40 protein-coding genes, 1 pseudogene, 1 CRISPR repeat array and 1 riboswitch are annotated in these 47708 nt (G+C 41.8%); of the genes and pseudogenes, 20 read left to right on the forward strand and 21 right to left on the reverse strand.

What is annotated here, in order from left to right; all coding sequences use genetic code 11:
* The first annotated feature begins 502 nt into the window (after positions 1–502).
* The 3 genes from ACYTXL_RS20615 to ACYTXL_RS20625 all read left to right on the forward strand — a co-directional run bounded on the left by ACYTXL_RS20615 (position 503) and on the right by ACYTXL_RS20625 (position 3558).
* On the forward strand, positions 503–1021 hold the full coding sequence (locus ACYTXL_RS20615) for a YceD family protein (RefSeq protein ID WP_461926346.1): 519 nt from the start codon (positions 503–505) through the stop codon (positions 1019–1021).
* A gap of 417 nt (positions 1022–1438) precedes the next feature.
* Complete coding sequence (locus ACYTXL_RS20620) at positions 1439–2950, forward strand: AAA family ATPase (RefSeq protein WP_461926347.1); 1512 nt, start codon at positions 1439–1441, stop codon at positions 2948–2950.
* Positions 2951–3063: 113 nt separating this feature from the next.
* The gene (locus ACYTXL_RS20625; RefSeq protein WP_461926382.1) at positions 3064–3558 is read left to right on the forward strand and encodes an SH3 domain-containing protein; all 495 of its coding nucleotides are present in this window, start codon (positions 3064–3066) and stop codon (positions 3556–3558) included.
* Between the two features lie 67 nt (positions 3559–3625).
* On the opposite strand, the gene ACYTXL_RS20630 is transcribed toward ACYTXL_RS20625, so the two are convergent.
* Complete coding sequence (locus tag ACYTXL_RS20630) at positions 3626–5392, reverse strand: MHYT domain-containing protein (RefSeq protein WP_461926348.1); 1767 nt, start codon at positions 5390–5392, stop codon at positions 3626–3628.
* A gap of 366 nt (positions 5393–5758) precedes the next feature.
* Between ACYTXL_RS20630 and ACYTXL_RS20635 the strand changes: the two genes are divergently transcribed.
* Positions 5759–7063: a peptidoglycan-binding protein gene (locus tag ACYTXL_RS20635; RefSeq protein ID WP_461926349.1), complete on the forward strand. Its 1305-nt coding sequence runs from the start codon at positions 5759–5761 to the stop codon at positions 7061–7063.
* A 95-nt stretch (positions 7064–7158) separates the two neighbouring features.
* On the opposite strand, the gene sbcC is transcribed toward ACYTXL_RS20635, so the two are convergent.
* The gene (gene sbcC / locus ACYTXL_RS20640) at positions 7159–10185 is read right to left on the reverse strand and encodes an exonuclease subunit SbcC (RefSeq protein WP_461926350.1); all 3027 of its coding nucleotides are present in this window, start codon (positions 10183–10185) and stop codon (positions 7159–7161) included.
* 442 nt (positions 10186–10627) lie between these two features.
* Here sbcC and ACYTXL_RS20645 point away from each other — a divergent pair, with 442 nt between their 5' ends.
* The 6 genes from ACYTXL_RS20645 (at position 10628) to ACYTXL_RS20670 (ending at position 13655) form a co-directional block, all read left to right on the forward strand.
* The gene (locus ACYTXL_RS20645) at positions 10628–10783 is read left to right on the forward strand and encodes a hypothetical protein (protein WP_461926351.1); all 156 of its coding nucleotides are present in this window, start codon (positions 10628–10630) and stop codon (positions 10781–10783) included.
* A 261-nt stretch (positions 10784–11044) separates the two neighbouring features.
* Positions 11045–11182 carry a DUF433 domain-containing protein gene (locus ACYTXL_RS20650; protein ID WP_461926352.1) on the forward strand — a complete coding sequence of 46 codons (138 nt, stop codon included), beginning with the start codon at positions 11045–11047 and terminating at the stop codon, positions 11180–11182.
* Positions 11166–11324 carry a hypothetical protein gene (locus ACYTXL_RS20655; protein WP_461926353.1) on the forward strand — a complete coding sequence of 53 codons (159 nt, stop codon included), beginning with the start codon at positions 11166–11168 and terminating at the stop codon, positions 11322–11324. The genes ACYTXL_RS20650 and ACYTXL_RS20655 overlap by 17 nt, the downstream gene beginning before the upstream one ends.
* A 157-nt stretch (positions 11325–11481) precedes the next feature.
* Entirely contained in the window at positions 11482–12168 is a 687-nt protein-coding gene (gene bchM / locus ACYTXL_RS20660; protein WP_461926354.1) for a magnesium protoporphyrin IX methyltransferase, read from the forward strand.
* A gap of 496 nt (positions 12169–12664) precedes the next feature.
* Complete coding sequence (locus ACYTXL_RS20665) at positions 12665–13144, forward strand: hypothetical protein (protein WP_461926355.1); 480 nt, start codon at positions 12665–12667, stop codon at positions 13142–13144.
* A 130-nt stretch (positions 13145–13274) separates the two neighbouring features.
* Positions 13275–13655: a DUF423 domain-containing protein gene (locus ACYTXL_RS20670; RefSeq protein WP_461926356.1), complete on the forward strand. Its 381-nt coding sequence runs from the start codon at positions 13275–13277 to the stop codon at positions 13653–13655.
* Positions 13656–14144: 489 nt separating this feature from the next.
* Here the strand turns inward: ACYTXL_RS20670 and ACYTXL_RS20675 are convergent, their stop codons facing one another.
* Positions 14145–14318 (reverse strand): hypothetical protein, encoded by a 174-nt coding sequence (locus ACYTXL_RS20675; RefSeq protein ID WP_461926357.1) that lies wholly within the window; start codon positions 14316–14318, stop codon positions 14145–14147.
* 1 nt (position 14319) lies between these two features.
* On the opposite strand from ACYTXL_RS20675, the gene egtC reads away from it, so the two are divergent.
* Both egtC and egtD read left to right on the forward strand, forming a co-directional pair.
* Positions 14320–15108 (forward strand): ergothioneine biosynthesis protein EgtC, encoded by a 789-nt coding sequence (gene egtC / locus ACYTXL_RS20680; protein WP_461926358.1) that lies wholly within the window; start codon positions 14320–14322, stop codon positions 15106–15108.
* 193 nt (positions 15109–15301) lie between these two features.
* Entirely contained in the window at positions 15302–16336 is a 1035-nt protein-coding gene (egtD, locus tag ACYTXL_RS20685; protein ID WP_461926383.1) for an L-histidine N(alpha)-methyltransferase, read from the forward strand.
* 537 nt (positions 16337–16873) lie between these two features.
* Here the strand turns inward: egtD and ACYTXL_RS20690 are convergent.
* The gene (locus tag ACYTXL_RS20690) at positions 16874–17104 is read right to left on the reverse strand and encodes a hypothetical protein (protein WP_461926359.1); all 231 of its coding nucleotides are present in this window, start codon (positions 17102–17104) and stop codon (positions 16874–16876) included.
* Between the two features lie 174 nt (positions 17105–17278).
* Here ACYTXL_RS20690 and ACYTXL_RS20695 point away from each other — a divergent pair, with 174 nt between their 5' ends.
* Both ACYTXL_RS20695 and ACYTXL_RS20700 read left to right on the forward strand, forming a co-directional pair.
* Positions 17279–17884: a sporulation/spore germination protein gene (locus tag ACYTXL_RS20695; RefSeq protein WP_461926360.1), complete on the forward strand. Its 606-nt coding sequence runs from the start codon at positions 17279–17281 to the stop codon at positions 17882–17884.
* A 664-nt stretch (positions 17885–18548) separates the two neighbouring features.
* The gene (locus tag ACYTXL_RS20700; RefSeq protein WP_461926361.1) at positions 18549–18767 is read left to right on the forward strand and encodes a hypothetical protein; all 219 of its coding nucleotides are present in this window, start codon (positions 18549–18551) and stop codon (positions 18765–18767) included.
* Between the two features lie 799 nt (positions 18768–19566).
* On the opposite strand, the gene ftsH3 is transcribed toward ACYTXL_RS20700, so the two are convergent.
* The 7 genes from ftsH3 to ACYTXL_RS20735 all read right to left on the reverse strand — a co-directional run bounded on the left by ftsH3 (position 19567) and on the right by ACYTXL_RS20735 (position 29695).
* The gene (gene ftsH3 / locus ACYTXL_RS20705) at positions 19567–21408 is read right to left on the reverse strand and encodes an ATP-dependent zinc metalloprotease FtsH3 (protein WP_461926362.1); all 1842 of its coding nucleotides are present in this window, start codon (positions 21406–21408) and stop codon (positions 19567–19569) included.
* A 111-nt stretch (positions 21409–21519) separates the two neighbouring features.
* Entirely contained in the window at positions 21520–22320 is an 801-nt protein-coding gene (locus ACYTXL_RS20710) for an aminotransferase class IV (protein ID WP_461926363.1), read from the reverse strand.
* Between the two features lie 11 nt (positions 22321–22331).
* The gene (locus ACYTXL_RS20715; RefSeq protein WP_461926364.1) at positions 22332–22751 is read right to left on the reverse strand and encodes a GNAT family N-acetyltransferase; all 420 of its coding nucleotides are present in this window, start codon (positions 22749–22751) and stop codon (positions 22332–22334) included.
* A gap of 164 nt (positions 22752–22915) precedes the next feature.
* Positions 22916–23701, reverse strand: a complete 786-nt coding sequence (locus ACYTXL_RS20720; RefSeq protein WP_461926365.1) for a hypothetical protein — start codon at positions 23699–23701, stop codon at positions 22916–22918.
* A 138-nt stretch (positions 23702–23839) separates the two neighbouring features.
* Positions 23840–25078, reverse strand: a complete 1239-nt coding sequence (locus ACYTXL_RS20725; RefSeq protein ID WP_461926384.1) for an acetate kinase — start codon at positions 25076–25078, stop codon at positions 23840–23842.
* Positions 25079–25449: 371 nt separating this feature from the next.
* On the reverse strand, positions 25450–28080 hold the full coding sequence (locus ACYTXL_RS20730) for a DNA polymerase III subunit alpha (RefSeq protein ID WP_461926366.1): 2631 nt from the start codon (positions 28078–28080) through the stop codon (positions 25450–25452).
* A gap of 424 nt (positions 28081–28504) precedes the next feature.
* Positions 28505–29695, reverse strand: a complete 1191-nt coding sequence (locus ACYTXL_RS20735; protein ID WP_461926367.1) for a sensor histidine kinase — start codon at positions 29693–29695, stop codon at positions 28505–28507.
* Positions 29696–29958: 263 nt separating this feature from the next.
* Here ACYTXL_RS20735 and ACYTXL_RS20740 point away from each other — a divergent pair.
* Positions 29959–30451 (forward strand): annotated as a pseudogene (locus tag ACYTXL_RS20740) (ATP-binding cassette domain-containing protein); the annotation flags it as partial.
* A 93-nt stretch (positions 30452–30544) separates the two neighbouring features.
* A riboswitch (cyclic di-AMP (ydaO/yuaA leader) is annotated at positions 30545–30731 on the forward strand.
* Between the two features lie 192 nt (positions 30732–30923).
* Complete coding sequence (locus tag ACYTXL_RS20745) at positions 30924–31544, forward strand: universal stress protein (protein ID WP_461926385.1); 621 nt, start codon at positions 30924–30926, stop codon at positions 31542–31544.
* A gap of 633 nt (positions 31545–32177) precedes the next feature.
* Here ACYTXL_RS20745 and ACYTXL_RS20750 read toward each other — a convergent pair.
* Positions 32178–32390 carry a high light inducible protein gene (locus tag ACYTXL_RS20750; protein ID WP_292790206.1) on the reverse strand — a complete coding sequence of 71 codons (213 nt, stop codon included), beginning with the start codon at positions 32388–32390 and terminating at the stop codon, positions 32178–32180.
* Positions 32391–32432: 42 nt separating this feature from the next.
* Positions 32433–32645 (reverse strand): high light inducible protein, encoded by a 213-nt coding sequence (locus ACYTXL_RS20755; RefSeq protein WP_292790205.1) that lies wholly within the window; start codon positions 32643–32645, stop codon positions 32433–32435.
* 500 nt (positions 32646–33145) lie between these two features.
* Between ACYTXL_RS20755 and ACYTXL_RS20760 the strand changes: the two genes are divergently transcribed.
* From ACYTXL_RS20760 to ACYTXL_RS20770, 3 genes are all read left to right on the forward strand, one after another.
* Complete coding sequence (locus ACYTXL_RS20760) at positions 33146–36268, forward strand: MFS transporter (RefSeq protein WP_461926368.1); 3123 nt, start codon at positions 33146–33148, stop codon at positions 36266–36268.
* Between the two features lie 763 nt (positions 36269–37031).
* A complete protein-coding gene (locus ACYTXL_RS20765; protein ID WP_461926369.1) occupies positions 37032–37274 on the forward strand; it encodes a hypothetical protein in 243 nt (80 codons plus the stop codon).
* 175 nt (positions 37275–37449) lie between these two features.
* A complete protein-coding gene (locus ACYTXL_RS20770; RefSeq protein WP_461926370.1) occupies positions 37450–38334 on the forward strand; it encodes an extracellular catalytic domain type 1 short-chain-length polyhydroxyalkanoate depolymerase in 885 nt (294 codons plus the stop codon).
* Between the two features lie 29 nt (positions 38335–38363).
* On the opposite strand, the gene ACYTXL_RS20775 is transcribed toward ACYTXL_RS20770, so the two are convergent.
* The 5 genes from ACYTXL_RS20775 to ACYTXL_RS20795 all read right to left on the reverse strand — a co-directional run bounded on the left by ACYTXL_RS20775 (position 38364) and on the right by ACYTXL_RS20795 (position 43492).
* Complete coding sequence (locus ACYTXL_RS20775; RefSeq protein WP_461926386.1) at positions 38364–39194, reverse strand: dienelactone hydrolase family protein; 831 nt, start codon at positions 39192–39194, stop codon at positions 38364–38366.
* Between the two features lie 487 nt (positions 39195–39681).
* Positions 39682–41099: direct repeats of the CRISPR family, unit length 37 nt; unit sequence ATTGCAATTCATCAAAATCCCTATCAGGGATTGAAAC.
* A 19-nt stretch (positions 41100–41118) separates the two neighbouring features.
* Positions 41119–41622: a DUF29 family protein gene (locus tag ACYTXL_RS20780; protein WP_461926371.1), complete on the reverse strand. Its 504-nt coding sequence runs from the start codon at positions 41620–41622 to the stop codon at positions 41119–41121.
* A gap of 5 nt (positions 41623–41627) precedes the next feature.
* On the reverse strand, positions 41628–42149 hold the full coding sequence (locus ACYTXL_RS20785) for a DUF29 family protein (RefSeq protein WP_461926372.1): 522 nt from the start codon (positions 42147–42149) through the stop codon (positions 41628–41630).
* A 4-nt stretch (positions 42150–42153) separates the two neighbouring features.
* Positions 42154–42672, reverse strand: a complete 519-nt coding sequence (locus ACYTXL_RS20790) for a DUF29 family protein (RefSeq protein WP_461926373.1) — start codon at positions 42670–42672, stop codon at positions 42154–42156.
* Positions 42673–42868: 196 nt separating this feature from the next.
* On the reverse strand, positions 42869–43492 hold the full coding sequence (locus ACYTXL_RS20795) for a class I SAM-dependent methyltransferase (protein WP_461926374.1): 624 nt from the start codon (positions 43490–43492) through the stop codon (positions 42869–42871).
* A 93-nt stretch (positions 43493–43585) separates the two neighbouring features.
* Between ACYTXL_RS20795 and hemH the strand changes: the two genes are divergently transcribed.
* Entirely contained in the window at positions 43586–44752 is a 1167-nt protein-coding gene (hemH, locus tag ACYTXL_RS20800; RefSeq protein ID WP_461926375.1) for a ferrochelatase, read from the forward strand.
* A 191-nt stretch (positions 44753–44943) separates the two neighbouring features.
* Here hemH and ACYTXL_RS20805 read toward each other — a convergent pair whose 3' ends face one another.
* From ACYTXL_RS20805 to ACYTXL_RS20815, 3 genes are all read right to left on the reverse strand, one after another.
* Positions 44944–45489 carry a DUF4126 domain-containing protein gene (locus tag ACYTXL_RS20805; RefSeq protein WP_461926376.1) on the reverse strand — a complete coding sequence of 182 codons (546 nt, stop codon included), beginning with the start codon at positions 45487–45489 and terminating at the stop codon, positions 44944–44946.
* Between the two features lie 213 nt (positions 45490–45702).
* Positions 45703–46998: an adenylosuccinate lyase gene (gene purB / locus ACYTXL_RS20810; RefSeq protein ID WP_461926377.1), complete on the reverse strand. Its 1296-nt coding sequence runs from the start codon at positions 46996–46998 to the stop codon at positions 45703–45705.
* A 40-nt stretch (positions 46999–47038) separates the two neighbouring features.
* Positions 47039–47590, reverse strand: a complete 552-nt coding sequence (locus ACYTXL_RS20815; RefSeq protein WP_292802833.1) for a DUF421 domain-containing protein — start codon at positions 47588–47590, stop codon at positions 47039–47041.
* Positions 47591–47708: the final 118 nt, after the last annotated feature.

A 47708-nucleotide genomic window follows, 5' to 3' on the forward strand; every position in this document is an offset into this window, starting at 1 on the left:
CTGTACTAAATTGTCAGAAAGTTCATTAACAACGATCTAAACTTCACCAAAATAAGTAAGATTTTCTTGTAAAATCTAAATTAATGCCGAAAACCAAGGCTTAAATATTTGGTTTGTAAACCACGGTCGAGTCAAAACTAGCAAGCCTGTAAAAAGGTCAAACGGGAGTACCCCGAAGGTTAAATTTGCTGAAAATAATGGATGTCCAATGGCTAAAAGATTCAGAAACATATTAACAGTTCGGCTTCGCTCACTGTTAAAGCCGAGCGGAGCCGAGGCTTTAATCATCAGTAGGGTGGGCTACCCCCGAATTACGCTTGGGGACTGTTGAAGCCGTCTTCCTTGGATGAAGCAAGAAGCAGACCCTCTAAAGGAAACTTTAGTTGAATGGCTAACTTTAAATAAGTCTAGCCAAGTTCTGTATAGCAGAAACTAAAGATGCAGTATCAGTATAATTGCTGGTAATCAAGATAAATTTTAGTGAGGATGTCTCACAAATCCTATGGACGCAATTTATATTCCGCAGCTAACTCAAGCCCCGGAGCGGACAGAGGAAATTCAGGTTGAGGAATTTCTGCCTGGACTGGAAACGTTGACACCAGTTCGCGGTCATGTGCGCGTGCAGCATCATGGCAATTATTTGGAAGTGTCTAGTCAGGCAGAAACAATTATTACCTGTACCTGTAACCGATGTTTGCAGCAATACAATCGACGTTTAGGGCTTGATACGAAGGAAATCATCTGGTTGGACGAAACTGCAAATCAGCTAAATGACTTGCCTTTAGAAAGGGAAGTGGTTCTGGAAGAATTGCTTGAAACTCTACCGCCGGATGGTTATTTTTATCCTAACGAATGGCTGTATGAACAGATGTCCTTAGCCGTTCCCCAGCGTCAGCTGTGCGATCGCAATTGTCCAGGTATTCTTGTAAGTAGTACTCTTGATAGTTCTGATAGTCCTGAAACTCCAATGGATAACCGTTGGGCTTCTCTGGAAGCACTGAAAAAGCGACTTCCAGGGTAGTAATTTGGTAATTCCGTCAGACTTAAGTCTGCGGCTACACGAACTAAAGACTCAAAAAATTTGCTGAACGCAAAACCAGCGCTCGCTTACTTTTAAGGAATACTTACATACTTTAGCGATCGCACCGACAACCTCTGTAAACTTGTGGATAGCAGCCTGGAATTATCGCTTATCGCCTACGTCCGCCAGAGATTAAAATCTCTGGCTCATAGCTAAAGTCCACTAAAGTGGACTAGAAACCTTGATCTGTCTACTTTAGTGGACTTGGGCTATTAGTCCTGAACTTTAGTTCTGGGTGGGCGAGGGCGCTAAGTAAGATTTGAGCTAACTGAAGATTCCCTGGTGTTATTGGTTTTTAGTTGTTAGAGGTGATACAAACCTGAACAATGAGAGAATAACTAATAACTACAGCTATATATGAACTTCCGTGAAGAGTTTAAACTGCTGCTACGCGCCCGCTACCCTTTAATTTATATTCCCACCTATGAGGAGGAGCGGGTAGAAGCAGCTATCCGGGAAGAAGCAACCAATCAGGGTAATCGCCCAGTATATACTTGGGATTTTGTCGATGGCTACCAGGGAAACCCCAATGATGCTGGGTTTGGGCGACGTAACCCCTTGCAAGCTTTAGAATTTATCGAAAAATTACCAGCTTCCGCACCTGCGGTATTAATTCTACGAGATTATCATCGCTTTTTAGATGATGTTGCGATCGCCCGCAAACTCCGCAATCTCGCCCGACTCTTGAAGTCGCAACCAAAAAATATTGTCCTATTGTCGCCACGCATCGCCATTCCTGACGACTTAACCGAAGTGTTGACAGTTGTCGAGTTTCCGTTACCCGCCGCCGCAGAAATTAAAGTGGAGGTGGAACACTTACTACAAAGCACTGGTAACTCCCTTTCTCGGAAAGTTTTAGATGACTTAGTGCTATCTTGTCAAGGACTTTCGATGGAACGGATTCGCCGGGTTTTGGCAAAAGCGATCGCTACCCACGGAGAATTGCAACCAGAAGACGTGGATCTGGTTTTGGAAGAAAAGCGCCAAACTATCCGCCAAACCCAAATCCTGGACTTCTACCCCGCCACTGAGCAAATTTCTGATATTGGTGGACTGGATAACTTGAAAGACTGGCTGATTCGGCGGGGAGGCTCCTTTACTGATAAGGCGCGACAGTACGGATTACCGCACCCCCGTGGTTTAATGTTGGTGGGTATTCAGGGAACTGGTAAATCGTTAACGGCAAAAGCGATCGCTCATCACTGGCATTTACCTTTGCTACGTCTGGATGTCGGGAGGTTATTTGGCGGTTTGGTGGGTGAATCAGAATCTCGGACTCGCCAAATGATCCAAGTAGCTGAAGCCCTCGCTCCCTGTATTTTGTGGATTGATGAAATAGATAAAGCCTTTGCTGGAGTTGGTAGCAAAGGTGATGCCGGAACAGCCAGCCGTGTGTTTGGCACTTTTATTAACTGGCTAGCCGAAAAAAGCTCACCTGTTTTTGTCGTCGCCACCGCCAACGACATCCAAGCCTTACCACCGGAAATGCTCCGTAAGGGGCGATTTGATGAAATTTTCTTTGTGGGTTTGCCTACCCAAGAAGAGAGAAAAGCAATTTATGATGTTCATTTATCCCGATTGCGTCCCCATAACTTGAAAAGTTATGACATCGACAGGCTAGCTTATGAAACGCCCGATTTTTCTGGGGCAGAGATTGAGCAAACCTTAATTGAAGCGATGCATATTGGATTTAGCCAAAACCGCGACTTTGCTACCGACGACATTTTAGAAGCCGCCAGTCAGATCATCCCCTTGGCGCGAACTGCTGTAGAGCAAATTCAGCAACTTCAAGAATGGGCAGCGGCTGGGAGAGCGCGTTTAGCATCAAAACACAATCCTTTAAGCGATCGCCTCCGGCGCACTCCGTAAACACACTCAGTTGGCAGCTACAATAATGAGTTAGTCAATAATTACTAGTTAATAGTCAACAGTTAATCATGAATTAATATTGACTATTGACCACTGATGCTCAAATTTTAACTATGTTGTCTGGCTTAACAAAATTTATCCTTGGGTTTTTATTAGCGATCGCTGTGTTAATCGGTGGCGGTGTTGCAGTTGCACTCTATTTCATGAATCGCACTGGCATACCCCCAGCCAAACCCGTTTTTTCCAATGATACCCCCTCGGTAAAAGCCCAAGCTCCAAAAGCAACCGAGACTGGAGCAGGTAAACCTACCCTTACATCTGGGACGAATACTAAATCTTCTCCCAGTTCAACTTCTACTCCCACTCCCACTGAATCACCAAAAGCATTGCCATCGGGAGCTTACCGAGGGCGTGTTAGTTGGCGTGAAGGCTTGAGTTTGCGATCGCAACCAAATCAAGAAGCTGAAAAAATTGGTGGGGTTGGTTTTAATCAAAAAATTATTGTTTTGTCAGAAAGCGAGGACAAATCCTGGCAAAAGATCCGTTTGGAAGGTAGCGAACAAGAAGGTTGGGTGAAAGCAGGTAATACTGAAAAAGTTGATCAATAATAGCTTAAAAAATCAGAGCAAATAGAAGAACCACAAACGGGAAGACTAGACCAAAAATCAGATGTGTCTATTGAATAACTTCATCTGGAGCTACTTGAGATTTATTTCCCACAAAACCGGAAGTATGTATCAATATATCAATTGGAAGGTCAATTTGAAAATTAGTTCCTTGTTCCTTGGCCGAAATACAGTTGAGCTTACCACCATGTGTTTTAACGACAATCTGATAGCTAATTGATAACCCCAATCCAGTTCCTTGTCCAACTGGTTTGGTTGTGAAAAAGGGATCATATATTTTATTTTGGACATCTTCACTAATGCCAGAACCATTATCAAAAATCTGAATGTTGATCCAACCGACTTGATGAACAGTTGTTGTAATCTGAATTAAAGGTGTAAAACTGGACTGTAATGTGATGTTAGTCAGCTTTTCTTCTAACACATCAATGGCATTTGTAAGGATGTTGAAAAATACTTGATTCAACTGTCCTGGATAACAATTGATTAGGGGTAAATTACCATATTCTTTAATTACAATAATTTCTGGTCGATTGTTTGGCGCATAACTAAGACGGTTCTGAAGAATCAGCAGTGCCGAATTCAGCCCTTCGTGGATGTCCACAGCCTTCAATTCTGCCTCGTCTAGACGAGAAAAGTTACGCAGGGATTCCACAATATATTTAATTCGTATGGCTCCAGCTTGCATTGAGTTGAGTAGTTTAGGTAAATCTTCTCGCAAAAATGGTAGATCAATAGACTCTAGTTGAGCTTGAACCGCAAGCACTGGAGTTGGATAATGTTGCTCATAGGTATTGATTAATTCTAAAAGTTGTCGCAGATAAATTTCCGTATGAAACAGGTTTCCACGAATGAAGTTAGCAGGATTGTTAATCTCATGAGCAACTCCCGCTACCATTTGTCCCAAAGACGACATTTTTTCTGTTTGAATAAATTGCATTTGAGCTTTCTGAAGTGCCAACATAGCTATCTCTAATTCTTTAGACCGAGATTCAGCTAGAGCAGCTAGCACTTCTTGGTTTTGTAAGGCTTGTTTGAGACATTCTTCCTTTTCTTTAAGATCAGCTGTTTTGACTAGTTGAACACTCAATTGTTCGTTGAAAAAAGATGTGAGCAGCGTCCATCCTAGAAGGAGTAATGTAAATAAGCCAATAATTGCAGCTATCCAATAGGTTGTAGCGGTATCAACTGCCGAAAACTCCACCGATTTGATGACTGAAAAATGGGTAGCCATCATCCCTATGTAGTGCATTGACGGAATGGCTGCACCCATGAGAATTGCAGCGCAAATCCTCAAAAAGCTTCCTGTTAGTGTACTATTAGCTCTGAGGTTAAACCCCACCCACAGGGCAACCAGTGAGATGAGAATGGCGATCGCAATGGAAAGTGCAACCACACTCAAGTCATAGGAGATTTTGGCTGGTAAACGAATAGCAGCCATACCCATGTAGTGCATTGCACTAATCCCTATGCCCATGATCAGGCTACCACTTAACAACCGCAAAATCCCAAATTCTGGCTGGCTAACTAGGTACAGGGCTAATCCAGAGGCGAAAATTGCAGGTAGCACCGAAATCAAAACTGTTAACCAGTCATAGTCAATTGGAATCCGCAGACTGAACGCCAACATAGCAATAAAATGCATTGCCCAAATGCCGATTCCCATAGCGATCGCTCCCCCTAGCAGCCACCGCCACCGTGACTGCGATTTAGCGTCTGTGACTCTTCTTGCTAGATCGAGTGTGGTGTAAGCCGTAAGTATGGCGATCACAATGGAAAATAAGACTAAGCGAATATCGTAGATACCGTGGAGCATGAGCTTGAATATTATCCACAATTCAATAGAAGACTAGATTCACTATTTGTCTACGTTGCTCATGCTCAAAACCCAAATGGGTATAGCAAAAATTTTGTCAGGCAAATAGAAAACAAGCCTCCAAAGCTTTACATTGGTTATTATTCCCCCTACAGAAGCTTGTGTTTCATATCAGCTGGGAAAATTTCTTGTAAAGAGTCATACAAAAATAAATATAATACAGAGCAAATGGTATAGTCTCATATAGCCATAACTTGAAAAAAGCAAGTGAAAACAGGGGTAGATAGCTATTTAACTGAGCTCGCCTCAGTCTACGAGGCATCCGAAAGCGTCAAGGTTGTTCCTAGCGTAGCTAATTTCAAATTTTTGAATAGGAAAAAGTTATCTAGCCGTGTGCCGATGGGTCTTTTGTCTGTGGCACTGACTATGGGGCTTCTAAGTATAACTGGGCAGGCTTTAGGACTTCAGAAAATAGGAAGTAGTGGGGGTGAAGTTGCCACTAGCCAGAGGTGTTTAAAAAAGTTAGGCTACTTTAACGGCCCAGTGAGTGGTAAATTTGCTAGCTTGACTCAAAATGCTGTGAGCAAATTCCAGCAAGCCAATAGAATACCTGCTGATGGAGTTGTGGGTATTAGTACTCAACGAGCCTTGCAACGAGCCTGTCAAGGTAGAACTTCTAGTATAAATACCACTGGTAGATTGCGACCGCCAAGTGGTCAATATCCTGTTCTCTCTCAAGGTAAAACTGGTGCAGCCGTGACAAGGTTACAGCAGCGTCTCCGGCAGTTAGGCTACTTGAATGCTAATCCCACTGGGAATTTTGGCCCAATGACTAGAGATGCTGTCATCCAATTCCAGCGAAATTATCGCATATCTGCTAACGGGATTGTGAATCGACAAAGTTGGAACCAACTACTGGGTTACTCGCCAACTCCAGGCAGAAGAAGTCTGTCTACTCAACAAGTGAGAGAACTACAAGTGCGTTTGCGGCAACTAAGTTATTTTAAGACTAATCCCACTGGGAAAATTGGCCCAAAGACTAGAGAAGCTGTAATTGCATTCCAGCGAAATTATCACTTACCTGTTGATGGCATCGCCAATGCCCAAGTTTTGGAGTCAGTGCGTAGTGCCTCCACGGTTGGATATACTACTCAGCAACCAGGCAGAAATTATCTGACTGTAGGCGATCGCGGAGAAAATGTCAGATTAGTTCAAGAGCGTTTATCGCAGTTGGGCTTCTCTAATACCAATCCTGATGGCTTTTTCAACGATTATACCAGACAATCTGTGATTGCATTCCAGCAATCTTCTCGACTTAATTCTACTGGAAATGTAGATTGGCAAACTTGGCAAGCTTTAGGGTTGAATAGAACGGCGGTAAGCAATTCTACTGAGACTAATGGTTATCTATTACCTCCTAGTAATGACTATGTAGTACCTATTACGAATGGCAACACATTAGTTGCTAATAATCCTTACAGAGTAATAGTACCAATTTCGAGTAATGATACTCTGAGTAAAGTGCAACAGTATCTACCTAATGCTGTCACAGAGCAATCCGGTCTAGGGGATTATGTGAATGCTGGGGCATTTAGCGATCGCACCCAAGCAGAAATGCTATCAAAAAAGCTCCGCTCATTAGGTCTTGATGCACGGGTAAAATACAATTAACTAATTCGTAATTTGTAATGACGCTCTTTACGAGATGCTAAAAGCGTAGCTTGCTTCTCTGTAAGAGTACGCGGACTCGCTAACGTAATTCGTAATTAAATTGACAAACTCAATTGCGAACCTTCCTGAGTTTTATTCACTTCAATCCTGGCTTGGAAAGCTTCTTTGAGGTGGGGCATATGGGTTACAGTGAGGATGCAGGCGAAATCGGAAGCGATCGCATTAATCGCGGCAATCAAGCGATCGCATCCTTCAGCATCCTGTGTACCAAAACCTTCATCCACAATCAACAATTGCAACGCCGCCCCCGCCCGTTGCGCTAATAATTTAGCTAGGGCTAAACGGATGGCAAAGTTAATTCTAAAGGCTTCCCCACCTGAGTAAGTTTCATAAGATCGTGTTCCTCTTGAATCGGCGATTAAAATATCCAAAGTGTCTATCAGCTTGGCATTTTTCTTGGTTGATTTCGCACTGCGTCCAGCTTTTTGAGTAATAAATTGTACATGAAACTGATTCCCACTCAGCCGCGAAAGTAGTTGATTAGTCTCGGCTTCCAGTTGCGGTAACACATTCTCAATCATCAGTGCTTGGATACCATTTTTACCAAAAGCTTGCGCTAATTCCTGATAAACACGATATTCCTGCTTGCAAGATTGTAGTTGCTGCTGCTGTTGTTCGTACTGAATTTGCAGCGTTTCCAGTTGATGCGCCAGCTGTTCTAAACGCCCCAACTTAGCTATCTGCTCATCAAGTTGCCGTCTACGTATTCCTAACTGCTGCTCTAGAGCTTGAATTTGGGCAGATGGGTTAGATGTAGCTTGTAGTTGCTGGATAATGCTTTCGATTTGTCCGCCGAGTTTTTGCCGCTCCGTTAATCTGGCGTTTCTAGACTCCTCTAACTCTTGCAATCTCGTCTGGAGTTGGGGATATTGCTGCTGGGCTGACAGTAGTTGTTGATACCGCAAATGCCAAGATTGAGCTTTCTTGACAGCTATACGGAGGTTGTTATGCTGCTCAGAACTGTAGCCAATTTCGGTAATGTGACGCTCAAGAGCCGCGATTTGTTTAGCACATTCCGAATCAGTCTGATCCTGCTGGATTCTGGTTTGTAATTGAGCAATAGCGGCTTGAAGTTCTGGTTTTCGGGCTAATAGTTGCGCTTGTCGCTTAGTTGCATCTTTAATTTGCCCTTGTTTAATTTCTGCCCATCGCCACCGCTCAACTTCGCTCCGGGCGAGGGCGTGGTCTTGTTCATTATAATTAGCTTGTTGCAGATATTGGTCTAGTTGCCGGAGTTCGGCTTGTTTATCGGGAGCATAATCACCAGCTTGGAGCGATCGCTCTAAATGTTGTTTTTCGGCAGCAATTTGTTGTAACTGTTGTTGGACATCAGTTGTAGCTTCTAACTGTGCTGCCAACTGTCCCCGTTGTTCACGTAAACCATCATAACTCGCCAACTGTTGGGAAATTTCCCGATATTCCTGCCTAAGTACCTGAATTTCTCTGTCAGACACAGCCATTTGTTCCCGCACTACCCAAAACTGCCCTTGAGTATCTTCTAACTCCGCCTGGGTTTTTTCCACGACTCGACTCCAGTGATGTTCATCTAAAGGGCGTTCACATAATGGACAAAGAGCATTGGGATTTTGGAGCATTTGCAATTTTTGCTCTAATTCTCCCAGTAGTTTTTCATAATCCCGTTGGTGAGCTTGCAGACGTTCGATAAAGTGCCGCCTTTCTTGCCCTTTTTCTTGCACTCGTTGCAGATAAACCCGCTTTTTCTCCAGTTCCTCAATCTGGATTCCCACATCCATCACCGCTTGTTGTAGTTGCGGTTGTCGTCGCTGCTGGCCTTGCAATTGGTTCTCAGTACTTTGGAGTTGTTCGAGTCGCGCTACTAAACCAGCATGAGTGCGATCGAGTTGGCTTTGTAAAGTTGCTCGTTGTTGCAACAAGGGAGTAACTTGCATTTGCAGTTGATCTAAGCGAGCAACATGGTGACGTGCTGCGCCCAGTTGTGCCAAAGCCGCTTCGACTTCACCGGATTTAGTCAGAGTTTGCTGAATGTCTCGCTCTTGTTGCTGCAAAGCTTCGATTTGGGCTTGGGCTTGTTGCAGTTGCCGTTCGATTTCGTGAATTTGTTTGGTAAGCTGTTGTTGCTTTTGTTGACGAGTCTGTTGGGCGCGGGTGTATTCTTCAAATTTGACAGCAAAAGCTTCTTCTTGAGATTGTAGACTTTGATATTGGGCGTATCCAGCTTTAATCTCAGCTTCATGGTGTAATATTTTTTCTAAATCTGATCGCTGAGAGCCAATAGCTGATTGTTCTTGTTGGAGGCGATCGCAATCTTGGGTAAGATTTTGGTATTGCTGTTTCACAAAGTTGAGTTGTTGTTCCCAATTTTGGCGCTGGTGCTGGACAACTTGCAAACTTTGTAATTGAATGTTATCAAAAGCTTGCACCTGTTGCAGTTGGTTGAGTTCGGCTTCTAACTCCACTCTGTGCGCTTGGGTGGTCTCGCGTTGTTGCAGCTGAATTTTTATCGACTCCAAAGAACGCTCTAGCTCTATTGTCTGTGCTTTGAACTGACGAGAAGATTCCTTTGCTCGTTCTTCCAAATCATCGTACTGATTCAGTTTCAACAACTCCGCTAAAATTTCTTTGCGTTCGGCGGGGCGTTTGAGCATGAACTCATCTGCACGACCTTGACGTAAGTAGGCAGAATTAATAAATGTATCATAATCGAGCTTGATGTGTTCTAGAATTAAATCCTGTGTCGCTCTTACCCCTTTGCCAGTGAGTGAGCGAAACCCAGATGGTATTTCTATTTGAAATTCCAGGACGCTAGTACCTGCCCGAATTCGGGTACGAATCACCCGATATTTTTGCTGATTACTTTGGAAAGTAAAATCAACTCGAACTTCTTTGGCACCAGAATAGATGACATCATCTTCAGCAGTGGCGCGACTTTCACCCCAAATCGCCCAAGTGATTGCTTCCAGAAGGGAAGATTTACCCGCACCATTGGAACCACAAATACAAGCCGTATGCAAACCACGAAAATCTAAAGTTGCATCACGGTAACTAAGAAAGTTTTTCAGAACAAGTTGTACTGGGATCATTAAGACTATAGCGCCACATCTACTTTTAATAATTAAGAGTACAGATGCACTATTTGTTAGTTTAGCTATCTAGTTATCAGATTTATAGTTTTGAAGACATCAACTTTACAAAAATTAACAATATCATGAGTAAATTTTTCTTGTTGCATGAATAATTTTTGCTGTCTTCGCAGAAAAATGAAACTTCCGTGGCGACTTCCCTTTATTTCCTCCTGTTGACTGAGAGGAAAACATTCATAGAAGAATTGCTTGAAGGGTTGGGGGAGATTATTTCTGCTTGAATTACCCAAGGTTCTCTACTTTATAGAAGGAGGCTAGCGGGAATTATCTTAGCTGATTGCTTTTTGTGGATAATTCTAAAAAATCAAAACCCGCCACCGTGAGTTTCGTTTGTATGCTTCCACTACTGCTAGTGGCCAAGATAGAATTTGGGATTGACTAATTGCGTAGGCGTAGCCCGCACTTCGGCAAGCTCAGCGACCATCGTAGACATCGCTTGACCTTGACCGAGGTATCAACAATCCAATATATGTACCGACAGCAAATAGAAGATACTTTGCTATTAGCGATCGCAGAGATTAAAAAGCGCCAGCAGTAATCTTAAATACCCGTATAGCAGATCGTTTATCTTTCAGTCGCGCAGGTAAATCATTTTGGGGGTGATTTGCGATCCTATGGTTTAACTTAGGTCTGTCATTATAAATCGTCCGTTCTCAAATTTATGCCAGAAAACAAAACAATATAGCTGCGGAGAACTTGGATAAATAAACAACAATTATGACTCAAACAACAACTACTGAATATAAACATATTTTAGTCGATGAAGGCAATGTTCCTTTAATGAAAGAAACATCTATCTATGAAAGTTGTGGAATTAATTACTTCAATTCATGCTTATGGTTGGAGTCCAGAAGAATTACATTTTCAATATTCCCATTTGAGCATGAGCCAGATTTATTCTGCTTTAGCTTATTATTGTTTTGTTTTCCCAAGATGACGATTTTCTGGCTGAAGTCAACCATCGTCAAGACAAACAAATAAAGTTTTCTGGTGTTATTTATGCCCATAAACTCAGAGTTACTGTTGGCGATTGTGTTCGGGATTTAGAAATTATTGCTAAAACAGCCTATGCTGAATAATTAAGCGATCGTGTTCAATAATTACCTTTGTAAGGCTCGTGGAGAACATAAGATGGAAACTAAAAGTGCAAATAAACTAGAAAAATCTAGAAGACCGCTCTTATTGGTTCCTATCAATGATAATTTTAAACATTGGGAACCCCTAAAATCAAAGTTTATGAACGTAGCCGACGAGAAAACGATTGTTCGTGAGTATTTCAATTCCACAGGGTTTGACCGTTGGAAGCGAATCTACGGCGATGGCGAAGTCAACAAAATCCAACTAGACATCCGCAATGGACACCAGCAAACCGTGGATACTGTTCTCGGCTGGCTGAAGGCTGATAACAATTTACCACAGCTATCAATCTGTGATGCTGGATGTGGTGTCGGTAGTCTTAGCATCCCCCTGGCGCTAGATGGTGCCAAAGTCTATGCCGCCGATATTTCTGAAAAAATGGTGGAAGAAGGGAAGGATAGAGCCAAGCAAACCTTGCCAAATGCCGAAAATCCCACTTTTGCCGTGCAGGATTTGGAATCCTTGAGTGGTAGTTACCATACGGTTATTTGCTTGGATGTTCTCATCCACTACCCCCAAGAAAAAGCCGATGAGATGATTTCTCACCTCTGTTCTTTGGCACAGTCGCGGATAATTCTTAGTTTTGCGCCGAAGACCTGCGCCCTAAGTATACTCAAGAAAATTGGCAGTTTCTTTCCTGGCCCAAGTAAAGCCACCCGTGCATATTTGCATCGTGAGGCTGATGTCGTGAAAATTTTAGAAAGTAATGGCTTTTCATTGCAACGACAGTCGATGACTCGGACTCGTTTTTATTTTTCCCGCCTACTGGAAGCCACACGTAAGTGAGGTTAAAATCGCAGCAAGATGAATAGTATAGCGATATTTAATTGTGTGGAATAAAGACCGTTCGTAGGGGCGCACAGCTAGCTGTGCGCCCCTACCGTGTGTTGGATGCAAACGAGAACTTCCGATTTTCTTAGTTGTACGGTATTTTACGTTTAATTTTTAGTCTTGTATATTTGCAAGATGGTGATATTGATTGATTGTTTCGTCAAATGGGTGTTTCACCCGTCCTTTAATTGTTGGGCACACAAAATGCTCGTCCCACAATCACTCTAAAATTATGTAACGCCGAATTTTTATCGGGAAGTAAGTATATTAAAATATTACATGATTGCTGGGTATGTTGTATGTGCTTAAGAACGCTGCCTCTTCAAGCAAGGTAAGCAAAAAAGTCTGATGTAAAAGCTAAAAAACTCTCGCTGGGAGTAGATTGATATATTGGAACCTTTGCGAAAGTCAGGTTAAAATCGCTAGCAAAGTGTAAATCTAAAGTGGAACTATGAAAACTGCTGAAAAATTGGCTGCCGGTTGGCTACTGACACTCGGATTCATGTTTTTAACGCTATCAGCAACAGCGACATGGGAAAAATTTGCTGTACGTGAGGTATATATACCAGTACAAGATGCGGATACTTTTACCGCACCAAATGCTACTTATGAAGATGATAATAGTGCTGTTGGTGGTCTAATTTTTGGCGTTCCTACCCTAACATTGGGTACATGGTTAGCATTAGGATTGTACCGTCAAAGCCGACAGGAGAAAAAGGCGCTTAATCAACAAGTTAGCGATCGCCTGCAATCAATTTTTTATGAGATGCTACAAGAGAATCAGGGGCGCGTAACTGTTTTAGGCTTTGCAATGCAGTCACAACTACCCGCAGTCAACGCCAGACAATATTTAGATGACAAAGCTAAAGAATTCAATGCAAACTTTAAGGTGAACGAAGAAGGGGCTGTATCATATCATTTTGATGTCTAATTGTCATTTGTCTTTTGTCATTTGTTATTCACTAATGACCAATGCTTCTCTACGAGAGGCTGCGCCAACGACATCGCTCAGTACAAGTGACCAATGACCAATGACGATCTTAAACTTATAGCTAGGTCTAATGACGCAGATTTTTTTAAGCGTAGCTGCCATTTTAGGCGGTTTGTCAGTTGCTGTTGGTGCCTTTGCTACCCATGCCTTGCGGGAACAAATTAGTAAGCGATCGCTAGAAATTTTTGAAACTGGCGCTCGTTACCAAATGTATCATGCTCTAGCACTTTTTTTGGTAGCACTACTAATTAGTCGCACCGAATTTCCTCAACCCCTTCTCGTAGCCAGTGGATGGCTATTTATCATTGGCATTGCTATTTTTTCAGGTAGCTTGTACGCCCTTAGCTTAACCGGTATTAAATCCTTGGGAGCGCTCGCACCACTAGGCGGTGTAGCCTTTCTTGCTGGTTGGGGTGCTTTAGCTTTTGCTGCTTGGAATTTGAAGTTGTAAAAAGTTAGAAGTTAGGAGTTAGGTGAGACGCGATTAATCGCGTCTGTACAGGAGTTAGGAGTTAAAAGTTTTTAACTCCTAACTCAATTTTTTAGAGGCTCAGTTCTCTCCTTTTTCAGGAGGGAAAGGGTAGATGAAATATAAAAAGTAATATTTAAGCAACAAGAATATTTGACAACAAATAGGGTCGTCAAATTCATAAAAATTATTTCCGTAATCTTACAAAAGCCATGAATACAAAAAAGCAATAGACTTCACAAGTATATTACGAAATAACAGCTAAAAAAATTTAAATTTATAATATAATTCAGATAGATTAAACAAGTGTTTGCTATCAGATAATTGATAAACACAAAGGTAAAATAGAAGTAATCTCAGAATTGGAACAAGGGACAGAGTTTACAATCATTTTACCTATTAAAACACAAACCAAATAGTAGCGCTATCTATAGGGAACGCAGAATTTAACATTACCAAACTCCTGTTTTTTCAAAATTCATAGCTCCTCATTCTCAGTCGTACCAACAAATTATGCAAAGCCGCATTCGTGGAAGGTGCTTCAGGTAATGAGCTAGATTCATACGCCTCCTGCAACTTATTACGCAGACGTTCATATTCTCTTTGATGAAAAATAATTGTGTTAATAGAAGGTGGAATATTCATAATGTGCCGTTTACTTGCTTACCTGGGTTCGCCTGTTTCTTTAGAACATCTTCTGTATAAACCAGAACACTCACTGATAGTCCAGAGTTATCAACCCCGCGAAATGACCTCTGGGGTAGTAAATGCAGATGGCTTTGGTGTGGGTTGGTATCATAGTCAAAAAGATATTGAACCTTTTATCTACAAAAATACCCTACCTATTTGGAATGATATAAACCTACCCAGTCTCAGCCGTTACGTTGAATCAAAGTGTATACTTGCTTATGTCCGCAGTGCTATAGCAGGCCAATCCTTAGATTTTGCTAATTGTCAGCCCTTTAACCATCAACAACAGCTATTTATTCACAATGGACGAATCGAAAATTTCCGCAAAACATTACTCAGAAAAATCCGCAGCACTTTAAGCCAAGATTTTTACGAAAAAATTAATGGCAATACTGACTCTGAACACATTTTTGCATTGTTACTTTCACAAAGTCAAATTAACAAACATCGACCTCCAGAGTATGCTTTACGCACTACATTATTAACGCTTTTAGAGATGGCAAAACGCTATCAAGTAGAAGCCTCACTCAACGTAATTTTTAGTGACGGACATCGCCTGATAGCTTCTCGTTTTGCTACAAGTTCACCACCTCCATCTCTTTACTGGATACGAGACGATCCGACTTTCCCAAAATCCGTAATTATTGCGTCCGAACCTCTATTTATAGGTAATTGGATTGCTTGCCTAGAAAATAGCATCATTACTGTGGGAGCAGACTGTGAGATCCAAATTGATAAAATCTAGTGTGAAAGAGGCTAGTAATAGTACTTAAGCGCTTACTTGCTGTCATTTGAATGGGGAAATGCCTACAAATAGCACTAAAGCTTGAGCAATATTGCTCAGGCCTGATTTTATTAGCTATGAGTATGTGTTTCACTTATTGGTGTAAATGTCTGCCATCAAAGGTAGCCTATTACGCCAAGCAAACGGAGGTTTCATGTCGATATCTAAAGCTGTTACCAGCAAGATTACTTACCCAGATAATATTGGAGAACGCTTGCAAATAGAGCGTTTGGTAGGAGCAACTCAAATAGTTGCACCTAGTACTGGGAATGATGTGGTTAAGGGATTAACTCAAACACCTAAATCTCTACCCCCCTGTTACTTTTATGATGACCGTGGTTCTGATTTGTTTGAGCAAATCTGTGATTTACCAGAATATTACCTCACACGCACAGAAACAACGATTTTACAGCTGTTTGCTGGCGAAATTGCCAAGATAACTGGCGCTTGTGAATTGGTAGAACTTGGTAGTGGCAGTTCTAGCAAAACCCGCATTTTACTAGATGCCTACCAGCAGCTAGGCTATCCCTTGCACTACCTACCAATTGATGTATCTGCCGGTATGTTGGAAAGTAGCGCCAAGCAGTTATTAGAAGATTATCCCTTACTGCAAGTTTATGCATTAGCGGCAACCTATGAATTAGCTCTTGCACAACTCCTACCGACGCAATTACCCAGTCGGATGATTTGTTTTATTGGTAGCTCTTTAGGTAATCTTAGAGCTAATGAGTGTGATGTGTTCTTCTCTCAAATTACAGCCGCCTTACAAGTAGGTGAGTATTTCTTGTTAGGGATAGATTTACGAAAGCCGAAACAGATTTTGGAACCAGCTTATAACGACAGCCAAGGAGTGACGGCAGCATTTAACCTCAATATGTTGGAGCATTTAAATCACAGATTTCAGGGTAATTTTGATACCACGCAGTTTGAACACTGGGCGTTTTACAATGAAAGTGAGCATCAAATAGAAATGCATTTACGCAGCGTGCGATCGCAAATTGTAGAATTACGCGCTCTTAACCTCAAGGTTAATTTTGCACTAGGTGAGACTATCCTCACTGAAATTTCTCGCAAATTTGACCTTAATACTATCAAGCAGCAACTCACTGCACAGGGTTTATTACCTCTTCATGTGTGGACAGATCAAAATCAATGGTTTGGTTTATTGCTCTGTCAGCTGCAAGCATAAAGCAAATCAGGGTATGTCTTAATATAGTGGTTCTCTGTTGAGTCCAATATATACACCTAACAAAAACAGCCCCAACCTTTGTAGCGTTGAGGAGTAACACTCAAAGCCTTTCTCCTAAAAGGAGAAAGGCTTTGAGTATATTGCGTACAAAGGAGAACCGCTATAGATGATATGATATTCCTCCCACCCCAAGAAGAGACATTCTAATTGTTCTCTCTTCTGGAGGTAGTATTTTCACCAGTTAACCTTGTATATCATCTGTTAATGCAGATTCCTATTAGCCCAAGCAGGTAAACTAAATGTTTAGCCGCTAATTATTGCTGCATCGAAGGTGTGGGAAAAATTATGCTGGATATAGAAATCCGTGGCTGAGGCTTAGTTGCAGTTATATTGGCACCAAAATTCAAAGCATCCCTAATTCACGTGATCATTAAAGCAGACTTTATAGACATAGGAGTGAAAATTAATTCTGCGTTGCTCGAAATCCTTGGTAGGGACAATTCATGAATTGTCCCTACGTCATTTTCACTCCTATGTCTAATTACTTCTTGTGGGGTGGGCGACACGAGGTCCCGTAGCTAAAAGCGGGCAAAGATGCCCACTCCACAAGATTGGGTAATTTATTTGTTGGAAATCCCTTAAACAAGAAGATGTGCAAGCTTTTTGAGATTGGCGTAGACGCGGAGCGGTGAGGGGGTCGCAGTCTTCTCCCAAGGGGAAATGCCAAGGGCGAACGAGCGTCACACCCGAACCCGTAGGGCTTGTCATCAGACATCGCTCCTTAAACCGCAGATGTTGTAATTTTGGTAGATAGTATAGCCTTTGACTTTAACAGATTTCGGGTTGACACTTTATAGACTGGCTCAATATTTAGAAATTTATGCGGAATTGATACCAGCGACACGGAAGTTGATATCAGCAACATCACTTGTGAACAAAATTATGAATACAACCCAGAGATATTTTTTACCCCTTATTTTTGTGACAATGATTGTCAGCCTCAGCAGTTGTAGTTCTAACCCCACCGCTCGTAATATTGACAGCGGAACGCCATCCTCTACCACAACACCGACCAATAGCGCATCATCTCAGCCTCCCAGCCAAATTCCTAGCGTAGCTCAGTTGAGAGAAAAATCTCCTAATCAAGAATCTTCTAAGAAAAATACGCCTTCCTCATCAACTCCGAAAGCTGTCACTAGCAAAACTACCAGCGTTACACTATACACGAGTGATACTCAATGTCAAAAACTAATTCCAGAAAAGGTTTCAGTACCAGCCGAGCAACCGGTGAGAAATGTAGTGAGTAAAATTTTAGAAAAACGAGATACAAGCGACTTTAGCTTGTCTGGCTATCGTGTCAATATCAAAAATGGCATTGCCACAGTTGATTTGCGAATATCTCCTGAGTCAAAGCGGCAAATGGCTTCTCTTTCTAGTTGTGAACAGTTTGCTCTGTTTGGCAGTCTCCGCAAAACCCTAACGAGTAATGCCCAATGGAATATTAAAGAAGTCCGCTTCACCGAGCGAGGTGAGGACATTGTTCTTTAGGGACTGACAAATAAAAAAACATCCCAAATTTTCTACTGGGATGGGTGTGCCCACTCGTCCCATATTCAGGGCGGGCTTTCCTGCCTACCCTACAAGATGGATAATTTATTTCTTGGAAATCTTTTAGTTAAATATAGTAGCAAGTGCCGTCATCAGCTAGCTAAAAAGATTTCCCAATCTGAACAGGGGAGCATCCCAATGCAAGCAAATTTACTAAGATCGTTTCCTTAGTTGTCATTGCCTTGGCATCAGCCTTCCCGTAGGGTATGAACCAAAGCGGAATGAATCAATCGCAACATCTATACTTTGCGATTTCTTTGCTTCTCCTAAGTCATTTTTGGAAACGCATCTATCCTATGGAGTATTTTGCGATTTATATAAATAAATATTTATATAGTTATTTAAAGATAATGTAATCTCAGCATTCAAGCCCGACGCTGTAACGCTGAGAACTCAACCCCTTGTCGTCTATCAGAGGTGACAGAAGCAAAGGAGGAATGTCAAGATTAGGAGATGTACCTTTAGTGAATGAAGTCAAGTAGCTGAAATATTTATTAATATTATTAATAGGAAGTGTAAATTCAGCGTCAGGATTGATAAAAAATTCTCAATGGCAGGTATTTCGCATCAATCATCAAATTCTTCATCAACGGAACAGAAGATCATGAAAGACCAAGAACCATCAGACTCTAAGGAATTCGTCGGAAATCTCAAGAATGGGATTTGGCTGTTTGGACTGTCATCCTGGGTATTTGGCATTACCGATCGCAGTATTGCTTCATTTGCAGATGGCTATCTATCTGCTTTGGATTTGACGCAACTATTCACAGCAGCTACGTTCTTTATGGCGTGGCTATTTTTGAAACCGACATCTAGAGTTTAAGATCGGCGACTGGTTGAGTATCGAGTCACTCTTGACGCTAATCATGTCAAGATTCGGAAAGTGATCTTCTTGAGAACACTTTTGATCGCTAAGTAGGGGTGCGCCACAGAATGCATAGATTCTTTTGCCTTGATCACAATCAGGGTAATTCGTAAAATCTCCGAATTACCCTGATTTCTAGTTTTCACGGGAGAGAATCAGAATCTATAGTTTCTTTGATTGATTTTGGTGTATCTAGAAAAAATTTCTAATTTTCCGGAATTGATTATGCTCAGGTGGTAGTATCTATCAGACTACCGATTTATACTGAAACTCTATAACTAACCTTTGGGGAATATAACCCCATTTCGGATTAAAAGCCCGGTCATCAAGACCGGGCTTTTGACAAAGGAACTTAAAATAATTCGTAATTCGTAATGACGCTCTCTACGAGACGCTAAAAGCCTAGCTTGCAACTCTTACAGAGTACGCGGACTCGCTTTGCGTGACTCTAACGTAATTCGTAATTAAGTTTTTAGGACTAGTCCTTTCAAGGTGACAAACGAAGATACGTTGTTCCAGTGCTACCACCTTGAATCCGCCGCTCAGATTTGGGGATTTTTGAAGGTCGAAATAACCAATCTTCGTTCCAAATTTCACCACCTTGAAAGAGCTAGTCCTAGTTTTGTAACCGGGACTTAAACCCACCGAATTTGGTTAAAAAAATGGGTAACTCTGGAAAATCCCAGAATTACTCCGAATTTTAAAAGTTAGGAGTTAGAAATTGTTTTTAACTCCTAACTCCTAACTACTGATTAAATTAGGCAAAGGCGGCGGTTGTCACATCGTTATTCGACAGAATTTCTTGCAACTCTTCGGCGTCTACCGTTTCTTTATCAACCAGCATTTGCGCTATCTCATCTAAAATTTGGCGGTTACGCACCAACACTTCTTTAGCGCGTGTGTAGGCTACATCCACAAGTTTGCGGACTTCTTCATCAATGGCGGCGGCAGTTTCTTCAGAGAAATCACGCTCTGACATGATATCCCGTCCAAGGAACATATTACCTTGCTGACGACCAAGGGCGACTGGGCCTAAGCGATCGCTCATCCCAAATCTGGTGATCATCTGACGAGCAACCCGTGCTACCTGTTGTAAGTCGTTAGAAGCACCAGTGGTAACTTCTTCTTCACCAAAGATTAATTCTTCAGCAATCCGACCACCTAAAGCCACAGCCATCTGATTTTCCAGATAAGCGCGGCTGTATAAACCAGTGTCCATCCGGTCTTCGCTGGGGGTAAACCAAGTTAAACCACCTGCGCGACCGCGAGGAATGATGCTAATCTTCTGCACGGGATCGTAGTCTGGCATCAAAGCACCAACCAAGGCGTGACCAGCTTCGTGATATGCTACCAAGGTTTTGCGCTTTTCGCTCATTACCCGGTCTTTCTTCTCTGGACCAGCTAATACGCGATCGATCGCGTCGTTGATTTCATCCATCGAAATTTCAGTCAAATTCCGACGTGCTGCCAAAATTGCGGCTTCATTCAACAGGTTGGATAAATCTGCGCCAGTAAATCCAGGGGTACGACGGGCGATTTTATCCAAGTCCACATCTTTTGCCAAGGTCTTGCCACGGGCATGTACCTTGAGAATTTCGCTGCGTCCGGCATAATCAGGACGGTCTACCACAACTTGACGGTCAAAGCGACCAGGACGCAATAGTGCTGCATCTAGGACATCAGGACGGTTGGTGGCGGCAATAATGATGATGCCTGTGTTGCCTTCAAAGCCGTCCATTTCTGTGAGCAACTGGTTGAGGGTTTGTTCCCGCTCATCGTTACCACCACCTAAACCTGCACCCCGTTGACGACCTACGGCGTCAATTTCATCGATGAAGACGATACAAGGAGCATTGGTCTTAGCTTGTTCAAACAAATCGCGGACGCGGGATGCACCCACACCGACGAACATTTCCACAAATTCCGAACCGGAGATCGAGAAGAAGGGTACACCGGCTTCACCAGCTACAGCACGAGCTAGGAGGGTTTTACCTGTACCAGGAGGGCCAACTAACAGCACACCTTTAGGAATTTTTGCACCAACGGCGGTAAAGCGATCGGCGTTTTTCAGAAAGTCTACGACTTCGTTTAATTCCAACTTGGCTTGGTCAATACCAGCAACATCGCCAAATGTCACCTGAGTTTGTGGTTCCATTTGGACTCTGGCTTTGGATTTGCCAAAGTTCATCGCTTGGCTACCTGGGCCACTTTGAGCGCGACGTAGCAAGAAGAATAAGCCAACCAAAAGCAATACAGGAAAAAATAAGCTGCTCAGTGCCTTAAACCAAAATCCTTCATCGGTTTGGGGCAAAACAGAAATATCAACGCCTTTTGAAGTCAGGGTATTGATCAGGTCTGGATCGGGGACTAAGGTCACAATCCGTTTATTTGGGTCATATTTGGGTGTAACCAGTGCTGTAGAGCGATCTGCACTCAAACTGACTTTTTCTACTCTGCCTTGTTGAACTTCTTGAATAAAGCGACTGTATCGCCATATCTCTCTGCTCTGGGGTTGTTTGTCAAAAAATGCTGTTCCCAGCGCAATGACGACAATAAACAGCAGCGCGTACAGCCCCGCATTTCTCCATTTTTTATTCACTAAGGTCTATCCTCCTGTATTTTTCGCGCCATCGCCTAGCTTCTCTGCTCGGAAAGGTCATTGTTAAGAATTATGTTAACTTATCTTAAGTGTAACAACATGGCGTAGCTATCATGCTAGAAAAAGCTCCCTAATTTGCTGAAAACTAGGATGGTAGGGATTATATTGTAGCGATCCTGTGGGCTGATGAACGGTATGAATCGGAATAATTTCTACCACACTATTAGTGTAGGCGATCGCTTCAAATCTCTGGACTAATTCGACGCTCCAAGTTTCTTCACGCACTGGCTGCTGGTGGTTTTGCAACCAGTTGACAAGTTGCGATCGCAAAATTCCCGGCAAAATTCCTGCCTTCTTTGGCGGCGTCCACCAACTGCCGTTACACCATCCCCAAAGGTTGCCTGTGCTGGTTTCTAGCCAATTTCCTTGGGCATCGACTAATATTGCTTCTTGGGCATCTAAGCTAGTTCTTGCCAACCAAGCACTTAAATAGTTTCCAGTTTTATGAGAGGGGAGAGAGCGATAAAATTCAGGACTAGCAACGGCGCAGACAATACCAGTTTTTTGTTTTTCTGTCAAATTTTGTGGTAATAATCTGCCAGTTATCCACTCCCGTCCATCGGGAAAAAGGGTAATTCTGAGAACGGGGAAATGTGCCAGGAGAATTTGGGCACCTTGACGCAGACGATTCCAATCGGGTTGTTGCCAACCAAAAGATTGGATTGAAAAAAGTAGGCGATCGCAGTGTGAGAGCCAATTGGTTAAACTACTATCTAGCGAGTTGTCATAAACCCGCAACGTTGTAAAAATAGTGGCTCCATAAAGTAACCCCGGATCGTTAATATTTAACTCTAAGGTTTGGGACTTAATTAATTTACCGTCATACCAAAAAATGTGATTTTTCACACTCATTTTGTTTGTCGCTACAACTCTATTGAAAAGTGATGACTTGTAATGCTCATGCGTTGCATCAGATAAAACCTGTGACCTGCAAATCGCTGAACACCAGAATCAAGACTCAGGTGTTCACAGCCATGATTTCTTGCATATTCAATTAGCCACTGAAATAACTGTTGACCATAACTATGTGACCGCTTCAATTCATCAACAACTAAGTCATCAATATATAAAAACTTTCCTGATGCTAAACACGTAGAAATGCGAAATCCAGCCACTGCCACAGCTTGCTCCTCTACTTCCAAGAATGCAAGTTGATATCCTTCTTTCATTTGATATCTAACTTTTTCTACAAACTTAGCCTGCTCAAGGTGAAGGCGCAACTGGGACATAACAGGAAAACACTTTAATATTTGAAAGTCAGATTCTCCTAATTGTATTGACACTAGTATTGCTCCTAAAAATTACGAATTACGTTAGCGGTAGCGAGTCCGCGTACTCTGTAAGAGTTGCAAGCTACGCTTTTAGCGTCTCGTAGAGAGCGTCATTACGAACTTGTACTGAGCGCAGCCGTTGGCGTAGCCTAAGAAGAGAAGTATTACGAATTATTTTAATCTTTTGGGGGAAATACAATTTTGTGATTTCCTTCAGGAGTTGTAATTACTTTTCCTCCCAAAGCTTCGATTGCCCTAATTGCTCGTTTCTGAGTTCTCTCATCAACTTGATAATTTAAAACCATTCCCCAGGTAGAAATTTGAGCATATTTACTATTAGGATTTCGACTCAAAAATTCCGCAGTTTTTTGGGAACTATTAGCGATCAGCTGACTCTCTGCATCTGGGAATTTACTAGCCCAGTTTGCCGCCGTTGTAAAAGACTGTTGGGCAGCTTGAGCATCCCCTAAAAATAATAACTCATCAATTCCTTTATAACGCCACACGTAATAAGACTTTTCGGGAACTGAAGGAGATAGGGATTTTAAGCCTTTCTTTGACAATGCGATCGCGCGTTCTGGCATACCAGCATACAATGAAGTACTGACAGAAAGACTCCGATACGCTGCTAAAAATCGCGGATCGCGTTCTAGAATGACTTCAAAATATTCTGGACTTAAACTATAACCTGTTTTATCCCGAACTTCATCATCTCCGAAATATTGTGAAAAATTCAGATATACCAAATCTGCAATGAAGTTATCATAACCAAAACTCGGCATTTTTTGGAGAAAATTAAGACGGAGCTTTTCAGATTTTATTTCTTTTTCTAGAGTTTCTAAAGATGCAGATTTTTTGCTATTTATTAGTTTTTGCAATTGGGGGAATTGAATCAAGCCAACTCCTAAAATACACACACAAATTGCAAAAGGTGTAGCAATAGCTTGACGCGATAACAACATATTTTTCTTGTTTTCCCAGGTATAACTAACTTCCTGTATACAATATACCTCTCGTAAAATTACTCACTTATATGGTACAGGAGAGCATCCATGACCAAATAGGTAAAAAACTTTGAATCATAGCTGATGTAGCTATTTTTAGTGTTTCAAAAGTTGCCAGCATTGCCCGGCGATCGCCCAATCTTCTTGAGTATGAATAACTAATACCCGCACTGCTGAATCGGGTGTTGCAATATCCTGATCAACAGGCTGCTGTTGATTTTTATCAAGGTCTATTTTCAGTCCGATAAATCCAAAGGCTTCACAGGCAGCTTGGCGAATTTCTGGAGAGTGTTCACCCACGCCTGCTGTGAATACCAAAGCATCTAATCCGCCCAAACTGGTAAGCATTGCACCGATCGCAGAACGTAGACGATGTACGTAGATATCCCAGGCCAGTTGAGCGCGGGTATTACCTTGAGTGTAGGCGTAGCCCGTCGTAGACATCGCTTCTTTCACCTCACGCATATCGCTAGATACACCCGAAATTCCCTTTAACCCAGAAGCTTTATTTAATACATAATCTAACCTTTCGACAGAGTAATTACAGTATCGCAACAGATAAATCAGAATCCCTGGATCAACTGAACCAGAACGACTGCCCATCATCAATCCTTCTACAGGCGTGAATCCCATAGTGGTATCAATACTACGACCGTTTTTAATCGCTGCTAAAGAGCAACCATTGCCCAGGTGACAGGTAATTAACCGCTCAGACGCAACATCTCGACCGAGAATTTGGGCAGCACGTTGAGAACAGTATTGGTGACTGATACCATGAAACCCATAGCGCCGGATACCTTCTTCTACCCACTCATAGGGGCCGGGATAGATTGCTGCTGCATCGGGTAAAGTGGCATGAAATCCGGTATCAAATACTGCTACTTGGGTGACATCTTTGAAGATTTTTTCAATTGCTTCTATGCCTTCTAAAGCGACTGGATTATGTTCGGGAGCAAGGTTAGATAGACGTGCGATCGCCTTTTTGACATCCTCAGTAATTACCACACTATCTCGATAATCCTGTCCACCATGTACTATTCGATGCCCCACCACATCGATTTCTGACAACTGATCAATTACCTTGGTAGCATCATAAGTAAGTGTATGCAGCATATACGTGAGGTGTGCCTCTGGGGAATCACCAGAGATTGATTTTTGCAGCGTTGCACCCGTAGCAGTTTTCACCTCAATTTCTGCCACACCCCGATCTTGAGTCCAGTTAATTTTCCCTTCCCAAAGGGGTTCGAGTGCTTGGGTGGGAAGAGCCTCATCTGCAATCTCATACAGACAACTCTTTTGGCTGCTCGATCCGGCATTCAGCACCAATATCTTCATATAACAACATAAAAACATGACCTCCTTTGATCATGTCACCAAGTGTAACCTTATAGGCATAATATGCAGCAAAGGTGCGCTTCCATTGCTAAAATTTTGTTGAATCATTTTTCAAAGCGATCGCTTTCAGTAACCATAAAAACAAAAGTATTAGTCTTGCAAATATGATCACTGCTAATTCAAGAGCGTAATCTCATACTAGGGACTTCCAAATAAAAGAATACTCAACTATTTCTTGTGGGGTGGGCGTCTCGCCCGCCCGTAGTCCAAGGCGGGCAAGACTTCGGCGTGAGCGCTCAGTCGAACGCTGCCCACCCCACAAGATTGGATAATTTATTTGTTGGAAGTCCCCTACTAAAGTTTTATTCTGGCTAATTCGGCAAACCCTCTAGCCGCATCAAATCCAATTCTCGTTCAAATATTTCATCAATTGGCAACATTTGACCATCAACAGTCATAAATTTATGATCTTTTGTTGCCCGAATCAATGAACCATCTTCCAAACAATATTCAAACATTTCTTGTTGTCCGCGATCATGCCACTGTGCCACAGGTTGCGTGTAAATATTTCCATTATTATCAACGCTGTACACAGTACATTCAATGCATTTTTCTACAACTTCCCCAATCGGTATTAAGCCATATTCTACCGTCAATACTTCTGTATCATAGCTTAAACAATATTCAGCAAACTTTAACATTTGCTCAAATAATTCATCCGCAACTTTTTTCTGAACACCATTTTTAGCTGCGCCATCTACGAATTTTTCACGCTGCTTTTGCATTTCCGAAACTTTCTTTTTACCCATCGCCCGGCGCAGCAAGTCAGCTTGTCCTAAGGTATATCCAGCCATATCCTGAGCAATTTTCATGATTTGCTCTTGATAGACCATAATTCCATAGGTTTCGTCTAATATTGGTTCCAGAATGGTGTGTTGATAATCAATCTTTTCTCGCCCGTGTTTGCGGTTAATAAACTTCGGAATCAGTCCCGCATCTAATGGCCCCGGTCGATAAAGTGCTAAAATTGAAGAAATATCTTCTATATTAGAAGGTTTCAAATCTCTGACTATCTGACGCATCCCAGAAGATTCTAATTGAAATATCCCTTCTAACTCACCTGCTTCTAATAATTCATAAGTTTTTTGGACATCTTTTGGTAGAGAACTATGTTCACCTTTAGCTAATATCTTTTGTGCTTTTCTTTCCTGGCGGGGAATTTCATCAGGATCAACCCGATATCCTCTTGTTTCTTGAATTAAATCAACAGTTCTTTGAATTAGTGTTAGGTTCCGTAAACCCAGAAAATCCATTTTCAACAAACCCATTGATTCCAGGTCTTCCATGAAATACTGGGTAATCACAGAACCGTCATTATTCTTTTGTAGCGGCACAATTTCATCAAGTGGATCAGCAGAAATTACCACACCTGCTGCATGAACACCAAAAGTTTTGTTAGTTCCTTCAATTCGCATCGCCATATCAAGCCAATGGCGAACATGGGGTTCTTTATCATATTTCTCTTTAAACTGTGGTTCTGGGGTTTCCTTAGAAATCATCACCTTAAGTTTCGTTGGTTTCCCCCGCACCACAGGAATTAATTTTGCCATTTTGTCAGCTTCCCCGTAGGGAATATTTAATACTCTGGCGACATCTTTTAAAACTGCTTTAGAAGTTAGGCGGTTAAAAGTAATAATTTGGGCAACTCTATCTGCACCATATTTATCAGTTACATATTCTATAACTTTATCCCGTTGTTCAATACAGAAATCCGTATCAATATCAGGCATTGATTTACGTTCTGGGTTCAAGAACCGCTCAAATAGTAACCCATGATGTACAGGATCAATATTAGTAATTCGCATTGCATAAGCAACTAATGAACCAGCTGCCGAACCCCGACCTGGTCCCACAGGAATGTTATTATCTCTAGCAAATTTGATGTAGTCCCATACAACTAGAAAGTATTTGGAAAAACCCATCTGCTGAATCATTTTCAGTTCGTATTCTAATCTTTCTTTATAGACAGAATCGACTTCCTGGCGAGATTTGCGATTTAATCGTTCTAAAAGTCCACTCCATGCAACATCTTCGGCGTAAGTGTCAGGAGTATGACCAGAGGGAATTGGGGGTGTAGGAATCTGAGGCTCACCCATAATATGGTAAGGCTCGACTTTATCGGCGACTTCTTCAGTGGTAGCGATCGCATCTGCAATCACATCATCCGGCAAATGGTCTCGAAATAGCTGCTGCATCTCCTCACCAGATTTGAGATACTCTGTACCGCTATAACGCATTCGCTTATCTTCAATAATTAGCTTGCCAGTTTGAATACAGAGCAAAGCATCGTGGGCTTCAACGTCAAAACAAGAAATAAAATGCGAATCATTAGTTGCAACAAATTTAATCCCTAGTTCCCGTGCAATTTTGACTGTTTCAACATTCACAATTCGGTCTTCTTGGGAGCCGTGATCTTGAATTTCTAGATAATAATCATCACCAAATACATCTTTATACCACTGAGCAACTTTCCGGGCTGCATCTGGTCTACCACTGAGAATCGCTTGGGGAACTTCTCCACCTAAGCAAGCACTGGTGACAATCAAGCCTTCATGATATTCTTTTAGTAAATCTTTATTAATACAAGGACGAGAAAAAATTCCTTTGCCTTGAACACCTTTGAGGTGAGAAATTGTGGTTATTTTGACTAAATTTTTGTAACCTTTGGTATTTTTAGCTAAAACAACTTGATGATATTTGGGGCGGCGTTCTTGTTTCTCGATATCGCCGTTAATTACATACATTTCATTGCCGATAATCGGCTTAATATTTTGACTACGGCAGATTTTGATCAATTCAACCGCGCCATACATGACACCATGATCGGTAAGGGCGATCGCTTTCATCCCCAGTGCGATCGCTTGATCCACCAACTCTGGTAGCTGACTAGCCCCATCAAGTAGACTGTAGTCACTGTGAATATGTAAAGGTACAAAGGACATAAGCAATTCAAAATTTAAAATGTTCGCGTAGCATCTTATAGAGAAGAAACACAACTACCGCAAGCATTAGAGCTACTGATAGTATACAGTTTTAATGCTAATCAGGTTATCTCTAGGGTCTACCCAGTGGCTTACCCTTTTGAGCCGGATTTTGCACAGGACTTACGCAAACAATAACTGAAAAGAATGATTTTTAGCTAGGGGCAATACCCTGCGGTCAGCTAAAGCTACATGAATTGCCCCTACCCCGTGTAGTTTTACGTAAGTCTTATTGTAAAGCAACGGGATCTTAGATTAACTTGTTTGCGAAATTTTCACTTCCGAAGGTTAAGTTTTAATAGTTACAGCAGTTAACCAGTATCTAGCCATTGATTTTTTATCTCACGCCTTATTTCATGAGTTTTAAAAAAATACTATAAACTTCTCAAATCTTCACTTCTAAGGGCAAAATTACCGTAAAAGTAGAACCAACCCCTACCTCTGAGACTAGGTTAATTTGACCTTGCAATAGTTTCACTAACCGCGAGACGATCGCTAACCCCAATCCAGTACTATCAGGAAGATAGGAACGATTGCTACAACTCACGCGAAAGTAGGGTTCAAATATCTGGGCTTGGTTTTCTGGTGCAATGCCAATTCCAGTGTCAGAAACCGCGAACGCCCATCTCTGATTCTCCAACACCTTACACCTTATAATAATAGTCCCCGACTCTGTATAGCGAATCGCATTACTAATAAGATTTGTAACAATCTGTTGGAATTTAAAAGAATCTGTGATTAATTCTTTAGGGGCGCGATCGCAATCTACTACGATTTTTAAATTTTTCTCAGCAACTAAAGGTTCCAACATTTCACATACATTATTAATTAATTCACGTACATCGGTAGCCGTTAGTTGGAATTTTATTTGCCCTGGATCATCCCGCGAGAATTCTAGTACATTATTAATCAGGTGCAGTAATTGCCTACCATTCCGTAGCACACGCTCAATGTGTTCTAAATTGGCAGAAGTGTCTTTCACCTCAGTCTTTCGCGGTTGTTGGCGTAAAAACAGATCCGAGTAACCAATAATAGAAGTTAGAGGTTGTTTAAATTCATGGGCTAGTTGGGAAAGATACTTTTGATTTGCGGTAACTAAGCGCGTAAGTTCCTCATTATGGAGCGTAACTACTGACTGCAACTGCTGTAATTCTCGCAACCGCTCTTCAACATAACTCTTAAAACATCGAGCGATCGCTTCATCTATGATAGCGTCAATCAAACGTATAGAACGAATTATCTCTACAGGTGTTCCACTCAATAAATCTGCTTGTATAGCATCAAATATTAATGTTCGTAGCAAATGATATTCTCTAGCTATTTCGGTTGGATCAAATCCTTGTTCGGCTCGAATAGCTCCATGCTGGACACTCGCATTAACTATCGACTGAATATGATTATCCTGATATTTTGAAAGCACCGTTACCATTGCTTTCAAAACATCAGGGATGTGATCCTTTACCGCTGTATAAGATAAATCATCAGCACTTTCAATCTGTCTATCGTTGCGAACTGCTGTAATCCATTTATCAAGGATGGTGTCCGCTTTTTCAGCCAGTACTTGACTAAAATCCATTATGTTAAATTCAGCGAGGAGATCGAGGAGTAAACTTCACTACTATATGCAATTAGTTTACCGAGTGCAGTGTTTTTTTGACAAAATTAGCGATTTAATTAATCTATCAAAAGAAATACATTTTATATGTTCTTTTACTTAATTAACTATCCGTATATAAAATTTACAAAAAACTATAATTATAATATAGTTTTCATCTTAACGAGGAATTACAATAATCATTTAGTCTGCAAGTTTTGCGGATATTTTTTTATAACTATTAGCTGTTACCTTACTTAACAGTGCGATAAAATATCCGTTTAGCCGTGGATGAAGTGTTAAAAAATGCCAATACGGCTGAAGAAATCAGCATTGTAAATCAACACTTGGCAATGGTAAACTTGACGGCGGGGGCTGACAAATATCCTGATGAAATTTCTGGAGGTATGAAACAAGGAGTAGGTATTGCCAGAGCTTTAGCAATTCGTCCCAAAATGTTATTGATGGATAAACCTTTTGGGACACTAGATGCGCTAACTTGTGGCCAATTGCAGCAGCAGGTATGAGATATTTGGGAAAATAATCTTCAAGCAGCGATGATGATTACCCACGATGTAGATGAATCACTTTATATGCCGATCGCATCGTCTTGATGACCAATAGCCCAGATGCTAATATAGGAGAGTATTAGAAGTTTGTTTTGAGCATCCACGCGTTACCGAAACTGCTCTGGAAGAGGTTCGCGCCGCCATGCGAAGCTTAAAAGAGTATTTTTAACTCCGCAACCACGCGCTGAATTTCCTTGATCAATATTTTGCCCAAGACGACTAAATTTAGATTATCATTTTTTCTAGTGGGTAGCCTAATTCAAATTCATGAAAGCTGAATTTGAAGCGGAGGAACCATATTGTGGGGCGTATCTCATAAAAAGTGAGGAGTTAAGAGTTAGGAATCTATTAATCTTTAACTCAGCACTCACAACTCAGCACTATTAAGAGAGAGACACCTTCCAGTCTTAGCCCGTCAGCTAACTCCGTAGGCAATGGAAGGAACCCCCAAGACTTTGGCTGTAAATACAGTTATTATTGGGGTTTCCTTGATTGATTTAAGATTGGAGATTTTGGTTATCGTCCTCAATCTAAAATCGTTCGACTGAGCGTAGCCGAAGTCCAAAATCTAAAATTTCTCCCCCTGCTTCTCATGAGTACTTCATTTCATAAGGAGAAGTAAAGCTGTGCAAATTAAGCCAATGTTAGCACGTCTGCAAAGTGCCACAGGACGAGATGACTTAATTGAACAAATGGTACTGCTGCCAGAACCAAAAAAACCTTTTTCTAAAAAACCTCAAACAGAAAAAGCCGTTAACTTAATAGTTGCATATAACGCATCTCCTAACAGTCATACGGCACTAGATATTGCCTTTTGGATTGCCCATCAAACGCGTTTAGCCACTAATGCCCAAGTCACAGTTCAAGCCGTTTATGTGGTACAAGACAATCAAAGCAGTCAGTATCCAAATATCTTGAGCTTTCCAGAAAAACAGCCTTCATTGGAGTGTCAAATCAGTGAAGTATCAAAGTCTGTCACACTGGTATTAACTCAACCTAAATTGCAGACAGTGGCAACTCCCCTGCAACAAGCAGATATAATTCTCTGGCAAGCCCGAAGTCTAGCTGAAGAATGGCAGGGTTCTTTCAAATCTCATTTGCGGTTTGGCTGCATTGCCACAGAACTTAAGAAAGTTGTTGAATCAGAAACTGCCGATATTTTGTTTCTAGGATGCACATCTGTCAATCATCAGATGATTGAGGCACTAGGTTATAATTTTCCCTGCGCCGTTTTGGGCATTCCCACTTCTATTGATGAATAATCGCTCTTCAGAATTTCAGTAATTTTGATCAAATTTCAATCATAGATAAGTCACCTATAACTAGGTGGCTTTTTTCGCTACTAAATAAACTTCGGGAGGTAGGGTGTGGAAAAATGGCAAGCAATCCTTATACCATTTCTTTGTGAGGCTGCGCCAAATTTTCTTTCTTTGTGTCCTTGTCTACGAGACGCTGCGCCTTTGTGGAAGCCTCTCGCAGAGAATACGGTTCGTTCCTCATATAGTTTTGTGCATCTTAATACAGAATTGGTATTAGTACACGTTACCGTAAAAGGGATTCGGAAATATTGAGACTTGATGTTGGGTTTCACTCCGTTCTACCCAACCTACAAATGATTAAATTCTACACACTTTTTGTGGTGTTCTATATTTAGTCTAATTACATTCATTCGTTCGCTCATTTTTTTACATCGACTTGAATTTCATAAAATCTATATTTAATAAGGCTTTTAAGTAGCTTTTTAATTTTGCCTACCAAAACCGAGATTAACCAGGAATTAAGAATTATCAGTTTTTAATTTTTAATTAATAGTATGTTTAAAACTGACCAACGCCACTTGCTACAAAGGAGGAACCCCTGCAACGCAGTGGCTCCTCCTCACTCTTTAGCTATTGCTAATATTTAATGATGTGTAGCACGTCACGAACAACGCTATAACCAGCCAAATCCCAAAGTAAATAGGCGAGAAAGCCAATAGCTGCCAAGCGACCATTCCAAATTTCGGTTTGGGGAGTCCAGCCAAACAAAAATGCATTCCGATCTACACCGTTGTATTCCGTTGCAACAGGTGGTAAATCAGTAGAAGGGCGAGTTTCTTGATTTGCCATTTTTTCCCTCCAAAATATAATAGGTTTTCAGGTGTTAAATTTCTAGTAGCCAATCAGATGTAAAACGTCACGCAGAACGCTATAACCAGCTAAATCCCAAAGTAAATAGGCGAGAAAGCCAATAGCTGCCAAGCGACCATTCCAAATTTCGGCTTGGGGAGTCCAGCCAAACAAAAATGCATTGCGATCTACGCCGTTGTATTCGGTTGCAACAGGTGGTAAACCACTAGAAGGGCGAGTTTCTGGAACTGCCATTTTTTTGTCCTCAACGATTTATTTTGTTAAGTTTAATGTAGCTATCTAAAACTCAGATCCTTTCTGTCTGTAGGCATAAACTACATGCACTTCTTACGGAGGATAATTAACAACTCCTTGGTCCTGACAAATCCACCCTGAGAGGGTGATAAAAATCTAATTATAAATAAATGTAAAATTATCGTGATTGAACTGCAATTTTTGCAAAATAAATAGTTGTGACTTAGTAATTAAAAATTAAAACGTAGCAGCCAATACTTAGCCAAGTTTTTCATCTGATCAGGAATCTTTTCCGCGTTAGATAGAAAAGTTATATCTTTGGCTGGATACGGTTTTCAGCCTTGGGAGAGATGCTTTAAACAGGTAAATTCTACGATTCTGAGCTAACAGAGTTAGGTATTGCCATAGGTACAGACATAAATACATACTATACATATCTAAGAGTTGCTTCTCAAGAAATTCTTAATTCCCTAAATTTAAACTTAGAACAAGGAAATACAATGTTCCAAAGTACGGAAATCATGGTGGGACTCTACAAACCACTATTGTGGGTGGCACAGATTCAAGGGGATACGTCAAACGTCACGCCAGCACAGGCATCGGTTATCACTTCCGGTCCGCGCTTTTTTGTGGCTTTAATCTCCGGCGTGATCTTAGCCTTTGCTTTCCAATTAGTTCTAACTAATCTCTCCCTAGCAGCCGGTATTTCCTACCTGGGGCACTCATCTGACTCGGATTCAGATAATAGTGGGGAAGTGGGAAGTTTGGGCGGTACTATTCGCAAAATTGGTACAGCAGTAGGGATTTGGACAGTAGTAACTGTAGCGATCGCCTTATTAATTGCTTCTTTCCTCGCGGTAAAATTGAGCCTTTTAATCTTAGATCCAGCATTGGGAGCAATTCTCGGCTTGGTGATTTGGGGTGCTTACTTCTTAATCCTCGTTTGGGTAAGTTCTACCACCGTAGGTTCCTTAATTGGCTCAGTCGTCAATACGGCAACTTCAGGGTTTCAGGCGATTATGGGCACAGCCACCGCCGCACTGGGCGCAAAAGCTGTGAATAACCAAGTGGTAGCAACGGCTGAAGCCGCCGCCGCCGCTATCCGTCGGGAGCTAGGAAACGCCATCGACCCTACGAGTATCCGGGAGAATATAGAGGATTACTTAGATAAGGTACGTCCTCCAGAGCTAGATGTGTCGAAAATTCGGAGCGACTTTGAAAATTTACTCAACGATCCGCAATTAAAAGCGATCGCAGGGACTCCAGATATCCGCAACATCGACCGGGAAAAGTTCATCGAGTTAGTCAGCAGTCGCACCGATCTTTCCAAAAAAGACGTTAGCCGAATTGCTGATACCTTGTATAAAGTTTGGCAGCAAGTGGTCAGTCAGCAACCACCCACGGAAGACCGTATGGGTGAGTTAATCGATTATTTGAAATCACTCCCAGCCGGACAAGCTAAAACAGATGAACTCAACGCCAAGCTCGATCGCTTAGTAACAGAAACACGTAATTCCAAAGAAGGTGAGCAAAAGGCGGCTCCAGGAGCAATTCAAAGTACAGTCCAACAAGGACTAGCTGCCTTAACCAGCATTGTGTTGGGACGCGCCGATTTGCCTGATTTGGATGTGGAAAAAATCTTGGGTAGCCTCACCACTGCCAAAGAGAAAGTCACCCAACAAGCAGATAAGCTAGGGTTGCCAACACCATCACAACCCTATAGCCCAATTCGGGCTGATGTCGAAAACTATCTGCACAACACTTATGCTTGGCAACTAAGCCCAGAAAAAATCGCTCAGGAATTTCGTGATGTCATTTACGATCCAGCAGCTGACCCCGGAATAGTCAAGAGAGAAATAGAGCGACTATCCCGCAACGATTTTGTCAACATCCTGCAACAACGGGGACTGCTTACCCAAACCCAAATTCACCGCATTGCAGATCAGTTAGAAGCTGTCCGCCAAGATGTGCTAACGACAGTGAAAGTTGTCGAAGAAACAGAGATAGTCCAAGACTTGCAACGTGCAGTGGAAAGTTATCTGCTCGTTACCCCGAAAGCAGATATGAGCGCCGAAGGCATAGAGCAGAATTTCAAACCACTGTTGCAAGACTCAGATGCAGATGATGAAACCCTGACATTGCGACTAGCGCACCTGGAACGTCAGGAGTTGCGGGAGATATTGCTGCAACGTAATGATGTGCAGCTATATGAAGTAGACAGCATTCTCGATGAGTTGGAAAAACAGCGCGATCGCGTCTTGGTAGAATCCAAAGGATTAGCAGAACAGGCACAATATCAAGCAGAAACCCTGTGGCTGAATGTAGAATCATATCTGCGTAATACTGGAAAAGCCGAACTGAATCCTGATGCCATCCGCGCGGAGTTCAAAAAGCTACTGGAAGATCCCCAAGCTGGAATTACCTCAATTCGCGCCCGCTTGTCTCGTTTTGACCGCGATACCTTGGTGCAATTGTTGAGTCAGCGGCAAGATTTGAATGAAGATCAAGTTAATCAAATCATCAGTTCTGCTGAGGAGTCCTGGCATAATATTCGCCACACACCCCAAGCTGTAGTGGATAAAGCCAAAGATCAATACGACTCAGTTACCACCACGATCGCAGATTATCTGCGGAATACTGGTAAACAAGAACTCAACCCAGAAGGTATAGGGCGAGATTTGACCAGATTGTTTGAAAATCCCAAAGAGGGAGCTGTCGCACTGCGCCGTCGGTTGTCTCAGGTAGACCGAGATACACTGGTGAAGTTGCTCAGTCAACGCCAAGACTTGAGTGAAGAACAAGTTAATCAAATCATTGATTCCACCCAAACTTCGATTCGCAACTTTGTGCGTGCGCCTCGTCGCCTAGCTACCCGTACACAGCAAAGAATCGAAACATTCAAAGGTTATGTAGAAGAGTATCTGCGGCAAACTGGCAAAGAAGAACTCAACCCTGAAGGTATCAAGCGCGACTTGCAACTACTGTTGCATGATCCGCGAGCCGGGGTAGAAACTTTTAGCGATCGCCTTTCCCATTTTGACCGTTCTACGATCATCGCCCTGCTGAAAATTCGGGAAGATATTTCTGATGAAGAAGCGGCACGGATTGCCGATAACATGGTATCCGTAAGGGAGCAATTTGTAGAACAAGTGCGGAACATCCAACGGGGCATTCAAGATGCAATTGACGGAGTTTTCGGCCGCATTCGCAACTATCTCAACGCCCTGGATCGCCCAGAACTCAACTATGATAGTATCAAGCGCGATGTTCGCACATTTTTTGACGATCCCCAGGCAGGGTTTGATGCTCTGCGCGATCGCCTGTCCTCTTTTGACCGTGATACCCTAGTGGCAATTATGAGTTCTCGTGAGGACATCTCTGAGGCAGATGCCAACCGGATCATCGACCAAATTGAACGGGCACGCAACACAGTATTGCAACGTGCAGAACGCATACAGCAAGAAGCCCAACGCCGCCTAGAAGACGTGAAGCGTCAAGCACAACGCCAAGCAGAAGAAACCCGCAAAGCCGCAGCTACAGCAGCGTGGTGGCTGTTTGCCACAGCATCCGTCTCGGCGATTTTCTCTGCATTAGGAGGAGCGCTGGGTGTACGTACATTGTAGTTTAACAAGTTTTCTCCGCTAACTTTTAAGCCTCCCTCAACGGGAGGCTTTTCTATGTTTGGGATGTCATTTGTCCTTAGATATATTGGTGGATTTCGTGTGAGTATGCTAATGAGCATTTACAGCAGTTTTCATGTATTTGAACCACATCTGTCGTAGGGGCACAGCAATGCTCATTGGTGTCAACTTCAGAAAAAATCTGCTTTGAGAAGGCGTTTTGCCCTCATCCCCTAACCCCGAATCCCAAGTTGGGAGAAGGGGAACTAGAGAATTTGCTCCCCTCTCCCAAAATTGGGAGAGGGGCTGTTCTTGTGAGGGTCAAACCTGGAAAGCTTGCCAAGTCTAACTTCTACGTTAAGTTGACACCAATGAGCTTTTTCTGTGCTCCTACCGCGTGGTCTATTTACCTGAAAATAGCTGTAAGTTGCATAAAAGCAGGGCTGAAGCCCTTACTACAAGCGAATCATTCTGGAAAAATGCATGAGGATTAGCTTATGCCTTTAAATATAGTCATATATTCATTCAGGAACTCCTCTTTTTTTTTGTCCAAAGTCTAAAATGTGACTAAAGTCATACTTAAATTGTGACTTTATTCCACTGTATCTTTTAATTTAATATTTTAAACTGAGAGCAATACAGCAAATAAATGGAGTTGTGTAACAAATAAAACTTACTGTAAAGCTAATAGGTAAGAATATCTGTTCACAAATTCTTGATAAATGCTGTAGAAAACTCAAGTAAATTAATTGATGGAGATTTGAACATGAAACGTATTCTATTAGGTACATTACTTGCTCTACCATTTGCAATTTCCTCCTTGCCCTCACAGGCATCGGCAGCAGAAATGATTGTCAGACCGAATGTTCATCAAGTTGGTATTGTGCATAAAACTGTTGTTGCCCGATATGAACGAAAGTTAATTCGTGCACATTGGCAAAATGTCCGACGCGGTAACAGGTGGGTTAAGGTTCGAGTTCCTGCTCGTTATGTAACTGTAAGAGTTTAAGATATAAATAGAGGCTAACAACCCTAGTTGAGTTGTTAGCCTCTATTAGGTAAAAATTTGTTATAAATAAGAATTGCAAAGGAAATAAAATTATCTGACATAAGTCAATTTAATTAACATGAATATATATCAAAATTCTCGGGTTTTGAAAAAACTTCTGATATTTCTACTGGGAATGACTTTAGTGACAGGCTGCAATTCTATTCAGGCTGAAGAAAAAAGTCTAGTTAAAGAAAAAATATTGAGTGGTGATAATTATGGGGAATTACATGACCAAGGAAAGTTACGTACTTACTATTTTTACACTCCAAAATCTTATAATCCAGACCGCCCAATGCCGTTAGTTTTAGTATTTCATGGAGATGATGGTAATGGTCGGTCTATCAGTAATGTGACTCGCTTCAATGAATTAGCAGAACAAAAAGGATTTATTGTTGTTTATCCAGATGGAATTGACCAAAAATGGAGTCTTAGAGGTAACGCTCAAGGAAGGGTAGATGATGTTTCCTTTGTCAGTGCTTTGATTGATCATCTTCAGCAGCAAATCAATATTGATAGTCATAAAGTTTATGCTACGGGTTTTTCTAGAGGTGGCATACTTACCCAAGCACTGGCTTGTAAGTTACCTAATAAAATTGCTGGTTTTGCATCAGTAGCTGGTTCGCTTCCAGTTAGACTCAAACCTAATTGCCAGCCGAAAACTTCCGTATCAATGTTAATGCTCAACGGTACAAACGATCGCGATGTACTTTATGAAGGTAATGACCACACTCAACGAGGAGCGCTGGTTTCTATCTCAGACATGGTAAATTTTTGGCGATCGCACGATCAATGTACCTCATCAAATGAATCTCCGAAGTTTTCTAAAGATAAAGTGAAAACCGCTCTCTACACAGGTTGTAGTGGCAACTCAGAAGTCTGGCAGCTAGCGGTAGTAAACGGTGGACATTTCTGGCCTGGTGGTTCCTCAACTGACGAGAGCCTAAACAAATTCAATGCCAAGCTGGGGCTGAACGCCAGCGAAACAATTTGGAACTTTTTTGAACGTCACAGTTCATAGACCGAAAACTTTTGCGAGTAGCTAATTTTTTAAACACCATTTTGCTTAAACCAAGCCAAAAGACGTTTCCAACCTTCTTTGGCTTCTTTCTCGCGGTAGGAGGGGCGATAATCGGCAAAAAAAGCGTGGGATGCATCGGGATAGACAATGATTTCAGATTTGCTGCTGCTGGATTTTAAGCGATCGCGCATCTGCTCTACTGTATCTAGGGGAATACCTGTATCCTTACCGCCATAGAGTCCGAGAATAGGGACTTTCAGCGTTGATGCAATATCAACCGGATGCTTGGGCGTTAGTTTGGTAGCATCGCCCACGAGTCGTCCGTACCAAGCCACACCAGCCTTCACCTGCGGATTATGTGCTGCGTATAACCAGGTAATACGGCCGCCCCAGCAGAAGCCTGTAATCGCCAATTTATTGGCATTACCTTTTGCTGATTTCACCGCCCAGTGTACCGTGGCATCAAGATCGGATAGCACCTGGGCATCTGGCACTTTGGAGACAATTGGCCGAATTTCGTCTATGCTGCTTAATTTCGAGACATCGCCTTGACGCACAAATAATTCGGGTGCGATCGCTAAATACCCCAATTGGGCAAAGCGCCGAGTGATATCCTGAATATGCTCGTGTACGCCAAAGATTTCTTGGATCACCAAGACGATGGGGAAGTTTTCACCAGTGGCAGGTGCTGCTCGATAGGCAGGAATTTCACCATCTTTGACGGGAATTTTCACCGCACCAGCTACCAACCCCTTCGCATCGGTGGTGATGACTCCGGCAGAAATGGGTTGCACAGCTAGGGCAAAACCCGTCGCCAGGGTAGTTGTTGCGATAAATTTGCGGCGTGTTATTTCTTTCATCATCTCTACCTTAGAATTGGCCAAAACTTTATTGTTGGTTATCCGTACAGTACTATGACAACAAATACTACAATTGATGAATCAGTTTACTGTAATATTAGCTTCCTTTGCTGTCCAAGGGTTCTTTCTCTGTGGCTGTTGTCAGAGAAAAGTCGGAGGTATTGGCAAAGAAAAGCCACGGGACTAAACTATTTTCTGTGCTGAGTTTCCTTATAGTTAGGTTTCTGCATCTCAAATGCGCGGAGGGGTAGGTGTACAAATTCCACAGCCGAAAAAAAGTGCTTCTATCTCAACCCCAGCAAGGCTTTCACCCAGTGATCGCCCAATTTTCATCCGCGCAATCTCTGAAATGCTTATCAAAATAGAATTTTAGCTTTTAAACTTTTCTAGCACTCTTGCCAAACGAATTCTCTAATGCTATTATTGCTCTTGAATCGCGCAACCGCACCTTGAAAACTAAATATAGCTTGACTTTCAGGCTACCGCAATTGCAATTCATCAAAATCCCTATCAGGGATTGAAACTCTGCTGTTCGGCTTGCGCGGCTGCTGTATCCTATTGCAATTCATCAAAATCCCTATCAGGGATTGAAACTAATGGGGTTGCCAGAAAGCGAAGCGCACAGCTAAATTGCAATTCATCAAAATCCCTATCAGGGATTGAAACACAAATCATTAAAAACATTATGAAGGATTCGGAAATTGCAATTCATCAAAATCCCTATCAGGGATTGAAACATCAAAAGCTTGGTGGCGGTTCCTGGACTCGTCAGCAACTAAATTGCAATTCATCAAAATCCCTATCAGGGATTGAAACTTTTTGTTTTGCATCTTCCCTCGTTATTTCTTCCAAATTGCAATTCATCAAAATCCCTATCAGGGATTGAAACATTTAATTAACAAGTATTCTCGCTCTTTCTCGTTTATTGCAATTCATCAAAATCCCTATCAGGGATTGAAACCTTCGAGCTCCACTACCAAAACTTCAATTTTCCATAAAGAATTGCAATTCATCAAAATCCCTATCAGGGATTGAAACATTCCTGGCTCTGTCAAAAGCTTTCGGATGATATTGCAATTCATCAAAATCCCTATCAGGGATTGAAACGGAAACTGGATCAGCTAATGCTTTTGAAGAAATAAATTGCAATTCATCAAAATCCCTATCAGGGATTGAAACTTTGATAGGAAGAATATAAGCCCAGCTAAAGACTTATTGCAATTCATCAAAATCCCTATCAGGGATTGAAACTTGGCGACAAGCGCCTTCAACCGCCCCAAAGGCAAATTGCAATTCATCAAAATCCCTATCAGGGATTGAAACAGATGACGGAGATGGTGATGGGGATGGTGAAGAACCATTGCAATTCATCAAAATCCCTATCAGGGATTGAAACAGAAGACTGGAATATATTAATAGCGGTACTACTTGATTGCAATTCATCAAAATCCCTATCAGGGATTGAAACCCGGGGGGCTTTGCCCCCCACACCCCCCAGAGTGATATTGCAATTCATCAAAATCCCTATCAGGGATTGAAACGATTCTATCAATAAACTTGGCTCAAAGAAGACTCATATTGCAATTCATCAAAATCCCTATCAGGGATTGAAACATCATCGGGCGATATCGTGCAAGCAACCCTCAAACTACATTGCAATTCATCAAAATCCCTATCAGGGATTGAAACCCGTTGCTTGAGTGGTGCGATCGCTACTCTGTCAAATTGCAATTCATCAAAATCCCTATCAGGGATTGAAACATAAAAATTCATTAAGCAGTTGATACTAGTGTACTATTGCAATTCATCAAAATCCCTATCAGGGATTGAAACGATTTTCCGTCACCAGTACCGCCAACGAGCGCAACATTGCAATTCATCAAAATCTCTATCAGGGATTAAAACCTTATTTTTCCCGATTTATTCAATCTTCACCACCAGCTAATTGACTGAGATAATCATCCATAATCGCTGGTAATTCCTTTGGTGAATAAGTATATGTTAAAGCCAGTAAACTAGTGGCTGTAGTTAAAATCTGGCTTTTATCTAGCATCGCTGACAACTGAGAGCGAGTAAATTTCCCGCTGATCACTTCCTGACTCGCATCTGCGATCGCATCTTCAATAACTTCCTCCTCCATCAAACTTTCCCATTCATTTAAATTGATATAGTAAGATGTTTTATTATCTTTGATATTTAGCTTTTTAATTTCTCGAATTGAATTCCGAATAGAAGCCGCCCACGAACCAGTTAATCGTTGTTCTACTTGGTTCTTAATCAAATGAATCAACAGAATGTTTAAATAAGCTTGGATATTTCGCAGAATAGCTTGTTTACTCATGCCTTCTAATTCATCTACAATTGCCAAGGCATCTGCGTAACGTCCTTCCAAAATACTCTTTTTGAGGTCTATTAGTTCTTGCGTCATTTGTTTTACGGCCTACCTGCTTTCCAATCTTCTCCACCGGGTAGCTGAGTTAAATTTTCCGCCACAACTGCGGGTAACTCCTTAGCTGAATAAGAATAAGTTAGTGCCAAAAACTTCAAAGCAGTCTGAATAATCTGATTTCTATCTATCATTTCAGCCAATTGAAATTGATTATATGCTCCATTCATTACTTCATCGCTGGCATCTGCGATCGCATCTTCAATAACTTCCTCATCCATCAAATTTTCCCATTCATTTAAATTGATATAGTAAGATGTTTTATTGTCTTTTAAATTCACTTCTTTAATTTCGCGTATGGCGTTGCGAACAGAAGCTACCCAAGAATTTGTTAATCTCTGTTCTAGTTGATTTTTAATTAAATGAATCAGTAGAATCCTTAAAAACGATTTAATTTGCCGCAAAATAGCCTTTTTACTCATGCCTTCTAATTCATCTACAATTGCCAAGGCATCTGCATAACGTCCTTCCAAAATACTTTTTTTGAGGTCTATTAGTTCTTGCGTCATTTGTTTACCGCCTACCTACTCTCCAATCTTCTCCACCAGATAGCTGAATTAAATTTTCAGCCACAACTGCGGGTAACTCCTTAACTGAATAAGAATAAGTTAGCGCCAACAACTTCAAAACAGTCTGAATAATCTGGTTTCTATCAACCATATCAGCCAGTTTGAATTCATTGTACATTCCATTCAAAACTTCCACACTGGCATCACGCACTGCTGCTTCTATTTCATCTTCAATATAAGTATCCCATTCATTTAAATTAATATAAGAAGAGTTTTTATTGTCTTTGAGATTGAGCTTCTTAATTTCTATAAGTGAATTACGAATAGAAGCAACCCAAGAACCAGTTAATCGCTGCTCTAGTTGGTTCTTAATCAAATGAATCAGCAGAATCCTTAAATAAGCTTGAATATTCCGCAGAATAGCTTGTTTACTCATGCCCTCTAATTCATCTACAATTACTAAGGCATCTGCGTAACGCCCTTCCAGGATACAAGTTCTGAGGTCTATTAATTCCTGTGTCATTTTTATTAACCTCAAAATTTCATCATGCTAATTTCAATATATAGCGTTTATTAATCTCATAGCCCCCTTTTCGGTTGCGCTGAGGGGGTTGGGGGTGGCGTTATTCTACCTCACAATGGCCGAAAACCGCTATAACAATCACCTATACTTTATTAATAGCAGGGGATCTTACCTACTATTAATAAAGCAATATTGTTCACTTCTTCGCCTGTATCACTTGCAAACTACCGCCTGCATATAAAGTTAGCTTACTCGCTTCAAATCCAGTCTCTGTTAACAACTTAGTCAAATCAGTTTTCAACAGTTCCCAAGCTGTTTCCGTCTCAAACAACAGCAAAAACACTGACACCCCAGGCCAAAATATCGGATTCGTAGGAGCGTGAAAATCCACCAGCGTAAACACCCCTCCTGGCTTCAGCACCCGATAAACTTCATTAATAATTTTTCGTAATTGCTGAGGCTGCATCTCGTGTAGTGCGACGCTAGTATGCACCACATCAAACAGATTATCTGTAAATGGCATTTCCTCAGCAAAAGCTTCCACATAAGAAGCTAATGGTACATTTAGCCGCGCCCGTTGCAAAGACTTGGGTGAAGCGTCCAATCCTGTTACATTTTGTGAAAACTTTACCAAAAATTGCGTTGTTTGACCACTGCCGCAACATAAATCTAACACCTGAGTATCTGAGTGAATTGTTAAGCCTTGCAAAGCAAGCTGCCGAAAACGGGCTTCACCACCTAAACTTAAAGCTGCTAAACTAGAAATGCCATCATATAGCCACTGATAGCGGTAACTCCAATCTCTTAAAATTGTTGCCATTGCATATTTCCTTGCTATTAAGCTTTATATTTAATAAAGATATATTGTTAACATTAGTAAAAAATCTGAAAAGATTGGGGGAAAGTAACTGCTATGGGTCGTGTAGGCGTCTTATTACTCAATCTCGGTGGCCCCGATAAGCTAGAGGATGTCGGGCCGTTTTTGTATAACCTATTTTCCGATCCGGAAATTATTCGCCTACCGTTTCGCTGGTTGCAAAAGCCCTTAGCCTGGTTTATTGCCTCAAGGCGAACCAGAACATCTCAAGCAAATTATAAGCAAATCGGTGGTGGTTCTCCGCTGCGGCGGATCACAGAAGCGCAAGGACAAGCTCTCAAAGAACAGTTGGGTTATTTGGGACAAGAAGCTAAAATTTACGTAGGAATGCGTTATTGGCATCCGTATACAGAAGAGGCGATCGCACAGATCACCCAAGATAATATAGAACATCTGGTAATTTTACCACTCTATCCCCAGTTTTCTATTAGTACTAGTGGTTCCAGCTTCCGGCTTTTAGAAAAGCTTTGGCAAGAAGATCCAAAACTTCAGCCCATTGATTACACCGTCATTCCTTCCTGGTACAAAGAACCAGGCTACCTGCAAGCAATAGCGGAACTCATAGCCCAAGAACTCGAACAGTTTCCTAATCCAGATGAGGTTCATATATTCTTCAGCGCTCACGGCGTTCCTAAAAGCTACGTTGAAGAGGCTGGCGACCCCTACCAGCAAGAAATTGAAGAATGTACTGCCCTGATTATGAAGACCCTGAATCGACCCAATGTCCACACCTTAGCTTACCAAAGTCGCGTCGGCCCAGTAGAATGGCTCCAACCCTATACTGAGGATGCCCTCAAAAAACTAGGCGCAGAAGGTGTGAAAGATTTAGTTGTCGTGCCTATCAGTTTTGTCTCAGAGCATATTGAAACACTACAAGAAATTGATATTGAGTATCGGGAAGTAGCAGAAGAATCAGGAATTCACAACTTCCGTCGCGTTCCGGCTCCCAATACCCATCCGGTATTTATTAATGCACTGGCAGACTTAGTGATTGATGCGCTGAAAAAGCCCAGTTTCAAGCTTTCGCAAGCTGCCCAAATGAAAAAAATGGTAAAAATGTACCCCCAAGAGCGTTGGGAATGGGGGCTGACTACTAGCGCTGAAGTATGGAATGGTCGGATTGCCATGTTGGGCTTCATTGCCTTAATCATCGAGCTAATTACCGGTCACGGCTTCTTGCATATGATTGGACTTTTGCAGTAAAGGGCATTGGGCATTGGGCATTGGGCACTTGTACTGAGCGACGTCAAAGTATTGGGCATTGTAAAACTCTTCCTTTGTTCCCCAAAGTTTTATACTCTGTTGGAGATAGCTACGCCATCTAAGGACGCCTGAACTTTAGACTTCTCTCCTTGTCCCTAGTTTCTGATGCGCCATGCGCCATGCCCCATGCCCTATGCCCTATGCCCTTTGTGATACCAGTCATACCACTGCTTGACACTACGAAGTGCAAACCAGAGCAGTATTAAAGCAATTAATCCTCCTTGCCAGGGAGCATTAAAGGCAAAAAGTACTAAAGCAATACATAAGGTATCTTGAAGAAAGACTGCCCACAACGGTAAGCCACGTAAGCGATAGAACCAACCAACTTGAACTAGCTGGAGTACTAAAGCTAACAAACCCCCAATTATGGCAATCAGCCAGTTTGGGGTTGCTGTTGCGGTAGCTACTGCTAACCCCATAATTGCGCCCACGAGGGGAGACATGAATAACTGAATTAGTTGGAGCAATCTTTGCCCCCATACCTTTTTTGAGACTAACAATTCAATTAATGACCAACTGGTGAGGCAGCCTAATAAGATTGGTGGAGAAATGTGACATAAAATTGGAACTTGTGACCATAAGTTACTACCCTGCAATAGTCCAATAATCAACAGGGGTATGCCTATTCTTATTCCTGCTGCCGCAGAGGCTGAAAGTGTGGCTAGGATTTCAATCATTAAGGCACTCGAAGCACTAATAAATAAGTAGATATTTGTTATTTATACTACCCATATATGACAAAAAATCCAGCAGCAAACTGACAATTTTCAGCAATGGAATACTTAAGATTTTTGGTATTTTAATATCTTCTTTTTTGACAGCGTTTGCGTATTTTTTGGATAACAAATTAGTAGTAAGCGCTTAAGCGCTCACTACCAGCAAATTAATCGTTAAATACCCAACCTTTGATAAACTTCTTCTAAATGCCTCAGATGCTGCTGGGGGTCGAAACAGACCTCTAGTTCTGCTGGAGACAACTTTTGGGTAACGCGAGGGTCTTTGCTAATTAAGTCCTGGAAATTACCTTCTGGTTTGTTCCAAGCGGCGTGAGCGCTTTCTTGAACGATCGCATAAGCTTCTTCTCGGTTGCTTCCCTTGTCTATTAAAGCCAGCAGCACTTGTTGGCTGAACACAACACCGCCATAACAGTTGAGATTTCGTTTCATGTTCTCAGGATAGACCAACAGGTTTTTCACCAAGTCGGTTATTTCTACCAACATAAAATGCGTCAAAGTGCAAGCATCTGGCAATATCACCCGTTCTACAGAACTATGGGAAATATCCCTTTCATGCCAGAGAGCAACATTTTCCAAAGCTGCACCTGCATAACTTCTGACAAGTCGCGCCATTCCCGTCAGCCGTTCAGAACGGATGGGATTGCGCTTGTGTGGCATTGCTGAGGAACCTTTTTGACCTTTGGCGAAGAATTCTTCTACTTCCAAAACGTCTGTTTTTTGCAGGTTGCGAATTTCTACAGCAAAACGTTCGATGGATGCCGCTACCAAAGCTAATTGTTGCACGTAATCGGCGTGGCGATCGCGGGAAATAACTTGTGTTGAGGCTGTATCAGGTTTGAGTCCGAGTTTTTGGCAAGCGATCGCTTCTATACGCGGTTCAACATTGGCATAGGTTCCCACCGCACCAGAAATCTTACCCACAGCGATCGTTTGGCGCAGTATATTTAGACGTTCTTGGTGTCGCAACACTTCTGCTAACCAACCAGCTAGTTTGAAACCAAAAGTAATCGGTTCAGCGTGAATACCATGCGATCGGCCAGCCATCACTGTATGACGATGTTCCCCTGCTTTTTGACGAATTACCTGAATCAAATCTTCCAGACGTTGCAATAATATATCCAGGCTAGCAAGCAATTGCAATGCTAAAGCTGTATCCAAAACATCCGAACTAGTTAAACCCAGATGAATATAGCGTCCGGCATCACCAACATATTCGTTGACATTTGTCAAGAAAGCGATCACATCGTGACGGACTACAGCCTCAATTTCTAGCACCCTATCGGTATCAAAATCTGCCTTGGCCTTAATTTCCTCAACCGCCTGAGATGGAATGTAACCCAGTTCAGCTTGAGCCTCACAAACAGCAATTTCGACTTGCAGCCAAGTTTTTAGTTTATAGGCTTCACTCCACAGATTAGCCATTTCCGGCAAAGTATAACGCTCAATCACAGTTCGGCACAGAATACAACCGTCATATTTTACAGTCTAATTAATGTAGATCACTTTTTAGTGCTACTTTTTGCTCAGGGACAGAACTAGTTTTTGCATCCGAGGTGATGATACTAATCCTACCGTCAGCCTCCATATATGCAAACTTCACATCTGCTAAAAATTCCACACCTTGCTGACGTAACTTGCTCATCAACTCATCGTCTGTAATTAACTCTCGTTGTAAATGGCGCTGAATCATCCGACCATTTTTTACCAATAGCAGTGGCGGCTGATTCAGAAAACGTTGAAACTGGGGTATTTTGTAACCTAACCAGTTCAGCAAATAGCTCCAAAAAATCACAGTTCCTACCAGGATAGCGCCCTCAGTAATCGATGTATAATTACTGGCCATAGCATTTTGGGCAGCTTCCGCAAATAGCACAACTACGAGTAAATCAGTAATTCCTAATGTTCCTAGTTGTCGGCTAGGAAGCAGGCGTAGTACTGAAAACAGCGCTAAATAGACCAGCGATCCCCGGATAATTAACTCAAAGATGCTGATGCTAGGAATAAAGATTGCCTGCCAATCGATAAAAAACCATTTTTCCATTAGCACTGATTTTCTTCCTTTTTAAATATATTTCTGGAAAAAATCCAGGATAAGGGACTTCCAAATAAAAAAATATCCAATTATTTATTGTGGGGTGGGTATCTTGCCCGCCTTTGGT

Source organism: Nostoc sp., from assembly GCF_054880495.1.

Coding starts and splice junctions, on each gene's coding strand:
- ACYTXL_RS20615 (WP_461926346.1), top strand. CDS start 503: ATGGACGCAATTTATATTCCGCAGCTAACTCAAGCCCCGGAGCGGACA.
- ACYTXL_RS20620 (WP_461926347.1), top strand. CDS start 1,439: ATGAACTTCCGTGAAGAGTTTAAACTGCTGCTACGCGCCCGCTACCCT.
- ACYTXL_RS20625 (WP_461926382.1), top strand. CDS start 3,064: ATGTTGTCTGGCTTAACAAAATTTATCCTTGGGTTTTTATTAGCGATC.
- ACYTXL_RS20630 (WP_461926348.1), bottom strand. CDS start 5,392: ATGCTCCACGGTATCTACGATATTCGCTTAGTCTTATTTTCCATTGTG.
- sbcC (WP_461926350.1), bottom strand. CDS start 10,185: ATGATCCCAGTACAACTTGTTCTGAAAAACTTTCTTAGTTACCGTGAT.
- ACYTXL_RS20650 (WP_461926352.1), top strand. CDS start 11,045: ATGAAAGTTGTGGAATTAATTACTTCAATTCATGCTTATGGTTGGAGT.
- bchM (WP_461926354.1), top strand. CDS start 11,482: ATGAACGTAGCCGACGAGAAAACGATTGTTCGTGAGTATTTCAATTCC.
- ACYTXL_RS20665 (WP_461926355.1), top strand. CDS start 12,665: ATGAAAACTGCTGAAAAATTGGCTGCCGGTTGGCTACTGACACTCGGA.
- ACYTXL_RS20670 (WP_461926356.1), top strand. CDS start 13,275: ATGACGCAGATTTTTTTAAGCGTAGCTGCCATTTTAGGCGGTTTGTCA.
- ACYTXL_RS20675 (WP_461926357.1), bottom strand. CDS start 14,318: ATGAATATTCCACCTTCTATTAACACAATTATTTTTCATCAAAGAGAA.
- egtC (WP_461926358.1), top strand. CDS start 14,320: ATGTGCCGTTTACTTGCTTACCTGGGTTCGCCTGTTTCTTTAGAACAT.
- egtD (WP_461926383.1), top strand. CDS start 15,302: ATGTCGATATCTAAAGCTGTTACCAGCAAGATTACTTACCCAGATAAT.
- ACYTXL_RS20690 (WP_461926359.1), bottom strand. CDS start 17,104: ATGACAAGCCCTACGGGTTCGGGTGTGACGCTCGTTCGCCCTTGGCAT.
- ACYTXL_RS20695 (WP_461926360.1), top strand. CDS start 17,279: ATGAATACAACCCAGAGATATTTTTTACCCCTTATTTTTGTGACAATG.
- ACYTXL_RS20700 (WP_461926361.1), top strand. CDS start 18,549: ATGAAAGACCAAGAACCATCAGACTCTAAGGAATTCGTCGGAAATCTC.
- ACYTXL_RS20710 (WP_461926363.1), bottom strand. CDS start 22,320: ATGAGTGTGAAAAATCACATTTTTTGGTATGACGGTAAATTAATTAAG.
- ACYTXL_RS20720 (WP_461926365.1), bottom strand. CDS start 23,701: ATGTTGTTATCGCGTCAAGCTATTGCTACACCTTTTGCAATTTGTGTG.
- ACYTXL_RS20725 (WP_461926384.1), bottom strand. CDS start 25,078: ATGAAGATATTGGTGCTGAATGCCGGATCGAGCAGCCAAAAGAGTTGT.
- ACYTXL_RS20730 (WP_461926366.1), bottom strand. CDS start 28,080: ATGTCCTTTGTACCTTTACATATTCACAGTGACTACAGTCTACTTGAT.
- ACYTXL_RS20735 (WP_461926367.1), bottom strand. CDS start 29,695: ATGGATTTTAGTCAAGTACTGGCTGAAAAAGCGGACACCATCCTTGAT.
- ACYTXL_RS20745 (WP_461926385.1), top strand. CDS start 30,924: ATGTTAGCACGTCTGCAAAGTGCCACAGGACGAGATGACTTAATTGAA.
- ACYTXL_RS20750 (WP_292790206.1), bottom strand. CDS start 32,390: ATGGCAAATCAAGAAACTCGCCCTTCTACTGATTTACCACCTGTTGCA.
- ACYTXL_RS20755 (WP_292790205.1), bottom strand. CDS start 32,645: ATGGCAGTTCCAGAAACTCGCCCTTCTAGTGGTTTACCACCTGTTGCA.
- ACYTXL_RS20760 (WP_461926368.1), top strand. CDS start 33,146: ATGTTCCAAAGTACGGAAATCATGGTGGGACTCTACAAACCACTATTG.
- ACYTXL_RS20765 (WP_461926369.1), top strand. CDS start 37,032: ATGAAACGTATTCTATTAGGTACATTACTTGCTCTACCATTTGCAATT.
- ACYTXL_RS20770 (WP_461926370.1), top strand. CDS start 37,450: ATGACTTTAGTGACAGGCTGCAATTCTATTCAGGCTGAAGAAAAAAGT.
- ACYTXL_RS20775 (WP_461926386.1), bottom strand. CDS start 39,194: ATGAAAGAAATAACACGCCGCAAATTTATCGCAACAACTACCCTGGCG.
- ACYTXL_RS20780 (WP_461926371.1), bottom strand. CDS start 41,622: ATGACGCAAGAACTAATAGACCTCAAAAAGAGTATTTTGGAAGGACGT.
- ACYTXL_RS20785 (WP_461926372.1), bottom strand. CDS start 42,149: ATGACGCAAGAACTAATAGACCTCAAAAAAAGTATTTTGGAAGGACGT.
- ACYTXL_RS20790 (WP_461926373.1), bottom strand. CDS start 42,672: ATGACACAGGAATTAATAGACCTCAGAACTTGTATCCTGGAAGGGCGT.
- ACYTXL_RS20795 (WP_461926374.1), bottom strand. CDS start 43,492: ATGGCAACAATTTTAAGAGATTGGAGTTACCGCTATCAGTGGCTATAT.
- hemH (WP_461926375.1), top strand. CDS start 43,586: ATGGGTCGTGTAGGCGTCTTATTACTCAATCTCGGTGGCCCCGATAAG.
- ACYTXL_RS20805 (WP_461926376.1), bottom strand. CDS start 45,489: ATGATTGAAATCCTAGCCACACTTTCAGCCTCTGCGGCAGCAGGAATA.
- ACYTXL_RS20815 (WP_292802833.1), bottom strand. CDS start 47,590: ATGGAAAAATGGTTTTTTATCGATTGGCAGGCAATCTTTATTCCTAGC.